Genomic DNA, 56,185 nt, shown 5'->3' with positions numbered 1-56,185 from the left:
GGTGAGGACATCGATGGGCAGCACCTCGTCGAGCCGGTGCCGAAGTACGCGCAGCGCGCGTCCGGGACTCTTCGCGCGCTGCAGAGTCAGCAGTCGGGTCTGGTCGACGTTGCTGGCCAGTGGCAGTACACGGCCTGCGCGGCGCAGCTCACCGTGGGTGGCGGGCCGGGTCAGGATGATTTCTACCGCGTGGTGCGGGGACATGACTGCGTCGCCTTCCTGTTCAGGTTGGCCGGCCCCTGACGCCGGGTGAGTGCCGGGAGACGGGTGTGGATGTGCTCGTGGTGGATGAGCGGGTCGAAAGGCTCCCACTCGGTCACCGCCACATCGGCAGCCGTGGAACTGGCGGCATGATCCGGACAGCGTTGAGCTCTCCAACGCAGCTGTTCTGCGTAAGGCAGATGGGTAAGCGCGTAGACGGCCATGACCGCGCCAGGCAAAGAGAGTTGGCCACGCGTTGCGCTGGCGGGAAGGAGAGTCCAGATGCCTGCCGGGGTCTCAGGGGTGAGCAGCGGACTTGTGCAGCGGTTGCGGCGTCGGGTTTGGGCGACGCACTGGATCTCTTCCACCGTGCGGCAGGCGAGGTAGCGGATGTAGAGGAGTTGCACGACAGGACGGGCCGGCCGACAAGTAGTCGGCGGTGAGGCTTCGGTGTTCGGCAGAGCGGCGGGAGGGACGAACGCCCCACTGTCGATCAGGCGGCGGGTGTTGACCGCCAGAGCCCGGCGCAGTGCATTCAGTTCGGGTGCGGCTGGAAGGGCGTCGCGGGCAGGGCACAGCACGGCATGCGGCAGGTGGCACCAGGCTCTGCCGTCACCCGCTGGATGAGCGACACCGCCGCTGACGTGCCACTGACATGTAGCGGGCACCGACTCCGTCGGCAGTTCTTGAGGATGCAGGCGGACGGGTCGCTCCCCCATGCGCTGGTACCACTCGATTCGATTGCCGCAATCCCGGCAGCGGTCATTCTGACCGCATCGCAACAGACGACTGGCGCTGTCGCTGCTTACGCGCAGGGAACGCCGTGCAGGGACGTGGGCGAAACTGCCGTCCCAACGTCGTGGAGAAGAGGGTGTGGAACACATGAGGGCGAACCTGCCAGGCAACACGCCGCTGAACCGGCGTCACGACCGAAGGTGTCCTCCGGACTGCCGCATCTGGTCAGACTGATTTGCGAGAGTGCGATCATGCGTTCGCGTCGGGTCACCGTTTCGGGCGGTTGGTGAAGCCGTCCAGGATCGGTCAGTCGCCGGCTTTTCCAGGCGGCTCGTGTCCGTTGCACAAGGTGGCGAAGAGCTCGTCGAGCGGGGTACTCAAAGCGTGTGCGAGGGCGTGCCAGGTCTTCAGGGTCCCGATCGTGCGGCCCTGCTCGATCTCGATGAGAGTCCGCCTGCCGAGGCCGCTACGGGCGGCCAGCTGGTCATAACTCCATCCGCGGGCCGCCCGCAGGCGCGTGAGCTCCAGGCGAAGTGCCTCGAAGTCCGGATCGGGCGGAAAGATCGTCACTCGACCATCCGACGGTGCAGAGCCCTGCCCTGTCAGTGCAGACCTCTGCCCTATTTCCCCAGGTGGTGGCGCGAGCGTGAGGGCAGAGGTCTGCACTACCGTGTGCCGCCGCCGTTCTCTGGCCGGTAGACGACGGCGCGGGTTGAACGGGAGGAGCGCGCCCTATGAGGCTTTGCACAACGCGCCCGACAGCGCGACGCGCCTGGACTGTGGAGCTGAGGCGCGGCTCTGGCGGGCCTCAGCTGGTGTGTCAGCAGTGCGACTACCGAGACGCGCTGCTCGCTGCGGTGTCCGCGCGCGCTGCGGCACTCGGGCATCTGGCTGGACATGCCCGGCGCGACATCCTGCCGCCGTACATGCGCACTTGCCAGTGCCACGAGCGAGGCTGCCGTTGGCATCCGCGTCACCGCGGCTGCGCAGGTCCTATCCGGCTACTTCTTGCCCGCGAGCAGGGCGGACGGCGCTGGCGCCTTGCGGATGCATGCGCCGCCTGCGCATCGGCCACCGCGCAGGCCGCCGTGGTCCCGGAAACCTTCCTGCGTACCGACGTGACACTGCCGGGCGGTACCGCATGTCGCCGCGGACGGCGCCCCAAAGGGCCCGGCAGTCAGATTCGGGTGCGGGAGATGCTCAGCTACTTGGCTGCAGCCCTCCCGAGTCACACCGGCGCCGAAGCCCGGCTGCTCGCTGTGCAGTGCGCACTGCGCATGGACTCCGAGGGGCAGGTCCGCTTGCCGGCTGGGCTCCTGCGCGGCCTTCGCCTTGCTCGCGATCCGCTCCCGTGGAACGAACTGGAACAGGCGCGGTGGATCCGCCGAACGTCGACCGCCTCCGCTTCTGCCGACGGGGCGACGGTCGCTCGGATCCTCGACGCCACGGCATTTGCTCAGTGCCCGGCGCGTCCGGACCGCAGAAGCGCTGCTGACTGGGCGCTGCGCACGGCGTGTGCGGGTGCCGGTGATCCGTCTCTGCGGCTCGCCTTCCTCTGCCTCGCGGCACACGCGGATATTTCGACCGGTCGCGGGTGTGTCGAGGCGGACCGGATCGCGCATGAGTGCGGGCTCGCTCCGACGGCGCTTGTCTCCATGCTCGACCGGCTGGAGACATCGCTCTCGTCGTGGAGCGTGGCTCTTGCCTCAGGGGATCTGCACTGGGAGATGCAGTCGAAGAGGGGTCAGGCCGACGGCCGAGCCGGCGTCATCTCGCGGTGTGGCTGACGCGACGAATCCCGAGGTCAGCCTCGTTGCGAGACGTGTCAGGCTGGTGGCCAACTGTTGCTCCTCTCCCTGCTGCCAGCCGCTGAAGAGCGGCGGTTCAATGCGGGGTGCGAGGGTCGTGTCTCCCAACTTCGCTGCCCAGCAGGGGAAGCGGAGTTGGGGTGCCTTGCAGCCGCCGTTCGCCTAGCCGAAGAATTGCTGCTGTGCTCGAATCTGAGTCGCCGACCAGGGCTCATGGGGTTAGAGTAATCGAACGCGGGTTTGATTAACGTATCGGATATCATCGAACTGATGTCTGGTATCGCGCTCCATGTCCAGGCTGTTCCGCCCGATGCCGTCCAGCTCGATCTGACGTCGGCGCTCCGGTACTTCGACCTGTCTCCCTATGACGTCGTGCAGTTGGCGAAGATGCGGTGAAGGTGCTGTACGGCATCGACAGCAGTGCCGGGCTCGCGGGCAACCGCATGCTGGCGGTGGGCGGAGTGTCCATCGGACGGCAGGCCGCCGTGCTGCGGGACGGCGCCGAGATCGTCGTCGCCACGCCCGGCCGACTGCATGACCTCATCGACCGTAAGGGCTGCCGGCTGGGACGGGTGCGCATCGCGGTCCTGGACGAGGCCGACCAGATGTGTGACATGGGGTTCCTGCCGCAGGTCACCGAGATCCTGGACCAGGTGCGTCCCGACGGGCAGCGAATGTTGTTCTCCGCCACCCTCGACCGCGACGTCGACCAGCTGGTGCAGGACTACTTGCGCGACCCCGCTGTCCATTCCGTGGACCCCTCGTCCGGCGCGGTCTCCGCGATCGAGCACCACGTCTTCGTCGTGCACGGTCCCGACCGGTACGCCGTGACCACGGAGATCACGGCCAGGGACGGCCGAGTCCTGCTGTTCCTGGACACCAAGCACGGCGTCGACCAGCTCACGCGGTATCTGCGGGCCAGCGGTGTGGCGGCCGCCGCCCTGCACAGCGGGAAGTCCCAGCCGCAGCGCACCCGGACCCTGGCCCAGTTCAAGAACGGGCAGGTCACCGCGCTGGTGGCGACGAACGTCGCCGCACGTGGCCTGCACGTCGACGACCTCGACCTCGTGGTCAATGTCGACCCGGCCACCGACCCGAAGGACTATCTGCACCGCGCGGGCCGCACCGCCCGGGCTGGCCGCTCCGGCACCGTCGTGACCCTCGTCCTGTCGGGACAGCGCCGCGAGACGAGCCAGGTCATGGCCGACGCCGATGTCACCCCCAAGGTCACCAAAGTCCGGTCTGGAGAGGCGGAGCTGAGCCGCCTCACCGACGCCAAGGCCCCCTCCGGACAGCCTCTTGACCGCGGGGCGGCCGCACCGCGCCCCAAGAACCACAACGCCCCGTTCCGTGGCCTGGGCAGCACCAAGGACGCGAGGGGTGGCTCTGGTGGCAGGCCGTCCCGTAAGAGCAGCGAGGCCCGCAAGCTCGCGGAGGCCCGCGAGGCGGCCCGGGTGCGGCGCGGCGGCTGAGCTCGGCTTCCCCGGACTGCGCTTAAGGATTGGCGCCGTCCAGAGCCGCTACCAAATCCCTCAAGGTGTGGAACTGGAAGGGGCCACCGACGAATCCCGCCGGTACCGGCGCGCGGGTGACAAAGATCGCCTTGACCACACGCGGCTGAGCTGACGTCGGCAGGCCGAGGGTGGCCGCCACCTTGTCGGCGTAAGGTGCGAGGTCGTCGAGTTTCCGCTGGAGCTGCGTCGCGTAACACGGTTTTCGGCGGTCGACGTAGAAGCCGTCTAGGTGGCGTCGGATCTCCGGTGTCACGTGCACGTCGGCTGGGTCCTTCACCTCGATCAGCCAGATGGCCGAGTCGGCCCCGCGCCCAGCGACTACATCGATCTCGGTCTGGAGCGACGGGACTCCGAGACGCTGCGGATCCTGCTCCCGGATGCGCTCCACGACCACATAGCCGGCTGCCCGGAGCGTTTGTGCCACCTCGGTCTCAAGGGCTCTGTTCTTGCGGTCGCGAACCACCTCCAGAGCGTCTGCCACCCGGCGCGGAGGCGGCGGCTGTGTCCAGGGCAGGATTCCCTGGGCCACGAAGTTGCCGTAGATACCTGCACTCGCATAGCAGAGATGCGGGCCCACAACGAGCCGCCCATCGGTGAGTTCTGCCAGGGGCTGGACGACCAGTCGTTTCTGCCTGCTGCGCGCATGCCACGGTTTCCAGTCGACAGCCCGCAGCGCGGAGGATGTACCGGTGAGCAGTCCCTGAGCAGCGGCGATACGGGCAGGTCCGTCAGGCTCATCCGCGAGACGCAACATGTCATGCAGATGCTGCCGTACGGCACCTGCATGGGCGGCCACAGCATCCGGATCCTCAGGCGCCAGCGGCCACTGGGCCAACGAGAACAGGACCTGCAGGATATCGCTCACCGATGCTCCATACGTGGCAAGCATGGCAGCGTCAACAGCAGCATCGACGAGTTCGGCGATCTGTTCCCGGTTACTGACTTCGGCTCGTCAGGGTGAGGCTGGGTCGTCGAGGGTCAGGCCGGATCGACGAATATGTCGAGTGCGAGATCACCCTCGAAGCCAGCAGGGCTGTAGACGGACAGGTCGGTGACGCCCTCGTCCGACAGGACCTCGTCGTCGATGAACAGGTTGGCGGTGCACTTCCGCGCGTCACGCGTGAGGATGGCGTACGCGGCGTCAGCCATGATCCGCGGACTACGGGCTTGTCCGGCGCCGCCGACCACGTTGCGCACGGCGGCCGTGTCGATCAGGGTCCGCGGCCACAACGAGTTGGCGGCGATGCCGTCGGCGGCGAGCTCCTCGGCGAGCCCGATGGTGCACAGACTCATGCCGTACTTCGACAGCGTGTAACCGAGATGCTTCCCCACCCAGTGCGGCGCGAGGTTCAACGGCGGGGAGAGCGTGAGGATGTGCGGGTTGCCCGCCTTGCGCAGGTGCGGGATAGCGGCCTTGCTCAGCAGGAACGTGCCACGTGTGTTGATGTCCTGCATCAGGTCGTACCGCTTCATCTCCAGCTGCTCCGACGACGACAGGTCGATCGCACTGGCGTTGTTCACCACGATGTCGATGCCGCCGAAGGCGCTGACCGCCGCGTCGACAGCGGTGCGCACATCGTCCTCGTCGCGGACGTCACCGACGACGGCCAGCCCCTTGCCGCCCGCGCGCTCAATCTCGTCAACGGCGGTGTGGACCGTGCCTTCGAGCTTCGGATGCGGCACGGCGGTCTTGGCGAGCATCACCACGTTCGCACCGCCGCGGGCCGCGCGCAGAGCGATGGCGAGTCCGATGCCGCGGCTGCCTCCCGACATCAGGATGGTCTTGTCGGCCAGCGTCTGTGTCATGGTCGAACCTCCAAAATAGATTGCCGAGCTAATGGTACGTGATGCTAATGGTATCTTCCGCGTATGACTTCCACTCCCACACGCCAGATCGACCGGCTCTACCACGAGCTCCTGGCCCCCAAAGAGACACAGTCCGTTCGCGCTGCCGTGCGCCGGATCGCAGAGCACGAAGTGGCTCCGCACGCCGTGGCGATCGCGGGGGGCGACGAGCGAACGGACGGCTTCCCCCGGCATGTTTTTGAAGGGCTTGCGTCTGCGGGGGTCTTCCGGATCCCCTTCCCCAGCGAGGTCGGCGGCGACGGTCTGACCCACCCGGCGACCGCCACCGCCGCGGCCATCGAGGAACTGGCCTACTACTCCAGCAGCGTCGCGGCCGTCTTCGATGTGCACTGCATCCTGGCGGGCAACGCCCTGCGGCAGGGCACCGAGGAGCAGCAGCAGCGATGGCTGCGAAAGGTCGCGGAGGGCTCAGTGGTCGGCGCGTTCGCCACCACCGAGCCGAACGCCTCAAGTGACCTGTCCCCGCAGGCGGTTCAGACCGAGGCGATACGCACCGAGGCCGGCTGGGTGCTGAACGGCCACAAGCGGTGGATCTCCAACTCGCCCGTCGCCGGGTTCGTGGTGGTTCTCGCCCGCACCGGCACCCGGCTGAGCATGTTCATCGTCGACACGGCACTTCCCGGAGTGGAAGTCGGCCTTCCCGACCGCAAGATGGGCAACCGCGGCCAGCTCACCGCGGACATCCGCTTCACGGATGTGCACCTGACCGACGACGACCTCCTCGGTGGCGCCGAGGGACACGGACTGCGCCATGCGCTGTCCACTCTGGCCTACGGCCGGATCGGCATCGCGGCTGCCGGGGTCGGCATGGCGCAGGCCGCCTTCGACCACACCGTGGCCCACCTGTCGACGCGACACGCCTTCGGCAAGCCGGTGGCCGCCAACCAGCACTGGCAGTTCCTGCTCGCCGAACGGGCCACCGAGATCGAGAACGCCCGCACCCTCTACACCAAGGCCGCCCTGCGCCTGGACACCGGCAACCCGTCCCCGGAACCTGAGGCCGCGATGGCGAAGCACTACGCCACCAAGCTGTCCGTGGACATGGCACGCGACGCCGTCCAGGCCTTCGGAGGCCTCGGCTTCGCGCGCGAACTGGGCGCCGACGGCACTCCCGGTCCCGTCGAGGCCATCTACCGGGACAGCAAGATCGGCGAGATCTACGAGGGCACCAACGAGATCCAGAAGTGGGTCATAGCCCGGCAGATCTTCGGCCGGACCATCGTCGGCTGACGCCCCTGCTCACGCCCTGCCCCGCGCCCGTCTTCCGCGCATGGAGATCCCTGCCATGGTCCAGCCGCCCCGGGCTCTCTCGTACGATGGGCCGAGACCATACGTATGACTAACCATGGGTGGGATAAACGATGTCCGAGGCTCCGCTGGTACCGGGGACAGTGGCCGAACACACCATCTGCCTTCTGGTGAAGCTCGGACAGGTGGCGTTCAAGATCGCCGAGGTCGGTATCGCTGGGACTGGTCTGCGGGTGCGGCACTACAGCGTCCTGCAGGCCCTGGCGGACAACGGGGCGATGCCGCAGCTGGCACTCGGCTCGTTCCTGCGAATCGATCCGGCGACGATGGTGACGAGTCTTGACGACCTGGAGCGGGCAGGATTTGCCCAGCGGACACGCGATCCACAGGACCGGCGCCGGTATGCCGTCGATATCACTGACGGCGGGCGCAAGGTCCTGGCCGATCTCAACCGTGCGCTCGTGGATCTCGACAGCGAAATTCTCGCAGACCTGGGCACCACGGAACGGCACTCGCTTCACGTCCTGCTGGGCAGCCTCGCGGGGAGTCCCGCTCTGACCTCTCTGTTCGACACCGTCCGGGAGCAGACCGGCGCTAAACGGGCATAGACGGTAGAAGGTCGCCCCAGGTTGGAGTGGTATACCCCGGTCCTGGCGGAGTCGGGTTGCCGGAACGCTGATCATTACCTGACTTCGGCTCGTCAGGGTGAGGCTGGGTCGTCGAGGGTCAGGCCGGTGCCCGCTATGAAGCCGTCGAGGGTTTCGGGGCAGTACTGGAGGCGTTTGAGCCGGTTGCGTACGAGGGCTTCGAGCCGGTCGAGAGCGACCACGGCGAGGTTAGCCAGACTGCGCTGACGTGCGCCCATACCCACTCGACGGGGTTCAGGTCCGGCGAGTAGGCGGGCAGCAGGAAGACCGTCAGCCAGTCACGCTCGGTGATCAGCTCACGCATGGCGTGGGAGACGTGGGTGTTGAGCCGGTCCCAGACCAGCACGATCGGCGCCTTGACGAGCTGGTGGACGCCGTCGACCAGTGCGATGAAGTCGCGCTCGCCCATGCTGCGGCGCTTGCCTTTGCCCGCGGGGTGGGTGCGCAGGCGGTGGCACAGCCGGGTGCGGGAGCCGGGCCGCATGGCGATCAGCCCGGCCACCGACAGGCGTCCTGAGCGTCCGACCGCTCACCGTCACCTGCGGGGTGTAGCCGCGTCGGCCCCAGGTGCGTCCTTTGGGCGGTTGTCGCGTGAAGCCTGCCTCGTCCTCGAAGCAGATGTAGCCCCCGCAGGCCGCCCGGGCCCTTTTACCTCGGCCCAGGTCGCCTCCTTCCACAGGGTCACGGCCTGCTCGTCGCGTTCGGCGACCCGCCGCGCAGGGACCTGCGGGCTGAAGCCGAGCCGGTGCATCAGCCTCGTGGCTCCCGAAACGCTGTAGGAAATGTGGAACTTCCTGCCGATCAGCGTGGCTACCCGGGCGGCGGTCCACGCCTGGTCTTCCACCCATCTGTGCGTGGCGGGTCCTTCATCGAGGTATGCGGCCAGCTTTTCCAGACAGCGCGGGGACAGCCGGCATCGCGATCCACTCGGGCCGCGGGAGGCCAGCGCCTGCACGCCGCCGTCCCGCCACAACTGATGCCACTGGTAGGCCGACTTCGGGCTCACCCGCAGGCGCCGTGCCACCTCGGGCGGCTTGATCTTCTGCTCGAACAGCTTGGCCGCCTGCAACCGCACCGTCTCCCGGCGCTGACGTCCCGCAGGGGTTAGCCCGCCTCCATCCGCATACCTCACACACCACGGAATACAGCCACTACCCCAGGCCCAGCAGAGACTTCAGGTAAGCTCACCCTGACGAGCCGAAGTCAGTAACGGCGCAGGCCAACACCCGGTGGATGTACTCCAGCGCGCGGGACTGCCCGGAGCGCAGGGCGATGTGCCGGGCGTGACGGCCACCCTCGTGATCGGGATGCAGCAGCAACTGGGCCAACTGCTCGACGCTTCCGTCAGCGCGGGCCACATGGCAGGCGATCGCCGCGGTGATCCGATGCCCGTGTTCCGCCACACCTTGACGATCTCCGCGCGGGAGCACCGTGCGATGGTCGGAGCCGAGCCTGCTGTAGCTGCTTCCTCTCGCGGCTCGTCTACTCGACGGCGAGCAGCGACCTCGCGCTGCTCCAGCAGCCCGGCATCGACGGTATCCATAACCTCCACAGGGGTGATGGCGCATCGTGCCACCACTCCCATGGGGCAGTCGGTCTTATGTCGGACCAGCGCAAGCGCAGCCTTCAAGCCCGTAAAGACAATAACTTCTTAGGCAGACCCGGCCCTTGGTGGTGGGGGCGAAGGTCGGCGAGGTCGCTTGTACCTGTCCCGCGCAGATTCCCGAAGGGCCATTGTGCGCCATCTCTATCTCACACTATGGTCTTATGGACGTAAGCTAATCGAGCGTAAGTCAAAGGGGTGTGGGGCTGTCGCGACCAGTCGCAGTGGCTGGTTGGACCTGCCGTACCGCATCACCGGGCGGACCGTGGGACGGAGCAGGGCAATGAAGGGCGCAATCACCGTCATCGACAAGGGCAATGTGCGGGTGCACAGCTACATGGCTCCCGACGCCAGCATCAACGTCACCACCCAGCTGATCGAGACCCCGAGCCGGATCGTCGCGGTGGACGGTCAGATCAACGTCGCGGACGCCGACGAGGTTGTCGAGTACGCCCACGGGCTGGGTAAGCCGCTGGACCGGCTCATCATCACCCACGAGCACCCGGACCACTTCCAGGGTGCGGCCCGCTTCAACGCGCCCATTCACGCATTGCCGGTCGTACGCGATCAGATGGCGGCGAGGGGCGACCTTCAGGATCTCAACGGCATCCCGATCCTGGCGGCGGAGGTGGCTCCCACCGTCCCGATCGCTCCCGCTGTTGAGGTCATCGACGGCGTTCCGTTCGTCTTTGAAGCCGTCTCCGGCGGTGAGACCGCCGACCAGTTGGTGATCCGGCTGCCCGAGCACGGCTTGCTGGTGGCACAGGACCTCGTCTACAACGGGACCCACGTGTTCGTCGGCCACAACGACATCGATCGCTGGCAGGACATTCTGCAGGACCTCGCCGACCCGGCCTACGACACGGTCCTGCCCGGACACGGGCTCCCTGCAGGGCAGGCCGTGCTCGTCGAGATGGCCGAGTACCTGAAAGCCGCCCGCGAACTCCTCGGCGACGACGGCGAGGCGTACAAGCAGGCCATCATGGAGCGATTCCCCACCCGCCGAATTCCTTTCATCATCGACATCGGCAACTACTACCTGTTCGGCACTCGGCCCACCTGACCGCCTCGACCTCCAAGCCGGCATCGGCGTCAGTTCGCCGAGCGGGCAGCAGCCGGGCAACCGACGGCGCTTTCCGGCAGTTGTGCAATGCTGGGGATGGTCGCAGCTCGGATGAGTAGACGGAACTTGGCTCGGCTGACCTGTGGCCGTGGCAGGCTGTACGCATTCTGCCGCTGCCGGCCATTCGGGTCGACGGATGGACTCGCCGGACAGCCGGCGTCGACACATCCATCACCTCGTCGCTCTTCCTGACCTTCACGGAGCGGGCGCAGTCGAATTCCTGGCCATGGACTTCGGAGAGAGCAGCGCGGCGGCGAGGTCGTTCACGGCGCCCCGTGATCGGCGCGGGGGCATTTGCGTAAAGGAATCACCGACGCCGAGCTGTTCCAGGCGAGTCGGCACACCACCGGCAACGCGTTCCTCGAGGTCTGTCCGCCGCTGCCGGGGATCGATTCCGCCTCCCGTCGGGCCCGGGGGTTCATCGCACGGTCGAAGTGTTCCTCCTTTCCGTGCGGTCGGTACCGGTTCGTCCGCCAGGCGGGCCCGAGTTGCCGAACACGACGCGGATCGTGTACATCGCGTCCTTCAGCGGACAGTGTGGAAGGCTCCGGCGTCACCCTATTGGCAATGAATTACGAACGTCATACTATGACCTGGCCGCGCGGACCTGCAGTTGTATCGGCATTTCGCCCCAGGGACGTGGGGTGTGTTCAGGGAGGTGTCATGGTGAGATCCGGGCAGAGGACTTCGATAGCAGGGAAGGTCGCGCTGGTGACCGGCGGAGCCCGGGGGTTGGGTGCCGCGACCGCACAACGACTGAGGGACAAAGGCGCTCATGTCTTCGTGGTCGACCTCCAGCCGGACGCGGGCCGGTCGGCCGACCATGGCATCACCGTCCTTCGAGGTGATGTCACCGAGCTGGGAGACATCTCGGGAGCCGTGGAGCGAGTGGTAGCGGAGGCCGGCTGCCTCGACATCGTGATTGCCAACGCGGGTGTGGCCGCCAAGGGGGCCACGTTGCGCGCCTCGTCGCCTGCCCGGATGCATCGGCTCTTCGACATCAATGTCGGGGGCGTGCTCAACACCGTCCATGCCTCGTTGCCCCACATCATCGGCAGCGCGGGTCGCATTGTGTTGCTCTCGTCGGTGTTCGCCTACGTCAACGGCGCGGGGACGGTGCCCTATGCGATGAGCAAGGCGGCCGTCGAGCAGCTTGGGCGAGGACTGCGGGTCGAACTCGCCGCTCATGGGGTCAGTGTCACGACGGCTTATTTCGCCATGATCAATACGGACATGATCCGGCAGAGCATCGATGAGGATCCCGCGGCGCAGGCGCTGCTCGACACCCTGCCGAAGGTGCTCCACAAGCGGATCAGCCCCGAGAGCGCGGCGCGTGCCATCGTCGCCGGACTCTCCCGCCGGGACGCGAGGGTGGTCCGCCCCCGCCGGTGGTCGGCGGTCTCGGCTCTTCGCGGCATTCTCTCGCCCGTCCTGGATGCTCGCATGGCCGCCGATGGGGAAATCCAGAGCCTCGTCGCGAGCCTTGACGCCCGCGTGGGTGAGGATCTCCTGACCAGCTGAGGCCGCCGGCATCAGGGCCGCCGCCCCGGATCGCCGCGAGCGCGTTCGCACCAGGGCAGTCGTCTGTCTGAGTTCGGGCTCGCGGCGTTCAAACCGCTCGGCGACTGATGGAGGATGCGGAGTATCTACGTTGCCGGAACAGTGGGGTGGACAGCCGTTAGGCGGGTGGGCCACCGTCTGCGGCCGAGTAGCTTGACCTTCTACGTGCGCTGAGAGGGACTCCATCATCGCGTGTTGACCACGAGGTCTCCGATCGAGCCCGGGGAGGGCGGCAACAGGTCGCAGGCCCGTACGCGTCGGGTGGGTGAAGGGCTCAGGAGCCGAACGGCACTTCGTGGCCCGAGCGGATGGTGGTGCCGTCCGGCTGTGAGTGAGGTGTTGTCGGGCGAGCCGACCACTCGGCGGGAAAGACGGGGCGTGAGTGGTCGGGATTGTCGGTCGGCTCTCTTTAGCCGCCACGCTTGGCGCGGAAGGACGTACGCCCGTTTCGCCGTACCATCGCGATGGTGGTGGCGAGCCTCCCCCGACCGAGGTCGGGGCGCAGTCCGTTCCCCAGGCGGTGGATCTGGTCGGTGTGCCAGCTGAGGTCCAACACCCCGTCGAGCGCCTTGAGGTCGGCGATCCTGCCCAGCAGGCCTCTCATGCCGTAGCTGATCCGGTGTGCGGTGAGTGTCTCGGCTCTTCCGTCGAGGATGAGCCTGGCGGCGTCCGGCGTGGTGATCGTCGGCCGACCGATGCCGACCACGTCGCATTCGCCGGCCTGTACGGCCCCCTGCATGGCTTCGTGGGTGCGGAATCCGCCGGTGACGGCGAGCGGGATGTCCCCCACGAGCTCGCGCACCGTACGGGCGTACTCCAGGAAGTACGCCTCGCGTGCCCTGGTGCTGGGGGCCGCCGCGCCGCTCATGGCCATGGACTCGTAGCTGCCGCCGCTGACCTCGATGAGGTCGATGCCTTCCCCGGCGAGGGAGGCGAGTACGGCACGCGACTCGTCCTCGGTGAAGCCGCCGCGTTGGAAGTCGGCGGAGTTGAGTTTGACGCCGACCGCGAAACCGGGCGAGACACGGGCGCGGATGCGCCGGACGACTTCGAGACCGAAACGCATTCTTCCTTCGAGGTCGCCGCCCCAGTCGTCGTCGCGCCGGTTCGACAGCGGGGACAGGAACTGAGAGATGAGGTACCCGTGGGCACCTTGCACCTGCACGCCGTTGAAGCCGGCAGATTCACACACGGCCGCGGCCGTGGCGAAACGCTCGATGATCTCCTCGATCTCCGCCGGCCGCAGCTCGCGCGGTGTTCTGGCGCCGGGCAGGTTCGGTGCGACCGGGCTGGGTGCCACGGGTGTGTGTCCGAGAGCCAGGGGATTGGCCTGGCGTCCGGGATGGTTGAGCTGGGCCCAGATCGGGACGCCGGAGTCCTGGGCGGTCTTGGCCCAGCGCGAGAGCGCGTCAAGGTCACGCGCGTCCTCGATGACGATGTTGCCCGGTTCGCCGAGCTGTGCTCGGTCGACCATGACGTTGCCGGTGATCATCAGGCCGTACCCGCCTCTGCCCCATGTGGAGTAGAGGCGGCCGAGGCGCTCGTCCGGTGAGTTGTTCCTGTCGCCCAGCGCCTCGCTGAGCGCGGACTTCATCAGACGGTTCGGGAGTACCTGGCCGTTGGGGAGGGCGAGCGGGGTGTCCAGCGTGTTCATCGGCGGTTTCCTCGGGGTGGTGGTGTCGGCACGGCTTGGAGGACCGGGTTCGGGGCGGTGGTGCGGCTCGACGGACGGTCACGCGAAAGCCGGAGGGGGCTGGTAGCCCGCGAGCTCCTGGCCCAGGAGCTCGGCGAACTTGATCGTGGTGAGGTCGCCGCCGCTCGGCCCCATCGCCTGCAGCCCGACGGGCATGCCGTCCCTGCCCGTCCGGACCGGGACGGTCGTCGCGGGGGAGCCCGCCACGTTGGCGATCGCGCTCCACTTGACCTGCTCCCAGTAGGGGCGGGATTGCCCGTCCACCTGGATCCGGCGTCCGAACCTGTCGATGGGTTTGTCGTGGTGAGGCGGCGCTGTCGTCGAGGTGACCGGCATGAGCAGGACGTCGAAGTCCCGGAAGAACTCGGTCCATCGCTGCCGGAGCTCATGGCGTTCGACGTCCGCCTGGAGCCAGCTGTAGTGGGATTGGAAGGTGCCCCGCAGCGCATACATCGCCTCTCCGCGAGGGCGCTGGACGACCCGCGCGAGCAGCGCGGCGTTGGAGGCCGGGGTCAGACCGGACCGGTCGTAGGTGAACGCACCGAAGAGCAGGCGCAGGAAGACGTCATGGCTGGTCGCCATGGAGACAGGGAGGCTGGTGGGCCTCACATCGACCTTCGCGCCAGCTGTCCTGAGGGCGTTCAGCGCGTCGTCCATCGCGGCGGCGACATCGTCGTCAACGGGGCACGACGGATCCTCGGTCCACACCGCGACCCGGAAGCCGCCCAGTTCGCTGGCCCGGGGCGGTGCGAGGGTGTAGCTGAATCCGCCGTCGCGCTCCGGCGGTCCCACTGTCGCCCGGAGGATCGGGACGAGATCACGCGCCTCGCGCACCTGTGCGCCCGCGCAGGCGAGATCGATCTCTCCCCAACGCCCCACGCCCGGTCCCCCTGGGACGTGGCCGATGAGCGGAATGGACCGCCAGGTCGCCTTGTGTCCGTAGAGGCCGTTGAAGTGTGCCGGGATGCGCGTCGAGCCGCCGATTTCCGAGCCGAAGTCGAAGGCGGTGAGTCCCGCTGCTGTCGCCACGGCGCCACCACCCGCGGAGCCTCCGGACGTGCGGGTGGTGTTCCACGGATTCAGCGTGGGCCCGAACACCGGGTTGTCCGCCTGGACGTCCTGGTTTCCCGCGGGCATGTTGGTCTTGCCGATGATCACCGCACCGGCGGCACGCAACCTTCGTACGGCCTCGGCGTCCTGTTCGGGTACGTAGGCTTTGAGGTCGGGACGGCCGCAGGCGGTTCGCAGGCCGGCGGTCTCATAGCTGTCCTTCAACGTGATCGGCAGCCCGTGGAGCGGCCCGAGTTCCGCCCCGCGCGCACGCTTCGCGTCGGCTTCCCTGGCCTCACGCCGCGCTCGGTCGGTGTCGAGTGTGACGATCGCGTTGAGCCGCGCGTTGTGGGCGCCGATCCGGCTCAGGTAGACATCGAGCAGTTCCTCGCTCGACACCTCACCCGAGGCCAGTGCGCTGAGCTGATCCGCGGCTGACTGGAACGGAAGGTCATGCATAGGGAGCCTCGTTTCTGTCTGCGCCGACTAGGTGAGCAGCGGTGGGAAGCCATGTGCCGGATTATTGGCGCATGATCGTAATGTTATGAGTCTGTGTAGATTTCTGGTCAAGCCTGGAGATCACCATCACGGACGGCGATGTCTTACGGCGACGGCGGGCTGCCGCTCTCGTCCTGCGCGGTCATTCCCTTGCGACGCTCAGGCTCATGACGTGAGAAACCCGAGTGCTCTCGTCACGAATTCATCGTGGTACTGGAAGATCCCGCCGTGTCCGGCATCCGGGAAAAGGGGGACGAGTTCGCTCCGGGGCAGGCGTGCGGCCAGGGTGAGCGTGTTCTGGCTGGGCACCATGCTGTCGTTCGTGCCGTTCGCCACGAGGACCGGTTGGCGGACGACCGACAGGTCCGACGGGGACTGGCGGCCCCACCGTTTGACGGCCTTCAGCTGGGCGCGGAGTGACAGCAGTGAGATGTTCTTGTCGCGGTCCTGTGTGCGTTCCTTCAGTCGTCTCAGGAAGGCTCGTCCCGCCCGCCGGCCGCTTGCGGTATCGGTGAAGAAGAGGGAGAGCTTGGGATCCTGGCGGGTCAGGGCGCCCTTGAGCGTGGCACGCAGGGTGAGTGCCGGGACCTTGTCGATGCCGGGGCCGCCGGCTGGTCCGGTGCCCGCCAGGATGACCTTGCGGACGAGGCGCGGCTCCGCCTCCGCGATGACCTGTGCGACGAAACCGCCCATGGACAGACCGAGCAGATCGACCTGGTCGAACCCGAGGGCTCGGACGAAAAGAACCGCGTCGTGAGCCATCGCCTCGATCGTGTCCGGCGTGGAGCCGCCCGACCCGCCCACCCCGCGGTTGTCGAACGCGATGACCCGACGCCGTGCGGCGAGTCCGTCGACGACGCGAGGGTCCCAGTTGTCCAGAACCCCGGCCAGGTGCATCAGCAGGACGATCGGCACGCCTTCTCGGGGGCCGAGTTCCCGGTAGGCGAAGTCCACGCCCTGAACGGAGACGGTACGGGTCGGCGTGTTCGTGTAGAACGACGCCGAGTGGGTGGGCGAATTCCGCGATGTGGTCATAGTCGGGTCCTTCTGGTGGCGAGGTTTCGGGGGGACTTCTCGTCGCCGTGTGGCGGTGTCGTCCTGGCGCTATGCGGAGGGTCTTCACCGGCCTGCGGGGCTGCATCACGTCATCTTGGACACGACCCTGCCGGCCGTCGCGCGCCCTGCCGCGAGGTACTCCAGCGCTTCTCCGGTCGACTCGAACGCGAACGCGGTGTCGACAACGGGACGGATCCCGCCGGCGTCGATGAGAGGGGTGAGCTCACGCGGTTGGTCTCCGTTGGCCTTCATGAACAGGGATGAGTAAGTCGCGCCGCGACACTGATGACCTTCCCGCCGGGCCGCACCGTGTCCGATGGCCCGGCCCGGGCTGTGCGCTTCAGCGGGCAGGGGCACAACTCATTAAATTACATTCGTAATTCTAAATGGTCGACGAGTGAACCGCAATGTGGTGCGGGCCGGGTGGTGTGCGGGAGGGTGGGTCATTCGTCCGGCCGTGGCGGGAGCGCCGATGGCGTCGGCCGCTGTGTGCTCCGTGGGTCGGTCACTCTGTGGTTCCAGCGTGATCGTGCTCGATGTCCAGCAGGGCCAAGGTGTTGCGGATGCCCTGGTCGAGGAGTTCGTCTGCGAGCCTCGTGTCGGCGAGGGCTCGGGAGAGCTGCAGTGCCCCGGCCATCATGGCGTAGGCGGTGAGCGTCCTGGTGCGGGCCGAGAGTGGGTCGTCGGGTGCCAGGCGGGTGGCGATCCCGTCCGCGACGGCGAGTACTCCGTCGGTGTATGCCTGTCGGGTCGGGGTTGCGCAGCGTGTGATCTCGTCGAGCAGTGCGGCGGAGGGGCAGCCCCATTCGGTGTTGTCGCGGTGCTGGGCGGACAGGTACCAGCGCACGATCTGTTCGAGTCCCGCGCGGCCGGGTGCCGCGTGCGCGACGACGTTGGCGTTCTGTGCCTCGAGTTGGTCGGCGACCGCGGTGGCCACGAGCTCGTCTTTGGAAGTGAAGTGGGTGTAGAAGGCGCCATTGGTCAGACCCGCGTCCTTCATGAGCGTCGCGATGCCTGAGCCGTCGATGCCGTCCCGCTTGAACCGGCGGCCGGCTGCCTCGATGATCCGCTGCCTGGTGGCCTCGTTGTGCTCTTCCTTGTATCGCACGCATTCTCCTTCGCTTGTTGGGTGGGCTGATCACCCTCCGGTGCCGGGGGCGGGTCGGTCGGTGGTGGCCGCTTCCCGGGGTTTCGGCGAGGACCCGGGTGGTGGCCCTCTTGCGGTCTCAACCTCTCCCTTCATAATATTATGGACGTAATTTTATCTCGCTATGCCGGTGGTGAGTGATCCGGGCGGGTCGGTAGGCCTGGGGCGGCCTTCCGCAGCGGCGGGCCTTCATGGGGGCCGATGCGGCCGGTGAAGCGAAGACTGCCGCTGTGGCCGAGCTGGGGACCGGGCGTTCCCGGACGGATCCAGGATCTGGTGCGCCATGTCGGTCCGGTGTGCCCGGCTCGGCGAGGCGAGTTCCGATCCGTGCACCTGGCCTCTCCGTGCCGGTGTCGCCGCGAGCGATATCGCGAGATGTCACGCACCCGCCAACATGAGAAGGACAGTATGAGTACGTATCTGGCAGACAAGGCCGAGGACCTCACCGTCGAAGGCCCCTCCGCGCGTTTCACCTACCGGCGGCTGGGTCCGCAGGGCGGCGTCCCGCTGGTCCTGCTGAACCGGTTCCGCGGGACGATCGACTGGTGGGACCCGGAGTTCCTGGACTACCTGGCCGCCGACCACGACGTGATCCTGTTCGACAACGTCGGCGTCGGCTATACCGACGGCGAACCGCGTGACTCCCTCGAAGGGTTCGCCGAGGGGGCCGTCGAGTTCATCGAGGCGCTCGGCCTTACGCACGTGGACCTGCTCGGCTGGTCCCTGGGCGGCATCGTGGCCCAGCGTGTGGCCCTGCGGCGCCCCGAGTTGGTGCGCAAGCTCATCGTGGCCGGCAGTGGCCCGGCCGGCTGGGTCCCGGGCGCGCCGGACTTCAGTGAGAAGGTCCTGGGCATCATGGCCAAGCCCGACGCCGACCTGGAGGACATGCTGTTCCTCTTCTATCCCGAGACGGAAGCGGCCCGCGCCTCGGGGCTGCAGCACTTCGACCACGTCTCGACCCGGCTCGCCGTCGGCGGCCCTCCGGCCTCCGAGGCGGCGGCGCAGGGCATGCTCGCCGCGGCGGGAGCTCTTCTGTCTGCGCCCTTCGAGCAGGTCAAAGCGGAACTGGAGGCCATCAAGCACCCCGTCCTCTATGCCAACGGCCTGGAGGACGTCATGATCCCCGCCCACAACTCCTATGTCGCCGTCCAGCACCTCGACAACGCGACTCTCGTCCTCTACAGCGGCGCCGGTCACGCCTTCCTCTTCCAGTACGCCAGGGTCTTCACCAGGCAGGTGGCCGACTTCCTCGCTGCCTGACCCGCGCCGCTCCGACGCCTGCCGCGAACGATGCGGGGTGGTGGTCGGCTGCCTCTGCCGGTGCCGTCTCACAGTGACGTGAGGCGGCACCACTTTGTCTGCCCGTACGACCCCACTGGGCGACCTGGTCGGGAGCCGATACGTCGCCGGTGGCGCCCTCCCGTCGAGACGGCCTACGCGCGGACTGTTGCCCTGCTGGATACGCGTACGCCTTGCAGCCTCATGAAATTACGGTCATAATCCAATGGTCGACGTGATCCAGAGGGCGTGACCACTCGGAGTTCCTGCTCCCGTGGTCCTCGACGCCCCGCGTGATCGTCGACCCCCGCAGGCTGCAGCCGCAGCCGGGAGACGCAGGTGACCGCTCCGCGTCCCCTCCTTCTGGAGGAGTGGGCGCTCGCTCGCGGAAACCCCGCAATGAAGGGCATGACCATGAGCGATTCGCAAGAAGTCAGAGCTGGCGTGGTGACGTCGTACAAGGACGCTCCGAACCGCACTGTCGCCGCCGGAGGGGTGACCTTCGCCTACCGCGACCTCGGTCCGCGGTCCGGCGTTCCGGTGATCTTTTTCAACCACCTCGCCGGGGTGCTCGACAACTGGGATCCCCGGGTCGTCGACGGGTTCGCCGCCAGGCATCGGGTCATCACGTTCGACAACAGGGGCGTCGGCGCCTCCACCGGTTCCACGCCGCGCACCATCCAGGAGATGGCGAAGGATGCCGTCACCTTCATCCGCGCGCTCGGTTTCGACCGCGTCGACATCCACGGCTTCTCGATGGGCGGCATGATCGCCCAGGTGGTCGTGGAGAGGGAGCCGCAACTCGTCCGCAAGCTGATCCTCACGGGTACCGGTCCCGCGGGCGGTGAGGGCATCAAGAACGTGACCAGGCTGTCCAATCTGGATACCGTCCGGGCGCTGTTCACCCTTCAGGACCCGAAGCAGTTCCTGTTCTTCACACGCACCGCCAACGGACGCCGCGCCGGAAAGGAGTTCCTGGCCCGGCTGAAGGAGCGCACCCGCGACCGGGACAAGGCGATCCGGCTCGGGGCGTACCGTGCCCAGCTCAAGGCCATTCGCCGCTGGGGAGTGCAGCGGCCCCACGACCTCTCCGGCATCAGCCAGCCGGTGCTCGTCGCCAACGGTGAGGCCGACCGGATGGTCCCGACGCAGAACTCGGTCGACCTGGCCCGGCGGGTGCAGAACGGCGAGCTGGTGCTCTACCCCGACGCCGGCCACGGCGGCATCTTCCAGTTCCACCAGGAGTTCGTGAAGACGGCTCTCGAGTTCCTCGAACGCAAGTAGTCGCTCGGCGACGGAAGTGGGCGCGCAGTGCAGCCGACGTCGAGCATCCGTCGGTCGACCTGAGTTTACTTTCTGATACTCAGCAAGTAGCGTCCAGAGCAGCACACCGATTCAGCCGCACCCGGCACACAGCACAGCACCTCTCACACCTCTCACAGCACACTGATCAGAGCAGGAGCATCACCATGGCAGTCAGCCCCGAGGCACAGCAGTTCGCACAGTTCCTCGCAAGCGTCAGCGCCAAGTCCGCGACCCCCGGTCTGGACCTGGCGATCATCCGCGACATCGTCGACTCCAACCACAAGGCCGCCACCGAACCCGAGGGCGTCACCTACGCCGAGGTCGACGCCGGCGGCGTCCCAGCCCTGTGGGCCATCCCCGAGAACGCCGACCCCGACAAGGCGCTGCTCCACTTCCACTTCGGAGGCTCCGTCACCGCCTCCATGCACTCCGACCGCAAGGCCGCCGGCCACATCGCCAAGGCCGCAGGCGCCCGCTCCCTCGTCGTCGACTTCCGCCTCGCCCCGGAGCACCCTTACCCCGCCCAGCTCGACGACGCCGAGACCGCCTACCGCTGGCTGCTCTCGCAGGGCTACGAGCCGAGGAACATCGGCAGCACCGGCCACTCCATCGGCGGCACCCTGGCCGTCATGCTCCCCCTGCGCCTCCTCGCCAAGGGCGAAGCCACCCCCGGCGCGATCATCAGCGTCTCGCCCTGGACCGACCTCACCATCTCCAACCCCGCCGTGGACGCCAACGAGCCCACCGACAAGATGCTCAGCAGGGCCACCCTCGAACTCTTCCGGGGAGCCTGGCTCCAGGAGCCCGGCCTCGACTTCGCCGACCCCGCCGTCAGCCTCGTCCACGCCGACCTCACCGGCCTGCCCCCCACCCAGGTCCACTACGGCGAGTACGAGACGCTCGCCGAGGACGGTGCCCAGCTCGCCCAGCGTCTGGCCGACTTCAAGGTCACCACCGAGGTGCACCCCATGCCCGAAGGCCAGCACTCCTTCGTCCTCGGCGCCGGACGCGTCCCCGAGGTCGACCACGCCATCCAGCAGATGGGCAGCTGGCTCCGCACCCACCTCGGCAAGTGAGCCGAGGACGGGCTCACCGCTGTATCGATCGACACGAGAACCACCAAGAGAACCACCAAGAGAACCACCGAGAAGATCACGCAGAAGGCTGACTGACATGAAGGCATTCGTCGTCGAGAAGTACGACAAGGACGGTGTGCGCGCTGCGGAAGTGCCCGAACCCACCGTAGGGGATCGCGACGTTCTGGTAAGAGTGAGCGCCACCAGCATCAATCCGCTGGACAAGATGGTCCGCAACGGGGAGTTCAAGCAACTCCTGAAGTACAAGCGCCCCTTCGTGCTCGGCCACGATGTGGCGGGCGTCGTGACGAGGGTCGGTTCCGGCGTGCGTCACTTCAAGGTCGGCGACGAGGTCTACGCCCGTCCGCGCGACCTGCGGATCGGGGGCTTCGCGGAGTTCGTCGCGATCCACGAGGACGACGTCTCGCCCAAGCCGCAGTCGCTCACCTTCCAGGAGGCCGCCGCGGTCCCGCTGGTGGGGTTGGCCGCCTGGCAGATTCTCGTCGAACGCGCCCGCGTGCAGCCGGGACAGAAGGTGCTTGTCCACGCCGGCTCCGGGGGTCTCGGCTCGACGGTCGTCCAACTCGCCAGGCACCTCGGCGCCACGGTGGCCACGACCACGGGCCCCGGCACCGAGGAACTGGTCAAGAGCCTCGGCGCCGATCTCGTCATCGACTTCACCAAGGAGGACTTCTCGAAGGTGCTGTCCGGCTACGACCTGGTGCTGGACTCCGTGGGCGGGGCGAACCTCAAGAAGTCGCTGACTGTGCTGAAGCCCGGCGGCCTGGCCATCAGTGTCGTCGGCCCGCCGGACGCCGGGTTCGCCAAGCAACTCGGCGCTCCCTCCTTCCTCCGTGTGGTGATGAACGCTCTCAGCCGGAAGATCCGCAAGCAGGCCAGGTCGCTGGGTGTGCGCTACGAGTTCCTCTTCATGCGGGCCAGCGGCTCCCAGCTGCGCGAACTCGCCGGTCTCTACGACAGCGGGCAGCTCCGCCCGGTCATCGACCGGGTCTTCCCGTTTGACCAGACGCTCGACGCGATGGCGCACGTCGAGCAGGGCCGTACCAAGGCCGGCAAGGTCGTCGTCTCGATGGTCCCCGAGAACGACTGAGAACGGGACGACCGCAGGCCGTTCGACCNNGGTCGAACGGCCTGCGGTCGGCGACCCTACGGCGGCCACGGGCTGAGCCCGGTCGTCGGTCTCCGGGCGCCCGTTCGGGGCGCCCGGCGCTTCCACCTGCTTGAGGAGCTGACGGAATGTCGGTCACGGTGGTGCGGCTCGGCAACTGCGGCCGCTTCATGGCGCGTTGTCGCGGCGAGTTCGGAAACGCCCGAGTCGCCGGGCGGCGCTCCTTCCCCGCGCCCGATCGTGATGCCCCCCGTTGCGGAGAGCCCGCCCGGGGACCAGAGCCGGCCGGGCGACGCCCCGCCCGCACCCGGAGATCGTCAGGTCGGCTGGGTGCGGGCGTCGTCCGCTGCGCGTCGCCATGCGGGACTGCGGTCCTTGTCGACCAGGGCCGCGCGGACGCCCTCCAGGAAGTCCGGCGTCCGGATCACCGTGCGCGTGAGGGCGAGTTCGGTGTCCAGGCACTGGCGCAACGTGTGCTGCCTGCCCCGGGCCAGCAGGGCGTGGGTGATCTCCAGGCTCTGCGGCGAGGCGGCCTCCAGGGCGGTCAGCGCGGCCACAGCCCATGGAGTGCCGAGGTGGTGCAGGCGTTTCTCGATCTCGCCGAGCACCGGGGCGCCGAACGCCCAGTCCACTTCGCCGCGTACCTTCGCCAGCCCACTCCCCGCCACGGGGGAACAGCCGGCCAGGCGGTTCAGGACGACGTCCACCGGGTCGCCGGGATTGTCGGCCAGGGCGTCCGCGACCGCGTCGAGGCTGTCCCCGGCGACGAAGTGCGTAGCCAGCCCCGTGTACAGGGCGTCGGCCGCGTCGAGCCGGTGTCCGGTCAGTCCCAGGTACATGCCGATCGCGCCGGGCAGCCTGGGCAGAAAGTAGCTGGCCCCGATGTCCGGAAAGAACCCGATCCCGGTCTCGGGCATCGCGAGTACCGCCTTCTCGGTGACGACGCGGAAGGCACCGTGGACGGACAGGCCGAGGCCGCCACCCATGCACACGCCGTCGATGAGCGACACGATCGGGACGGGGTACGCGGCGATCCGGGCGTTGAGCCGGTATTCGGTGGCGAAGAACCGCTCACTGGCGTCGGCATCGCCGGCGAGGCTGTACTCGCGGATCGTGCGGATGTCCCCACCGGCGCAGAAGGCCTTCGCTCCGGAGCCGGCGAACACCACGGCCGACAGCGGCGTGCCCTCCCACGCGACGAGCGCACGGTCGATGGCGGCGACCATGCCGGTCGTCAGGGCGTTGAGCGCCTTGGGGCGGTTCAGCAGGATCCGGCCGACACCCCGGTGGACGTCGATGACAACGTCGTTCTCTGCGGCGTCAGCCATGGATCGGCACTCCGTACTCCGGGGTCATCACGGCCCGTCCTCGCTGTGTCAGGCGTAGATCTGCGCATACAGATCCTGGATCTCGTCCGCGGTGGGTACGAGCGGGTTGTTGGCGGGAGACCCGGACGCGAGCGCCTGCTCGGCCATGAGCGGCAACAGCCGCAACCACTTGTCCTTGTCGATGCCGTGGGTCTGCGGCGTGGGCACCTCAAGGTCCCTGCACAGGGTACGGAGTGCCGCCACGAACTTCCCGGCGGCCCCGGCGTCGCTGTCGCTGTCGTCGGCGGCTCCGAGCGCGCGGGCGCAGTCGGCGTACCGGCTCTCGGCCGCGTGCACGGAGAACGCCGTCACGGCCGGGAAGAGCATCGCGTTCGACAGGCCGTGGGCGACGTGGAAGTGAGCGCCGATCGGACGGCTCATGCCGTGGACGAGCGCCACGCTGGAGTTGGAGAAGGCGATGCCGGCCTGGGTCGCGGCGAGCATCATCGCCTCGCGGGCCTCGATGTCTTCCCCGTCGGCGTAGGCGCGGCGGAGGTGGCGGCCGATGGTGTGGATCGCGTTCAGGGCAAGGCCGTCCGAGAACGGGTTGGACTTGCGGCTCACATACGCCTCGACTGCGTGTGTCAGCGCGTCGACGCCGGTGTCAGCGGTCAGGCGCGAGGGCATCGACAGGGTCAGCTCGAAGTCGATGACGGCGGCGACCGGCAGGAACGCGGGCCCCGTGCAGAGCATCTTCTCGTCCGTGGCGCTATCGGTGATGACGGTGAACTGAGTGGCCTCGGAGCCGCTGCCGGCGGTCGTCGGGACCGCGATCACCGGAAGTGCCGGGCCGAGGTTGGTGTGCGGGGCCTTGTAGTCCCGCATCCGCCCGCCCTGGACGCCCAGCAGGCCGAGGGCCTTGGCGGTGTCCATCGGGCTGCCGCCGCCGAATCCGATCACCGAGTCCGCCTCGTGCTCACGCAGGACGTCCAGTCCCGCGCCCAGCGAGTCGGTCGTCGGATCCGGGACGGTTTCGGCGAACAGGCGCGGTTGCAGACCGGCTTCCCTCAACGTCGTCATCAGCCGCTCCGCCGCACCGGTTCCGGCGAGGAACGCGTCCGTCACCAGCAGGGGGCGGCGCAGGCCCAGCCCTGTGGCCACATCGCCCAGTTCACCGACGGCGCCACGTCCGACGCGCAGGATCCGGGGCAGGGAAAGGCTGGCAATCATGGGGGCCCTTTCAGCAGGAACGGCGGCGCGTGGCGCGCTCACCCCCTCGACTGTGCGACCGGCCCAATGTGCAATCAACCACCAATAACGCACATCAACTGTGCGAAAACGCAGATATGGAGTTGCTGTGCGCCCACGCTCCACACATGAGTCGGACGAGCAGGACGAGAGCTCGGCCTCGCGGCCGGTCGACTCCCGTCGCTCCGTCGATCCGCGCAAAATCCGTGCGGACGACCTGCGTTACCTGCTCGCGGTAGCCCGTACGGGGCGTCTGGTGGCCGCCGCCGACGCACTGGGAGTGGATCACACCACCGTGTCCCGCCGTATCGCCACGTTGGAGAAGAGCATCGGCCTTCGCCTCGTCGAGCGCGGCACGGAGGGATGGGCCCTGACGGACATCGGAAGGGCCGTTTCGGAGAACGCGCGCGCGATCGAGGAGGCAGTGCACCGCGTCGTCGACACTGTGGCGGGCCAGGATGTGCCGTCCCTGCGCGGCACGGTGCGCGTCAGCGCACCCGACGGCATCGGCACCGTGTTCGTCACGCCCGCCCTGGTGCGGCTGCGCCGTCGGCATCCGCAGCTCCAGGTGGAACTCGTCACCGCGACACGGCAGCTCGCCCTGCGCCCGTCCGGCTTCGATCTCGCTCTCGTCATCGGCGTTCCCTCCAGCGGCCGTCTGGTGACCGAGCACCTCACCGACTACACGCTGGGGCTCTACGCCTCCGACGGCTACCTCGCCCGGAACGGTCGGCCGGAGTCGGTGGCCGAGCTGCGGGAGCACCCGCTCGTCTTCTACATCGAGTCGATGCTGCAGGTCGGCGACCTCGACATGGAACGCCACCTGCCGGGGGTGAGCCCGGCGTTCTCCTCGACGAATGTCTTCGCCCAGCTCGAAGCCACCGAGCAGGGGGCCGGTATCGGGGTCCTGCCGGCCTTTCTCGCTCGGCGGAGCCGGCTTTGCCGACTGCTCGACGACGAGATCGACATTCGGCTTCCCATCACCCTGGCCGTGCGCCGCGAGGCGGTGGCGCACCCCGCCGTACGCGCCCTGTGGAACGCTCTGCGGCACGAGGTCGCCGAACGGGGTGCGGAACTGATCCCGGAACGAACGCCAGGTGGTCCCCGGCTCAGCGCATGAACGCGAGGGCGTTCTCGATGCCCTGCTCAAGGACTTCGTCGGCGAACTTCGGGTCGGAGAGCGCGCGGGACAGCTGCAGCGTTCCCACCATCATGGTGTAGAGCCCGATGGCCTTCCCCCGGGCGGATCGCGGATCACCGGGCGTCAGGCGGGCGGCGATCTCCTCCACGATGGCCCGCGCTCCGTCGGTGTAGGCCTGCTTTGTCTGCTCCCCGCAGCGGCCTATCTCGTCGAGAAGGGCGGCGGAGGGGCAGCCCGCACCGCGGTGGTCGCGGTGTTCGGGCGACAGATACTCGCGCACGAGGTCCTCAAGTCCCTCGCGGCCGGGCCGCAGATCGCCGTAGCGCGAGAGCTGCGTGTGCAGCTGGTCGGTCACGACGTTGGCGACGAGATCGTCTTTCGAGGCGAAGTGGGCGTAGAACGCTCCGTTGGTGAGCCCGGCGTCGGACATCAGCGTGGAGACGCCCGATCCGTCGATTCCGTCCAGCTTGAACCGCTCACCGGCCTTCTCGATGATGCGCTTCCGCGTCTCCTGCTTGTGCTCCTTGGCATAGCGCACCATGGGCGTCCTCCATTCGCTCCCTCAAGGCCGTTGCCCCGTACACAAGCCTAACCGATTGCCTGACGTGCGTAATGTGATAGCGGGCGTCGACAACGGCCGGTCCTTTGACTCACCGCCGAGGTCGAGCGCCGGGCCCCAGTCGGGCGGTCACGTCGCCGGGGTTCAGGGTGGAGTGATCCGCGGAGCACTCGACGACGACGCGGACCGGCGCGTCGCAGTCGGTGTGGCGGATGTCCAGTACGGGGCCCTCGGGGCCGAGGGTGTACGCCTCGCCCCACTGGCTCAGCGCCATCAGGGCTGGCCACAGGTCCCAGCCCTTGCGGGTCAGGCGGTACTCGTTGCGGGAGCGGCTGCCCGGTTCCCGGTAGGGGACGGTGTTCAGGATCCCGGCAGTGACCAGCTTCCTCAAGCGGTCGCTGAGGACCGCCTCCGACAGGCCGATGTGGCGGTGGAAGTCGTCGAACCGGCGGACTCCGTTGACGGCGTCGCGCAGGATCAGCAACGTCCACTTCTCTCCCACCACGTCGAGCGTGCGCTGGACGGGGCAGTTCTCCGTGCTCGCCTCAAGCCACTCCATTGCGCCATCGTACGACCCTGGCTTCGCCGTTGACAGTCAGGTGAGGCGAAGGCTAGCTTCACTGAGAAAAGCCAGACAGGAAGGCGATCGGCCGTGGGGCGCACACGTACGTACCAGTGGGAAGATCCCGCGATCCTGGCGGAGACCGCCGGGCGCATGGCCGGTCTCGACTTCCTGCGCGAACTGCAGGCCGGGCGGCTGCCGGGTCCGCCGATCAACCACACCGTCGACTTCACCCTGGACGAGGTGGAGCCCGGCAGGGCGGTCTTCTCCCTGACGCCGGGGGAGGAGCACTACAACCCGATCGGCAGCGTGCACGGCGGCATCTTCGCCACCTTGCTCGACTCGGCGGCGGGCTGTGCCGTCCAGTCCACTCTCCCGCAGGGCATGGCGTACACCTCGCTCGACCTGACGGTGAAGTTCCTGCGCCGGATCACCGTGGACACGGGCACGGTGCGCGCCATCGGCACGGTGGTCAGCAGGGGGCGCCAGACCGCCCTCGCCCAGGCTCAGCTGGTCGACGCGACGGATCGGCTGCTCGCTCACGCCACCAGCAGCTGCATGCTCTTCCCGGTGCCCGCCTCCCCGGCGTGAGTTCCGGTAGCGACCGGTCGAGCGCCCCTCCCCGAGGTGCGCCGCCCGCTGTGCACATCGGCCCGGCAGCCCGAGCAAGGAACGGGGTGATGCGTACCGGGGTCCGTGCGGAGCACCCGGGGCGGCAACTCCCCGGGTGCGTGGGCCCGTTGTCAGGCCGTGAGGGCGGGGTAGTCGGTGTAGCCGGCCGCGCCACCGCCGTAGAACGTGTTCGGGTCGGGGGTGTTCAGGGACGCCCCGGAGCGTACGCGCGCGACCAGGTCGGGGTTGGCGAGGGCCATGGTGCCGACGGTGACGACGTCGGCCACGCCGTCCTCGACGTCCTTGGCGCGGGTCGCGATGTCGGCGCCTGCCCGGTTGAGGAGCAGCGTGGTGGGCCACAGCTTGCGCAGCGTGTGCAGGAGTTCCTCGTCGCCGCCGTGGCCTATGTGCAGGTAGGCGAGGTTGAGCGGGGCGAGGGCGCGCAGCAGGTGCGGGTAAAGCTCGTGCGGGTCGATCTCCACGAGGTCGTTGAGCTGGAAGGGGTTGCCGGGGGAGATCCGGATGCCGGTACGGCCGGCGCCGATCTCGTCGGCTACGGCCGTGGCGACCTCCACCGCGAAACGGATGCGATTGTCGAGAGAGCCGCCGTACTGGTCGGTGCGCTGGTTGGCGCTGGGGAAGAGGAACTGGTTGACCAGGTAGCCGTTGGCGCCGTGGATCTCGACGCCGTCGGCGCCGGCCGCGACGGCGGCCGCGGCGGCGTGGCGGAAGTCCTCGATCGTCGCGGCGACCTCCTCGGTGGACAGCTCGCGCGGCTCGGGCATCTCCTGCATCCCGGACGGGGTGAAGGTGAGGCCCTGCGGCCTGATCGCGGAGGGGGCCACCGGCTGCCGGTGGTGCGGGGTGCTGTCCGGGTGGGCGATGCGTCCGGCGTGCATCAGCTGGATGACGATCCGCCCGTCGGCCGCGTGCACGGCGTCGGTGACCTTGCGCCAGCCGGCGATGTGTTCCTCGGTGTAGATACCTGGGGTCACCGGGTAGCCCTGGCCGTCGGCGGAGGGCTGGGTGCCCTCGGTGATGATGAGTGCGTGCGAGGCGCGCTGGGCGTAGTACTCGGCGTTCAGCTCGGTCGGCACGCCCTCCGGGGTGGCACGGCTCCGGGTCAGGGGTGCCATGGCCAGGCGGTGCGGCAGGGGGATGTCTCCGACGGTGATCGGGTTCCACAGGGCGTTCAGCATAGGAATTCCTCTTGCAAGGGGTGATGGATCGTCGAGGGGCGCGGGGGAGGCGGTCATCACCCCGGCCGGTCAGCCGAGCGAGTGTCGGCGCGTCGTAGAATTATGAACGTAATACTATGTGGGACGGTGTGCTGTGGCAAGCGGGGATCCCGCGGAACCCGTGCGGACCCTCACGCCGGAGCGGACGGGGCCTCGGTCGAAGGGCTGGCAATCAGCTGCTCGGCCCAGATGACCTTGCCCTCGCGGTTGTGCCGCGTCCCCCAGCGCTCGGTGAGCTGGGCGACCAGGAGCAGGCCGCGGCCGCCCTCGTCGAAGACCCGGGCGCGACGCAGGTGCGGGGCGGTGCTGCTGGCGTCCGAGACCTCGCACGTCAGCGTGGACTGAAGGACCATTCGTAGTTGGATGGGACCCCTGCCGTAGCGGATGGCGTTCGTCACCAGTTCACTGACCACGAGCTCGGTGGTGAAGGCCATGTCCTCCAGACCCCAGGTGGCCAGCTGGGCGGACGCCTGGGCGCGGGCCTTGGAGACGACGGCCGGGTCGCAGGGTAGATCCCAGGTGGCGACGTGACCGGAGTCAAGGGCTCTGGTCTGTGCCACGAGGAGGGCGACATCGTCCGTGGGGCGGTGGGGCAGCAGTGCGGACAGCAGTTCGTCACAGGTCTCGTCGAGCGAGGCTGGCGACCCGGCGAGAACTTCGTGCAGCGACGCGAGCGTGCGGTCCGGGTCACGCGTGCGGCTCTGGACGAGACCGTCGGTGTACAGCACCAGCCGACTGCCGTGCTCCAGTTTGAACTGGGCCGTTTCGAAAGGGAGTCCGCCCAGGCCCAGGGGTGGGCCGACCGGCAGCTCCGGGAAGTCGACCCTGCGTGATGCGGGGGCATCGGCGTCACCGGCGAGGGGAGCCACCACGACCGGAGCCACATGCCCGGCGCTGGCCAGCGAGCAGACGCGGGAGACGGGGTCGTAGACCGCGTACAGGCAGGTGGCGCTGATCTCGTCCGCGCGCTCCTCCTCGCGCTGCGACCGGATGACCACGTCATCAAGATGGGTCAGCAGTTCGTCGGGAGGCAGATCGAGGTCGGCCAGGGTACGGACGGCCGTCCGCAGTCGGCCCATGGTGGCCGCGGCATGGATGCCGCGGCCGATCACGTCGCCCACGACGAGAGCGACGCGGGCTCCGGAGAGCGGTATCACGTCGAACCAGTCGCCCCCCACTCCGGCGCGTGATCCGCTGGGCAGGTAGCGCGACGCCGTCTCGACGGCGGACTCCTCCGGCGTGCGGTGCGGCAGCAGGCTGCGTTGGAGAGTGAGCGCGGTGGACCGCTCCTGCGTGTAGCGACGGGCGTTGTCGATGTTCACCGCCGCTCTCGACGCGATCTCCTGGGCCAGCAGCATCTCGTCGTCGTCGAACGGATCCGCCGTCCGGCGGCGGACGAACTGCGCGAGTCCCAGCGGACTGCCACGGGCCCACAGGGGGACCAGGAGCAGGGAGTGCGGACCCCACGCACGCAGGGCGAGTGCGTGGTCCGCCGATGTCGCCAGCCACGCGGGAACGTCATCCGCTGTGACGTAGAGGCGGAGGGGCTGTCCGTTCGCCAGTACACGGGCTGGCTCCGAGCCTTCCGGGTAGCTGTGCGTCCGCCCTGCGGCGCATGCCAGCTCCGGGCAGCCGGCCGAGGTCGCCTGGGCGATGCGGCGCAGGGTCGCAGGAGCGGGCGCCGGGTAGAGATCCTCCTCCTCGAGGGCGGAGGAGAGCAGGTCGACGGCGGCGAGGTCGGCGAAGTGATCGGTCCCGACGTCCGCCAGCTCCTGGGCGGTGACGGCGATGTCCAGGGTCGTTCCGATCCGGGTCCCGGCCTCGTTGATCACGATCAGGCGCCGCTGCAGGCACCGGTCACGTGCCCGCTGGTAGGCCGCGACAGCCTGGTCCGATGTGCGGTCGACGTACTCGAAGGCCAGCGCGCTCAGTGTGACGGTGGTCTGGCTGAGCAGTTCCTGCGAGTCGGTGACCCGGGCCGCTTCGGCATAGAGCTCGTGCAGCAGACCTGCGTGCACGATCCGGTAGACACGCAGGAGCTCACTGATCGGCACTCCGTGCTCAGCGAGCCGGCAGGCGAACTCGATGGCCGCGGGCGGTGTCCTGACCTCGGTCAGGTCACGGCCGCGGGCGAGGAAGACCAGAGCGGCGACGACGTGTTCGGACAGCCCGGCCGGGGCCACAGCGGCGATGTCCTCGTACTTCCACAGCTCGGGAAACTCGCCGCGCAGGCGCCGCAGCACCACGTCCGCCACGTGATCCGTCCGCGGCATGAGCCCTCGGGCGAGATCACTGAGGAAGAGATGCACATCGGTCCCCATATCCGAAATGTACCCCCGCCCTGGTAGCAGGGCCGTGCCTCGCGAAGTCCGCCGGAGGTCCTCCGCCCACCGGCGGACGGGCCGTGCGTCGTCACTCACGGTGTGTGATCCGGACGGTGGAGAACAGGACGCAGGGTCTCGATGACACCCGGATCGTCCACCGTGGACGGGATGGGCTCGTCGTGGCCGTCGGCGATGCCGCGCATCGTCTTGCGCAGGATCTTTCCCGAGCGGGTCTTGGGCAGGGCGGCCACGACCGCGACGTCCTTGAGGGAGGCGACGGCACCGATGCGTTCGCGTACGAGCCGGACGAGTTCGGCCTCCACCTCGCCCGGTTCGCGGTCGGTGCCGGCCTTCAGCACGACGAAGCCGCGCGGGATCTGTCCCTTCAGGGCGTCGGCGACACCGATGACGGCGCACTCGGCGACGTCGGGGTGGGCGGCCAGGGCCTCCTCCATGCTGCCGGTGGACAGCCGGTGTCCGGCGACGTTGATGACATCGTCGGTACGGCCCATGACGAAGACGTACCCGTCGTCGTCGATGTGGCCGCTGTCGCCTGTGAGGTAGTAGCCGTCGTATGCGGAGAGGTAGGAGGCGACGTAGCGCTCGTCGTCGTTCCAGAGGGTCGGTAGCGCGCCTGGTGGCAGGGGGAGCTTCACGACGATCGCGCCGTCGACGTCTGTGGGTACCGGCTTGCCCGCAGGGTCGAGGACCCGGACGTCCCAGCCCGGCAGCGGGCGCGTCGGAGACCCCGGCTTGAGCGGCGCGGCCTCGATGCCCATGGGGTTGGCGACGATGGGCCAGCCGGTCTCGGTCTGCCACCAGTGGTCGATCACTGGGACGCCCAGCAGAGCGCTCGCCCAGTGATACGTCTCGGGGTCGAGGCGCTCACCGGCGAGGAACAGGTGGCGCAGGGCGGACAGGTCGTAGCCGGCGGTGAGTGTGCCCTTCGGGTCCTCCTTGCGGATGGCCCGGAATGCGGTCGGCGCCGTGAACATCGTCTTGACACCGTACTCGGCGGCGACGCGCCAGAACTGGCCCGCATCCGGGGTGCCGACCGGTTTGCCTTCGTACAGGACCGTCGTGGCGCCGGCCAGCAGGGGGGCGTAGACGATGTACGAGTGCCCGACGACCCAGCCGACGTCGGAGCCGGTGAACATCGTCTCGCCGGGACCCACGTCGTAGACGGCGCCCATGGACCAGTGAAGGGCGACCGCGTAGCCGCCGCAGTCGCGGACGACTCCCTTGGGTTTTCCGGTCGTTCCCGAGGTGTAGAGGATGTAGAGGGGGTCGGTGGCGGAAACGGGAACGCAGTCGGCCGGCTGCGCGGCGGCGGCCAGTTCGCCCCAGTCGAGATCGTCCGGCCCCAACTCGGCCTGCTCTTGCGGGCGTTGCAGGATCACGCGCTTCTCGGGCTTGTGGGTCGCCAGTTCGATCGCCCGGTCGAGCAGCGGCTTGTATGCGATGACGCGTTGGCCCTCGATGCCGCACGAGGCGGAGACGACCACCTTCGGGGCCGCGTCGTCGATACGGAGGGCGAGTTCGCGCGGGGCGAACCCGCCGAAGACGACCGAGTGGACCGCGCCGATCCGCGCGCAGGCCAGCATCGCGACGGCGGCCTCGGGGACCATCGGCATGTAGATCACCACACGGTCGCCCTGCCCCACGCCGAGCTGTGCGAGCGCTCCGGCGAAGGTCGCCACCTCGTCCGTGAGCTCCGCGTAGGTGTACGTGCGCCGCGTGCCGGTCACCGGCGAGTCGTAGACCAGTGCGGGCTCCTCGCCCCGGCCGGCCTCGACATGCCGGTCGAGCGCGTTGAAGCAGACGTTCAGCCGCCCGTCGGGAAACCAGCGGTAGAAGGGCGCGTCCGAGGAATCCAGGGCGCGTCGCGGAGGGGTAACCCAGTCGATGCCTTCCGCCGCCTTCAGCCAGAAGGATTCCGGCTCTTCGATGCTGGCACGGAAGACATCCTCGTACATTCCCATCGCGCACTCCTTTGTGGCTTCGGGGTCGTGCCGCTTCCGGGGCGCGGCGGCGAACAGGGCGGTACGGGACACCCCTATCGCATACCGGCCGGCAGAGACGAGGAGGAGGGCCCGGGGCGAGCCGGTCTTCGGCTCGGTTGCCGAGGTGGTGGCTGAGCCGAGTGCCGATCCGGTTGGAGCCGTCTGTGTCGCGGATGATCGGGGAGGTCAGGGCCGAGGGTTCGCCGCTTTCGCGCCGACGCTCACGACGAACCGCGTGAACTGCTGTACCCGGGCCTAGCCATGGTGAAGCTCCTGCTCGGGTCGGTACCGGGCCCGGCCGCGCCGGACGCTGCCGGGTGGGTGTACTGGTCTGGACGCTACTTCCTGAGTATCTGAAAGTAAACCCAGAGGGGGATGGAATCTTCCCTGGACGCGACGGGGGCTCTTCGTCTTACCGGGGTTGCGGGCGGTCCCGCCGTTGCGGATCGGCGGGCCGGGCCCCGAGTTCCCGGCCGGTCAGGACTCGGTATTGCACATGCTGGAAATCGGGTCCGGAGTCCTCGGCCGAGGTGATGCTACCGAGCCACCCCAAGGCGAACGCCGCAGGAACGGAGACCAGACCCGGGGTCTGGAACGGGTACCAGTCGAAACTCGCCTCCGGCCACAGCGCGAACTCGGTTCCCGAGACGATGGGTGAGAAGACCGTGAGGAGGGCGCAGAGCAGTAGTCCCCCATAGACGGACCACAGAAGTCCTCTGCGGTTGAATCGGTGCCAGAAGAACGAGTAGATCAACGTGGGAAAGACGCAGGAGGCCGCGACACTGATCGCGAAAGCGACCAGGAACTCGTTCGGGTAGCGGTGGATGGCGGCCGCCAGGGACAGGCTCACCGCGCACATGACGATGGCGGCCACCCGAAGTGCCCGCACCTCTTCGGTGTCGGTGCGGCGCCCGCCTCGCGCCAGCACGTCGTGGGCGAGGGAGACGGCCGCGGCGAACGTCACGCCGGTCACGGTGGTGAGCACGGTGAGGAAGATGACGCACGCCATGAGGGTGATCAGCGCGACGCGTTGTGTCGAACCGTCGCGGAGCACGTCAGAGGCCAGCAGGATCGGGGCCGTCTGCCCGCCGGCGTCTACCGTGCCGATGCCGGCGCCACCCACCACGGCCGCGGCGGCGAAGCCGGTGGTGACCAGGAGGGCGACGAAGACGCCGCCCAGCCCTGTGGCGATGCTCATGGACCGGCGTGCCGCCCGCCCGGTCCGCGACGCACCGATCCGCAGGATCATGGGAGGCATCACGGCCGTGCCGAGGATGAAGACGACGTGATTGCCGAACGTGTTGAGTGACCCGAGGCGCGCTGTGTACGGCCAGAGCCCGGGCTTCAGATAGGCATCGGGCGCCACACTGTTCTTCACCGCGGCCGACAGCAGAACCCCGGGATCCCACGCGAACTTGCTCAGGGCGAGCAGGGTCATCACCAAGAGGACCGCCAGGGTGATCGGAACCTTGGCGGCGTGCATGAAACTGTTGCCTCGCAGCCCCGTCACCGCGGCGAAGCAGGCGACGAGGCAGCCCATCAGCACCGTGCATATCACCTGGGTGGCATCGTTGGGCAGGCCGATCAGCAGGGCGACGCTGATCCCGGCGGCACGCAGTTGGATGACGAGGAGAGGGATCGAGATGGCCAGCGTCACCGTGCTCGCGGCGATTCTGGGCCCGGATCCCGATGCGCGCAGGGAGAACAGGCCGCCGAGCGTGTAGTGGCCGCTGTTGCGGATCTTCTGCCCGAGGAGCAGCAGCACACCAAGGGTGATCAGACCGTCGAGGGCGTACGTGAACCCGTCGTAACCGAACAGGGCGATTCCGCCGGAGACCGTCAACAGGGTGACGACCGAGATCTGCTCGCCGGCCATGGCCCATCCGTTGAAGGCGGGGGAGAGGGAACGGTCGGCGACGTAGAGCTTCTCGGGATCGACCTCGTCCGCGGTGGCGAGGGTGAAGACCCAGAGCAGGGACACGCCGATGAAGACCAGGAAGGCGATGATCACGGGGCGTCTTGCGTCCGGACCGATGGGGTCGAGTACACCCGAGCTCAGGATGTCCGTGGTCACCGCTTCACCACCGGGTCCTGTGGGCGGCGGCGGCCCCCGATGCGTCCGTGTGGGGCGCGTCCGACTCCAGGGACAGCTCGACGGGATCCGACGACCGCGTACTTCGCATTTCGTAGAGCCAGGCACTGGCGACGAAGAGCGCGCACTGCAGGATGCCCCACACCATGCCGAGCGTGAGGTTCCCCGACACCGTCGCCGCCGGAACGTCGGTGAAACAGGACAGCGCGATGCCGACGGAGAACGGCACCGCGTTCACGACGAGGAAGGTGCGCTGTGCACTGTGTGCGGTCTCGCGGAGGCGATCCATGCCGGGCAGCTCTGCGGCGTGACGCGGTGCCGGCGGGTGACCTGGGGGAGCCGGGGGGACGGGCGGGTGCACGGAACCTCCAAGCGGTGGGGTGGACGACCGCGCGGCACGCGGCCTTCCGGGATCGAGATGGTGGGGGAGTGCCGGGCAGTCGCATGGCGGCGGCGAGAAGAGGCAAGGCGGGCGTCCCGGCCGAAGTGCGGCGCGCGGTACAGGGCGCGGCGCTCGCGTCCGTCGCCGTTCGGCGCACAGGGTGCTGTGCCGGGCGGTCGGCGAAGGAGCGGAAGAACCAGAGGTCGGGATGGCGGAGTCCCGACAGGACCTCGCGAAAGCAGGTGCGCACTCACCGGCCTCTTGTGCCGTGATGCGCCCTGCTGAGATCAGGAGGATCACGGAACTTGTGACGAGCTGTCAACAGCCTGTGAGACGTGTGGGATACGTCACTGTTGTGGCGGGGTGCCGACGTGCGAGGCCGGTCTGGTGCCGACGTGCGGCAGTGGATGGATGGACCCGCTTCTAAGTATCGAAAAGTAAACTCAGATCGCGTTAGAATCATGCCCATGACTGCGTGGACCGAACTTGCCAAGGACACCGGCGCGGACCTCCGCCTCGACCGGGACACGTCGAACTGCTCGATCGCCCGGACCCTTGAGATCGTGGGCGAGAAGTGGACGATCCTGATCCTGCGTGAGGTCTGGTACGGCTCGTCCCGCTTCGGTGACTTCGAACGCGTCCTGGGCTGCCCCCGCAACCTTCTCGCGGCGCGGCTCCGGATGCTCGTGGCCGAGGGGATCCTCGCCACCGAGAGCTACCAGGAGCCCGGTTCCCGCAGTCGCCCGAAATACGTGATCACCCCCAAGGGCATGGATCTGGTGCCGGCGGTGATGGGGCTTCTGCAGTGGGGGGATCGGCACGCTGCCGACCCCGAGGGGCCGGCCGTACTGGCGCGGCATCGCGAGTGCGGCGCACCCGTCGGCGTCCAGATCCGCTGCGGAGAAGGTCATGCCGTACAGGCCGAAGACGTCGAGAGCGTTCCCGGCCCCGCGTTCCGCCTGAAGCTCGTGGGGTGAACGGCGGGAAGTGACCGCACCGGTGGCGCGTTCAGTTTTCCGGTGCGCACCCGTTCCGTGCGTCCGAGCGGGGTCCTGCGCCCCGTGCTCTGGCCTGGTGGAGGCGGACCTTGGTGCGGTTGCCGCAGCGGGACATGGAGCACCAGCGGCGATTGCGGGCGGGCGAACGGTCCACGAAGCGCAGGGCACAGCGCTCCGCGCCGCAGATGCGTACCCGCCGGATCTCGGCGGACAGCACAAGATCGACGGCATCCTGGGCGATCAGCGCCAGTGAGGCTGTGGGGTCGCAGGCCCGGTTCACGGTACCGGCAGGCTCCAGGCGCCCGTCCCTTACGGCCAGCTGCAGGGCGGGCCGAGGGGCCGCCGCCGCAGAGCGGTTCAGCAGCGTGACGTCGCCCGGAGCCGGCAGTAGGCCGTCGGCTACCGCCAGTACGGCTCGGTCGAGTGCTTCGCGCAGGCGTAGGCCCGACGCCAGAACGGCCGTAGCGGCGGGATCCATGGCGGTGACACCCGACGTGAGCAGGCCTGCCTCCTGAAGCCAGCGTGACAGGTCGCCCGGATTCCGGAGCGTCTCCTCCGGCGTGGTGCGCCACCGGAAGCGCAGCGTGTTGACGAAGTCCAGGCAGATCCGCCCGCCGTCCCAGACCCACAAGTCGTCCGTTGCCACGCCTCCATTCTGCACGTTAGCTTAACCATCTAAGACGGTTAGCTGGTCGATGCCGAGGAGGAGTGTTCATGGGACAGCCGACGGTGACGACCGGGGTGACGCAGGTCGACGGGGTCCGCCTGCACTACGTCCGGGCGGGATCCGGCCCACTGGTCGTCCTGCTCCACGGCTGGCCGCAGACCTCTCTGTGCTGGCGGGAGGTGCTGCCGGAGCTCGCCGCCGGCCACACCGTGGTCGCGCCCGACCTCCGCGGGTACGGCCGGAGCGACAAGCCCACGACCGGGTACGACAAGCGGCGGATGGCCGCCGACATGGCCGGCCTGGTCGAAGCGCTGGGCTTCGAGAAGGCCATGGTCGTGGGTCACGATCGCGGTGCCCGTGTGGGGCACCGCTGGGCACTGGACCGTCCGGGCCAGGTGGAGCGGCTGGCCGTGCTCGACATCGTGCCCACTCGGGAGATGTTCCGCCGCCTGGACACCTCGCTCGCCTCCGGGTACTGGCACTGGCTGTTCCAGATGCAGCCCGATCTGCCCGAGCGGCTCGTGGGCCACGACATCCGCGGGTACCTGGAGTACTTCTTCGAGCGGTGGACCTACAACCGGCATGGACTGACACCCGACACGGTCGACGCCTATGTCCGTGCGTTCTCCCGTCCCGGTGCCATGCGGGCGAGCTTCGACGACTACCGGGCCATGGAGCAGGACATCGAACTCGACGACGTCGACGCGGCCGAGGGCCGCCGCCTCACCATGCCGGTGCTGGCGCTGTGGGGTTCCGTGGGACTGCCGTCTCGCCTGCCCGCGCTGGAGATCTGGCGTGCGTACGCGGACGACGTCACGGGTGCCGAGATCCCGGAGTGCGGTCACTTCATCCCCGAGGAGCAGCCGGAGGCCCTGCTGGCGCATCTGCGGGCTTTCCTGGCGTCGGGCGAGGATCAGTGACGCTCCCGTGGGGCAATTGAGCCGGGGGCAGGACACGCCGAAGGGCGGCTCCAGTCGCAATCGGCCGGGCCACCCGTCGGTCTGTCTGCCTCAGGCCGCGACCGGCGCGTCCTCAGTGGCGAGTCCGGCAGCCGGGCCGTGGGCCTCGTGTCGCCGGGGCATCAGGAACGCCAGGGCCGCCGCGACGGCGACCGCACCCGCCCCGACCCACAGCGCCGGGACCAGCCCGTCCACGAACAGCGAGGCGGAGCCGTAGCCGCCCTGGGCGGAGAAGACCGCTGCCAGCGACGCGACGCCGATGGCGCCGCCGACCTCGCGGATCGCGTTGTTCGCGCCGGAGGCGATGCCCTGCTCCTCCGGGCGGACCGTGCTCATGACGAGGTTCGCACTGGGCGCGAAGAACATGCCCATGCCGATACCGCAGACGATCAGCGCGGGCAGCAGGTGGGTGTAGGTCACCTGCGGTTCGACGGCCAGCGCCCACAGCCCGAGGCCCACGGCGTTCAGAGCCATGCCCACTGCGACGACCGGACCGCCGCCGATGCGGTCGGAGAGCACCCCGGCCAGCGGCCCGGCGATCATGGGCATGGCAGTCCAGGGCAGCATCCGTACGCCGGCCTGCATCGGCGAGTAGCCGCCGACGGTCTGCAGGTACTGGCTGAGTAGGAAGATCGCCCCGAACATCCCCAGGAACATCAGCAGGCTGGCGACGTTGATTGTGCTGAACGAACGGTGTCGGAAGAGACGCATCGGCAGCATCGGGTGCTCGGCGCGCAGCTCGTACAGGACGAAGCCGATGAGCAGGGCTGTACCCGCGAAGAAGCCGCCCAGAACCGGGGTGCTGGTCCAGCCGTCGGCGTTGCCGCGCACCAGGGCGTAGACGATGCCGAACAGGCCGCCGCTGACCAGGACCGTGCCCACCAGGTCCAGGCTTGGGTGCGGGCCGTGGCTCTCGTCCAGCCGGAGCAGGGCGAGCGGGATCAGCGCCAGGCCGATCGGGACGTTCACCCAGAAGATCCACTGCCAGGAAAGGTGCTGGGTGAGCATGCCGCCGATGAGCGGTCCGGTGGCGACGGCTATGCCGCTGGCCGCGCCCCAGATACCGAAGGCCGCGCCGCGCCGCTCGGCCGGGACGGCGGCCGACAGCAGGGTGAGCGTAAGCGGCGTCACGATCGCGGCCCCGACACCCTGCGCCGCACGGGCGGTGATCAGCTCGCTCATCCCGGGGGCGAGGGCGGCGGCGGCCGAGGCGCCGGTGAAGATCGCGAGTCCGATGGCGAACAGCCTGCGGCGGCCGAAGCGGTCGCCCAGGGAGGCGCCGAACATGAGCAGGACCGCGAAGGTGAGGGTGTAGGCGCTCACCGTCCATTCGAGGTCTTCGAGGCCGCCGCCGAGGTCCTTGCGGATGGAGGGCAGGGCGGTGGTGACGATCAGGTTGTCGAGTGCGGTGATGAATCCGGCGATGCTGGTGATGACGATGGCCCAGACGGCGCTGCCGGACCGACTCGGTTGTCTACGGTGCTCTGTCATGACGTTCCCTTGCTGGACGTACTGTGCGGTGGGCCCGTGGGTGGGGGTATCTGAGCGGCCTGCTCTCAAGGGAGCTGGGGGTAGAGCACCGAGAGGTCGCCGGACAGTGCGGCCTTCGCCTGGCGGGCCGCGTTGTCCGCGAGGATCTCGTAGGCGCCGTCGGCGATGCCGTCGACGGCGATCCGGGCGATGTCGGCCGGGTCGGACTTGGCCGCGTCGATGTCCCGGACCATGTCGGTGTCCATGTAGCCGACGTGCAGTCCGGCCACCCGGATGCCCCGGTCGGCGAGCTGCACGCGCAGGGCGTTGGTGAGCGACCACTCGGCGGACTTGGCGGCGCAGTAGGCGCCGATTTCCGGGAAGCTGACCCACGACAGACCGGACAGGACATTCAGGATCACCCCGCCGCCGCATTCGGCGATCTGGGGCGCGAAGCCCCGGACCACCGAGAGGGTCCCGAAGTAGTGGGTGTCCATCTCCCGGCGGATGTCGGCCGGGTCGGCCGCGAGCAGGTCGGCGCCGGTGTTCGATCCCGCGTTGTTGATCAGGACGGTCACATCGCCGGTGGCCGCGGCGGCGGCCGCGACGGAGGCGGGGTCCGTGATGTCGAGAGCGATCGGCTTGGCTCCGGGCAGATCGACCTGGTCCGGATTGCGGGCGCCGGCGTAGACGGTGGCGCCGCGGGCGAGCAGTTCGGCGGCGAGCGCCCGGCCGAAGCCCCGGTTGGCGCCGGTGACGAGGGCGGTGCTGGTGGAGAGGTCCATGGGAGTTCCTGGGGGAGTGGGGAGGCTATTGAATTACGATCATAATGTTAAGAGGATTGGGCGAGTGATCGCAAGCGGGCTGCGCTTACGACGACGGCGGAATCGCCCCGAGCCCTTTCTCGGCCCCGGGGCTCCCGAGCCCTGTGGATGAGGGGCCCGCCGTGCGTGCGGCGGGCCCCTCGGGTTTCGGGCGTGCGGAGCGCGCTCAGAGCTTGACGATCATCTTTCCGACGTTCTCGCCCCGCATCATCGACAGGAAGGCGTCCAGGGTGTTGTCGAGGCCCTCCCGAATCGTCTCGGTGTAGCGGAGCTTGCCCTCGGTGAGCCAGCCGCCGACCTCCTGGACGAACTTGGGCTGGAGGTCCAGCTCCTCGCTGAACATGAAGGCCAGGATGTCCGACCGGGTCACGGACAGGTTCCACAGGTTGCGCGGTCCCACGACCTTCTCGTCGTTGTACTGCGAGACCATCCCGGACAGCACGATCCGCGCGTGCAGCCTGAGCGCGCCGATCGCCGCCTCCAGGTGCTCGCCGCCGACGTTGTCGAAGAAGACGTCGATGCCGTCGGGTGCCGCCTTGGCCAACTGCTCGGCCACCGGGCCGTTCTTGTAGTTGAACGCCGCGTCGTAGCCGTACTCGTCGACCAGCAGCTTGACCTTCTCGTCCGAGCCTGCGCTGCCGATCACCCGGCCGGCACCCTTCAGCTTGGCGATCTGTCCGACCTGGCTGCCGACCGCGCCGGCCGCGCCGGAGACGAAGACCGTGTCACCCTCCTTGATCTTCGCGAACCGCTCAAGGCCGATGTACGCGGTGAGGCCGGTGACGCCAAGTACGCCCAGGTAGGCGGCGAGCGGGGCCAGGTTCGGGTCCACCTTCTGGGCGCCCGCGGCGTCGAGGACGGCATGGTCGCGCCAGCCGAGGACGTGGACCACGTAGTCGCCGGGTGCGAAACCCTCCGCGTTGGAGACGAGGACGCGGCCGATCGCGGGGCCGTCCATCGGCGCGTCCACGCCGTAGGGCTCGGTGTAGGACTTCTTGTCGCTCATCCGGCCGCGCATGTACGGGTCGACCGACAGGTACTCGTTGGCGACGAGGAGCTGTCCCGGGCCGGGCGTGGGGAGTTCGGTCTCGCGCAGCGAGAAGTTGGCCGCGGTGGGTCGGCCTTCCGGGCGGGAGTCCAGGAACCAGGCGTGCGCGGTGGTGGGGAGGGTCTGCTCGGACATGTGGATCGAATCCTTTGTGGTGTGGTGGTGTTCTGGAGGAGATGAAGACAGAAAGGTCTGTCTGTTAGACAGAAAGGTCTGTCTAGTTAGTCTGCGAGCGGACGACCGACTGACTGACTGAACTGGAGTCGGTGGACGGAGGAAGTCGGGTGCCGCCGGCCCCGGCAGCTTCAGGCGGGTCCCGCGCAGGCCGAGTCGAGCAGGGTGCGCGCCGCCTGTTTGGCGGCCTCGGCGGCCTCGGCGGCACGCTCGACCCGTGTAGCCGCCAGGGTGCCGTCGATGAGGAGGGTGAGCTGGAACGCGAGCATGCCCGGGTCCGTGGCGCCGGCCGCGGCGGCCAGGCCCCGTACCCAGTCGCGGACGTTGGCCTTGTGTTCGGCGGTGATGGTGTGCGCTGTGCTGCCGGGGTCGTACTCCGCCACCGCGTTGATGAACGCACAGCCCAGCGTGCCCGCTCGTGCCGCCTGCTCCAGTGCGACGAAGAGGCCGAAGAGCTGCTCGCGGGGATCCTCCCCGGCGGCCAGTGCCGCCGAGCGCAGTTGGCGCCGCCAGCTGTCGTCCATCCGCCGCAAGTAGGCGGCGACCACGTCGTCCTTGCTGGGGAACTGCTTGTACAGCGTGGCCTTGGCGACTCCCGACTCGGCGATCAGCCTGTCCACTCCCACGGCGTGGATGCCATGGGTGTAGAACAGCTCGCAGGCCGTGTCGAGGATGCGCTCCCGGGCCGGGCGCCGGATGGACGTCGTGCTCATGCGGTGTAAGTTAACAGACGGGTCTGTCTGCCTGCAAGGCGGAAGACAGACCTGTCTGTCCTTAACGTGTGATCGACTGCGAGGAGATGTTGTGATGGGCAGCATTGACGGTCTTGATCTCGGCACGTTCGGGGTCTACACCTTCGACTTCGAGGCCCAGCCGGCGGCGCGGATCCGCGAGTCGGTTCAGGAGTTGGAAGAACACGGCTGGCGGGCGGTGTGGATTCCCGAACTTCTCGGGCGCGACGCGTTCACGCACGCCGGCTATCTGCTCTCCTGCACCGAGCGGCTGAGTGTGGTCAACGGCATCGCACAGATCTGGTCACGTGGAGCCCGGTGGGCGTACGGCGCCGGCCTTCTGCTGGCCGACGCCTACCCCGACCGGCATGTGCTCGGTCTCGGATTCGGCGGCGGGCCGGGTCCGGGGCCGGCTACCAAGCCCTTGGCGGCCATGACCGCGTACCTCGACGAGATGGACGCGGTCGAGACGCCCAACCCTCTGCCGAAGGCTCCGATGCGCCGCATCATGGCCGCGTACGGGCCCAAGATGCTCCAGCTGGCCGGTGAGCGCACTGCCGGCGCGCAGACCTATCACGTCAACGTGGCGCACACCGCGCAGGCGCGCGAGATCCTCGGACCGGACGCGTTCCTGGGTGTCGAGCACGCGGTGCTCTTCGAGTCCGACCCCGGCAAGGCCCGCGCGATCGCGCGCGAGCATCTGCACATCTACCTGAACACCCCGTACAACGTCGCCAAGTTCCGTCGGCTGGGCTACTCGGAGGAGGAGATCGCGGGCGGCAGCGACCGCATCGTCGATGACCTCGTGTTCTGGGGCGACCTGGACACCGTCGTGGAGAAGCTCCACGCCCATGTCGAGGCCGGCGCCGATCATGTCGCGATCCAGGTGATCGGGATCGAGCCGGGTGCGTCCGCGATGCCGTACTGGCGCGTGCTCGGCGAGGCACTCCTGCCTCGGGGCGGCAACGCCTGATCCGCGGGATCACCGAGGGTGCCGAGCCCGTCGACGGGCACGGCACCGTGTGCCCGGGGCCGGTGCGGGCGCCGACGTCCCGGTTCGGCGTCAGGCGGTCGAGGTGCGGAGGTCCTTGCGGAGGATCTTGCCCGACGCCGACTTGGGTATGACGTCGATGAACTCGACCCGCCGGACCTTCTTGTACGGGGCGACCCGGCCGGCGACGAACTCGATGACCTCGTCCGCGGTGAGGTCGGTCCCGGCCCGGCGGACCACGAAGGCCTTGGGAATCTCCTCGCCGTCGTCGTCGGCGACCCCGACGACCGCACTGTCGCTGATATCCGGGTGGGTCAGCAGCAGGGCCTCCAACTCGGCGGGCGGGACCTGGTAACCCTTGTACTTGATCAGTTCCTTGAGCCGGTCGACGATGAACACCCGGCCGATGCGGTCGACCTGTGCGAGATCTCCGGTGTGCAGGAACCCGTCGGAGTCGATCGTGCCGGCGGTCGCCTCCGCGTTGCCCAGGTAGCCGGTCATCACGTTCGGTCCCTTGACCCACAGCTCGCCCGGCTCGCTCAGACCTGCCGTCGGGTAGGCGACGTCCTGGCCGGTGACGGGATCGACGATCTTGTTGAGCGTGTTGGGGACGGGCCAGCCGCACGAGCTGAGCGGTGCGACCTCGCCGAAGTGTGCCTGACCGCCGTCCAGCGGCATGACGTGGCTGACCGGGCTCAGCTCGCTCATGCCGTAGCCCTGGAGCACCCGGACGCCCAACCGCTCGGCCACGGCGTTCCCGAGTTCGGCGTCCAGCGGTGCGGCACCGGACAGGATGGTGTGCAGGGAGGACAGGTCGTACTCGTCGACGAGCGGATGCTTGGCCAGGGCCACCGCGACCGGAGGTGCGATGAAGTTGTAGGTGATCCGGTGTTCCTGGATGGTGTCCAGGAACGCGGCCAGCTCGAACCGAGGCATGACGACCAGAGTCGCCCGCGCCTGCAAGGCGGCGTTGAGTAGCACGGTCATGCCGTAGATGTGGAAGAACGGCAGCACCGCCAGCATGTTGTCGTCGGACCTCATTCCGAGCAGGGGCCGGATCTGCGCCATGTTGGCCACCAGGTTCCGGTGCGTCAGCATGACGCCCTTGGGGTTGCCGGTGGTTCCGGAGCTGTAGGGCAGCACGGCCAGGTGCGTGGCGGGATCGAAGGAGACCTGCGGAGCCGGGGTGCCCTGGGCGAGCAGATCGTCGGCGTTCGGGTGGCCGGTGGCGTTCTCGCCTTCGCCGTCCAAGACGATGAGACGCCCGGGCGTGATGCCCACCGACCGCGCCGCCTCCTCGGCCTGCGGCAGCAGCGCGCTGACGGTGATCAGCATCGTCGCGCGCGCGTCGGTGAGCTGCTTGGCGATGTCCTGGGCGGTGAACAACGCGTTGACGGTGGTCGCCGTGGCGCCGGCCCGCAGAATGCCGTGGAAGGCCACCGCGAACAGGGACGAGTTGGGAGCGAGGAGACCCACCACGTCCCCGACGCCGACCCCGCGGGCGGCGAGGGCGCCGGCTGTCGCGTTCACCCGCCCGATCAGCTCCCGGTAGGTCGTCCGCGTGCCATCGGCGGCGTCGATGAGCGCGATCCGGTCCAGGTCGGTCTGATCGATGTCCGTGAAGAGCATGTCGAACACGCTCACTTCGGGGATTTCGACGTCGGGAAACGGGCTGGTGAACATCAAGGGGCTCCACTACTGGTGCTGTTGGTGCTGTGTGCGAGGAACGTCAGGACACGGGCGTCGAACTCGTCGGGGCATTCGATCTGCGGCATGTGACCGATCCCGGCAAAGAGATGCGTCTCGGCGTGGGGGAGGAGCCCATGTGCGGAGTCGAGATGACGGGCGGGCAGGACTCGGTCCCGGTCGCCCCAGATGATCAGTGTGGGACGGGGGTGCTTCCTGACGGCGGCGGTCAGGTCCGCCCGCCAGCCGGGCTTGGTACCACGCACCGTGGCGAGTTGTCGGACGGTCTCAAGTAGTACGGCGTTCGGGTCGGGCTGGCGTGCGATGGCCAAGGCATGATCGATCCGCTCCTTGGTGGCCAGTAGCGGGTCGGCGAAAAGCAGGCGCTCGGCCATCCGCGCCCCGGCGCGGGTGGTGCGTCGGGTGGCGATACGGCCGAGAACGGGGAGGGCGAGCAGCCGCAGCGGGAGTGCGACCTCGGAGCCGAATCCCGCGCTGTTGACCAGTACCAGCGAGGCCACCCGTTCCGGCTCGAGGACGAGCAACTGCTGGGCGATCGCGCCGCCGAGCGAGTTGCCGAGCACGTGCAGCGGTCGCCGCTCGCCGAGTGCGTCGAGCGTCTCGATCGCTCCACGGGCCAGCACCTCGAGAGTGATGGGTTCGGGGGAGCGGGCGGAGAACCCGAAACCCGGAAGATCCAGGGCGATCAGCCGATGCCCCTGGGCAAGGCGCGGGTATTGAGTGGCCCAGTCCTCGAGACTGCGGCCGATGCCGTGCAACAGCAGCACCGGCGGGGCGGCCGGGTCGCCCTCGACACGGACGCGGGTGCGCCGGCCATTGACGGAGAGGAAGGCGGGGGTGCTCACGCGGCCGCTTCCTCGGGAGTCTCCGCCGCGCCCACCACGGCACGGGTGAAGTGCAGCGCGGGGTCCTCGACCGGCCCGCCACGCAGCCGCTCGCGGTCGAGTGCGTAGTTCTGGTCCACCGTCCAGGGGCCGTGGGAGCCCTGCTGCGGGAACAAGTGCATGGCACGTTTGATGTAGGCCGTGTCCATTTCGAGGAACGGCCGCCGGGTGAGCGCCGGGTCGTCGACGACCGGTGTGAAGGCGGCGTAGCCGAAGCGGTCCATGTGGGCCAGGATCCGGCACAGGTGGTCGGAGACCAGGTCGACCTTGAGCGTCCACGCGTTGGTGGTGTAGCCGAGCGCGAACGCGAAGTTGGGCACGCCGCTGACCATCATGGCCTTGAACATCAGCCGGTCGTTGAGCTCCACCGGCTGTCCGTCGACGTGCAGGGCGATCCCGCCGAACGGCAGCATGTTCAGTCCGGTGGCGGTGACGATGATGTCGGCGTCGAGCTCGGTGCCCGACTTGAGCAGAATGCCTCGCTCGGTGAACCTGACGATGTGATCGGTGACCACGGACGCCGCTCCGCTGGAGATGGCCTTGAACAGGTCGGAGTCGGGGACCACACAGAGCCGCTGGTCCCAGGGGTTGTAGTGGGGGTTGAAGTGCGTGTCGACCGCGTAACTCTCGGGAAGCGCTGCGGCGTTGAGCCGGCGGATCAGTCGGCGCATCTGCCGTGGGTAGCGTCGGCTGAGGGACAGGATCAGGCGCTGGCGGTTGATGTTGATGCGCCGGGTGATCCCGTATGCGACCGCGTCCGGCAGGAGTCGGAGCAGGGTGTTGGCGATCGGGTCCTTGCGCGGGACCGGCAGGACGTACGACGGTGAGCGCTGCAGCATCGTGACGTGTCCCGCTGTGCCCGCCATCGACGGCAGGAGTGTCACGGCCGTGGCGCCGCTGCCGATGACGACGACCTTCTTGCCGGTGTAGTCGAGATCCTCCGGCCACTGCTGTGGGTGGACGATCAGGCCGCCGAAGTCCTCGCGCCCCTCGAAGTGGGGGGTGTATCCGCCGGCGTAGTCGTAGTAGCCGGCGGCGGAGAACAGCACGCTACAGGTGACGTCGAACTGTTCGCCGTCACTGGTCCGTTCGAGCGTGACCGACCAGCGCGCCGTGTCGGACGAGAAGTCGGCGCGGAGCACCTTGTGCCCGAGGTGCAGGTGCCGGTCGAGGCCGTTCTCGGTGATCGTCTCGTGCAGGTAGTCGAGGATCTCATGGGCGTCGGCGATCGCGTTGTCCTTGGTCCACGGCTTGAACTCGAAGCCGAAGCTCTGCATGTCGGCGTCGGACCGGATGCCCGGGTAACGGAACAGGTCCCAGGTGCCGCCGATCGCGTCGCGGCCGTCGACGATGGCGAAGGTCCGGCTCGGCTGCTTCGTGGTCAGGTGGTAGCCCAGATCGATGCCGGAGATCCCGGCTCCGACGATCAGCACGTCGACGTGCTGAAGTCTCGCTGCCGCCGCGGCGGTTCCGCTCATGTCGGCTTCCTTCGTTTAGTGAGGTGTGGGTGACGGATTGGCGAAGGCGGTGGTCACTGCTGCGCGATCAAGGACACGAGGCGCGGGACGGCAGAGAGGTCGGGGACGTCGAGGAAACCGGGGCGCTGGTAGGCAGGGTCGGGGTAGGTGTAGTAGCCCTTGCCGGTCTGCAGCCCGAGCAGGCCCTGGTCCAGTAAGTTGCTCTTTATGTACTCGGCGTTGGCGCTCATCTGCGCGTCGCCGGTCTCCCTCGCCCAGTGGGCGAGGACGTCGTACGCAGTCTTCATGCCGATCATGTCCATCATGCCCAGCGGCCCGAATCTGGCGCCGGTGTACAGGAAGGTGCGGTCCACGTCCTCGGGAGTGGCGACCCCGTTGGTCACGAGGGTCTGTGCGGCGTTGAGGAAGGGCACCAGCCACGTGTTGACGACGTACCCGTGCTGTTCCTTGCGCACGGGGATCGGCAGCATGCCGATCTCGACGGCGAACTCCGTCACCTCGGTGAGCGTCTCCGTTGCCGTACCGGGGTGCGCCATGATCTCGGCGAAGTTCATCGACCAGATCAGGTTGGAGAAGTGCAGAGCGCAGAACTTCTCCGGACGGCCGGTGGCCTCGGCGAAGTCCCTGGGCAGGAACGTCGAGGAGTTGGTCGCGACGAGGGCCGCCGGAGGCAGGTGTTCGGCCACCTCCTTGTACACGGCCGTCTTGACCTCGGGGATCTCCGGTACCGCCTCGATGACCAGGTCTGTCTGTACGACCGCGGCAGCCAGGTCAGTGCTGTAGGTCAGGCGTTCCCTCGTCGCGGCGATGCCCGCGTCGTCGGCGCCGACATCGGACAGGTAGATGGCGGCGTACTGGTCGTGCGCGGCCCGACAGCGCTCGATGGCGTCCGGTGCGATGTCGTAGACGGTCACGGTCTTGCCCTTGAACGCGCTGTGCCAGGCGATCTGTCCGCCCAGCACACCCGAGCCCAGGACGGTCACCCGGTTCAGTCGGGACATGGAGCTCTCCTCTTCACGACGTTGGGAATGGAGAGACGAGCGCCGGCAGGGCTCCACGCAGCCGAGTCGATTGCTGCCGGCACACTCGCTCCTTGAGCTGTACTCAGGCGGGCACGCTCGCCCAGTGCTGTGCCAGTGCGTCCGCGAGTTCCCGCGGGCGCTGGAGTGGCGTCCAGTGCCCGCTGTCCAGCCTGATCACGCCCGTGGCCCGGACGGCCTTCGCGACGGGTTCGGCGTACTGCTCCGGTGCGAACTGGTCATCGTTGCCCCAGAACACGAGAGAGGGGCTGGTGATGTCCGCCAGACCGGGCCGCCAGTCCTCCCACAGCAGGACCGCGGAGCGGTAGAGGCGCAGGATGCTGTCCTTCATCGTGGCGTCCATGCGGCTCGCGTTCTCCTCCGCGTGCTGGGCGGGCACGCCGTTGGCCTGGAGCAGCTTGCTCAGCTCCGACGGGTCGAGCGCGGCCATCCACTGCTCCCCGACCTCGGGGGTCTGCCAGAGCTTCGCGAGGTCGTGCCATTCGTCCGCGCCGGCGATCTGGGCGCCGCCGGCGGCCCACGTCCGCACCAGGTCGGGGCGGACCGAGGCGACACGGGAGGTGAGGATGCAGCCCCAGTCATGGCCCACGAGGTCCACGGGGGTGCCGATCTCCTCCAACCGGGCGATGATCCAGTCGGCGTACTCCTCCTTGGTTGAGGTGAAGCCTTCCGGAACGGGGCTTCCGAAGCCGGGCAGGGAAAGGACGACGACGTCGGTCCGCGGCAGGTGGGCTATGACGTCGTCCCAGACGTGGTGCGTGTCGGGGACGCCATGCACGAATACGGCGGGCACAGGAATTCTCCGTTCGGTAGGTCAGCCGGTGGTGTACTTCGCCGTGCCGCCCGTCAGGTACTTGACGGGGCCGAGCCCCTGGGCCTCGGCGCACTGTTCGGTCAGCTTCTGGACGGTCACGGCGTCGAGGACCGAGTGGAACTGTCCGTCCTCGGTGAAGCCGACGTTGGCGCCGTTGATGACGAACAGCACGACCGTGTCCTCGATGTTGGTCGGGGGCACGGCGAAGGTGTGCACCGACGAGGCCGGCTCGTAGAGGTAGGAGCCCGCGGTCTGCGGCTGGTCGGGGTACTCCTTGTAGAGCCACTTGCCCTTGAGGGTGTAGCCGTGCACCCCTCCGGTGTGCAGATGGATGGGCAGCTCCACCCCGGGAGCGAAGGTGCCGAGGATCGACCAGATGCCCATCTCGGGGTCGAGGAACAGCGGCTGGAAGCTGATCCCGGGGCCGAGCGCGTCCTTCAGCAGGGGGATGTCGTTCACGTTCAGTGTGAGCAGCTCGGTCTGCGGGAGCGAGACGACGGGCACCTTGCTCGCGGTCTGTACGGCGGTCATGGTCTTCCTCCGATACGTGTGCGGTGAGTGTGGTTCAGCGGGCGTGGGGAGTGATGATGATCTTGGCGTCCTGCTCGGGGTCGCGGAGCCTGGCGAAGGCGTCGGCCACATCGGCGAGTCCGATCCGGCTGGTGATGAGCGGATCGACGTGGAGTTCGCCGGCGGCCAGGTGGCTGAGGGTCTGGGCGAACTCCTCGACCGTGTAGGAGACGGAGAAGACCAGGTCGATCTCCTTGAAGACACCGAAGGTGGGGTAGAAGGTGTCCTGTTCCATGCACAGTCCGGCGACGACGATCTTCGTGCACGCGGCGGCCCCGCCAAGGATCTGCTGGATCACCCCAGGGACGCCCACGCACTCGAACACCACCGACGGACGGAACGCGGAGTCCGGGAACGTCACCGTCTGGCGGCCGAACCGCGTCGGGTCCGTGACGGCGGCGACGGAACGCCAGGAGTCGTACGGTGACGTCTCGCGCGGGTCGACCACGATGTCGGCGCCGAGCGCGGTGGCCATTGCGCGCCGCGTGGGGGAGAAGTCCGCTGCGATGATCGGGCCGATACCTCGCATCTTGAGCACCGCGATCACCGCGAGCCCGATCGGGCCGCAGCCGATGACGATGGGCACGTCGTCGGATCCGAGGGCGCCGCGGTTGACGGCGTGCAGGGCGACGGCCAGCGGTTCGGTCAGAGCGGCGATGTCGGTGGGCACGTTGTCCGGCACCGGGATGAGGAGGTCCTCGGACAGGAGCATGTAGTCGGCGTAACCGCCCGGGGTGTCGACACCGCCGAAGCCGAGCAGCACCGGCTGCGGCTGCCGGAGCAGGAACGGCACCGAGACCACTCGGGTGCCGGGCGCGTGCACCCCGCGTGTGCCCGGTCCGTTCTCGACCACTTCGGCGCAGAACTCGTGACCCAGGGAGGTCTGCGCATCGAGATCGAACGGGGCGGCGCCGGTCACCGCCTTGTAGCCCTCGATGAGTTCGGAGCCGTGCGCGACGGCATGCAGGTCGCTCCCGCAGATCCCGTTCGCGAGGGTCTTGACCAGCACTTCTCCCGGGCCGGGCCGGGGGATCGGCGTCTCGATCAGTTCGAGCCCGCCCTTGCGCATGACAACAGCAGTCATCGTCATAGGTGTTTCCTTGCGGTTGAGGTGTTTCGGGGTGGTGCCCTGGAAGCCCGGGACGTCGGGGTACGACCGATGGGCACGGCTGTCCCTGAGTGGGACCCGCGACAGGATGAAGAGGCAATGCGCACCACGAGCCGGGACTCGGAGGCTGGTGCCGTTGCAGGGTGGCCTGCTCGACAGGCTCTCTTAGGAGGTGGTGAACAGCCGTCCGGCGTCAGGCGGTTGACTGCTGGTCCGGACGGGACCGCGGATTCGCGGCGGACGCGGATGTGAAATCCGTGTGCATGCAGGGGCGTAAACGGGTGCCCGAGCACCCCCGTCCCACGGCACGGGAGAACTGCCGGGTGACGGTAGTCCGTTCACCCGGGCCGAACCGACGCCGACCACTCCGGCGGCTCGGTCCGAGCGTCGTGATCGTCGTGCGGTGGTACCGGACGGCTCGGTCCGTTGCTGAAGCGCTCATGGCACACCTCGTCGTGTGACTGCCCCGCCTGGGCGGCGGCCGGTGGAGCGGTGCTCGGCCATGCGGCCCGAGCGGATCGCCCACGTGCTCGTCCTCGCCTGTGGGCTCAAGCGCTAACAGTAAGAGGGTTACTACCATCATGCAAGTGACTGGCTGCAGTGATGGAAGTCACCATTCAGATCCGGGTCTTGGGTTCAGGAGGCGTGCTCGTTCCGTCGTTCGAGCAGTGCGCGGAGCCGGTCGTCGGCCGACGGGCCCGGCAGGAATATGGAGTGCTCCTCGTCGATGGGGCGGCCGGTCGTGCGGTCGATCATCAGGGGGTTGACGTCGATGCCCGACTCCTTGTCCACCACCCGAATGTTGGGCGCCTCGGGCGGAAAGTGCTCCAGGCCGAAGGCGTACAGCGCGATGAGCACCGGGCGGAACGCGTGCCCGGCTTCGGTGAGTACGTACTCGTCCCGCGGCGGCCGTTCGCTGTAGCGGCGCCGTTCGAGGAGGCCCGCCTCGACGAGCGCGCCGAGCCGGCGGGTCAGGGAGTTCGGCGAGATGCCCAGGCTCTTCTGGAACTCGTCGAACCGGGTGATGCCGTGGGTCGCGTCACGCAGGATGAGGATGCTCCACCACTCGCCCACGTGTTCCAGTGTCAGTGCGACCGGGCAGGTCATGTCCTGAAAGCTCTTCCGTTCCATGATGGAAGTCTACGGACGGCGCGACGGTGGCCGGAGTCTCGCAGGTGGCAATGCGCTGTGTGTGGTGGTGGGGGGCGTCAGCGGGAGGTGCCGTCGGCCGCCAGGCCCGAGAGCAGGAGGGTGAGTGCGCGACCCGTGTCGACCAAAGCGTCTTCCGGGTCTTCTGCGGTCGCGATGATGTGGTTGCCCTCGCACAGGCAGGCCAGCAGCAACCGCGCGGTGGTGGCGATCGGCGTGTCCGGCTTCAATTCCCCCTGTGCGGCCATGACGGTGAGCAACTGTTCGATCGGCGGCTGGGCGACCGTCTCGTTGATGTGCCGGTACTGCTCGCCCAGGACCGCGGGTGCCTGGGCCATCAGTTCGCGGTGCAGCGGGTCGTCGACGGATCGCTGCAGGAAGGCGAGGGCGAGGGAGCGGGCCTCCGTCAGGGCCGGGGCGCCCGGGGTCGCCGCCGCCTCCTGCGCGGTCGTGTCACCGAGGGCCGCGACCTGCTGGATCAGCTCGGTGTACAGCTCGGCGAACATCGCCTTCTTGTCAGGGAAGTGGTGGTAGAAGGTGCCCTTGCTCACCATAGCCGCCCCGGTGATGGCCTCGACCGACGTGCCGGCGAAGCCGTTGTCCATGAACAGCCTGCGGGCGGCGGCCGTCAGGTCCGTCCGGGTCTGCTCCGCGTACATCTGCCGCCGGTTTGGCCTGCTCATGTGCACCATCGTATATTCGATGACCCAGGGTCAATGAATGACCGCGAGTCAATGAACGGGCGTGGTGACAACCCGTCCGGCGGGTCTGTCTGGAAGGTGTGATCGTGGACAGTCGCAGGATCGTCCTGCTGGGCGCTACGGGGTACACCGGTCAGCGAGTGCTCCGGGAACTCCTCAAACGCGGCGCGGAGCCGACCCTGGTCGGGCGCAGCCGCGCCAGGATGCGGGCCGTGGCGGATCGCTTCGGGGCGGACCTGCCGGTGGCCGAGGCGGATCTCACCTCGGCCGCCGACCTCTCGCGGCTCCTGGAGCCGAGCGACGTGGTCGTCTCCACGGTGGGTCCGTTCATGGAACTCGGCATGGCGACCGTCACGGCGGCGGCCCGGGCGGGGGCCCATTACCTCGACTCCACTGGCGAGGGGACGTTCGCCCGGTTCGTCTTCGAACTGGACTCCGTCGCCGCGGCTCGGGGAGCGACCCTCGTGCCTGCCTTCGGCTACGACTACGTACCGGGCAACCTCGCCGGGGCGCTCGCCCTCACGCGGGCGGGCGAGCGGGCACGGCATGTCGACATCGGCTACTTCATCACCCGTTCCGGCCCCGGGGACCCGCTGCGCTACCGGAGCACCCTGCGGGATGCCTGGACCCTGACGACGGGGGGAACGCGGCAGACACTGGTCGGCGCGGCGGCCGAGGAGGGGTTCGCCTACCGCCCGCCGCGCCCGGGGGCTCCTTCCCGGCTGGTCGACGAGCGTGCCGCCAAGCGCGTCCGCATGTTCCACTACGCCGGTGTGCGGCGCGCGACCATGACCGTCCCGGGCTCGGAGCATCTCGGACTGCCGGAGGCGTTCCCGCAGTTGGAGAGCGTCGAGGTCGGACTGGGCTGGTTCGGCCGATGGACGCGTCCGGTGCAGATCGCGGCCGCGCTCCAGGCGCCCCTGCTCAGGTCGGCGCGGGTACGGTCCGCGCTGACCCGGCTGTCCGGGCGGCTCCCGGGAGCGCACCGCGAGCCGGACCGCGACGGACGCTCCCTGGTGATCGCCGTGGCCCGGGACAGCTCGGGCCGGTATCTGGCCAGGACGGCCCTCACCGGACCCGATCCGTACGAGATGACGGGATCCCTGCTGGCCTGGGGCGCTGTCTGGGCGGCGGCGCCGGATGTCGTCCTCAAGCCGGGCGCGCACGGCCCGGTCGCGGCTTTCGGACTCGACACGCTCGCGCTCGGCGCTGCCGAGGCGGGAGTGCACGAGGTCGCCGACGCGCCGGGCAGCCGCCGATGACGGCGTTCGCGGGCATAGATCACGGCATAGGGGTGCTGAAGCGGACGTCCGGGAGACCGGATGCCGAGCGATGAACAGATAACAGGTTGTTCGATCGGGTGCGAGTCAGCCCCCTTGGCGGGAGCGGGCCGGCCCAGCGGAAAGGAACCGTCCATGGACGAGCAGGGTGAGCGTTTCGACGTCGTCGTACTCGGTGCCGGGCCCGGCGGCTATGTCGCCGCCATCCGGGCCGCCCAACTGGGCAAGCGCGTCGCTGTCGTCGAGGAGAAGTACTGGGGCGGTGTCTGCCTGAACGTGGGCTGCATCCCGACCAAGGCCCTGCTGCGCAACGCCGAACTCGCGCACATCTTCACGCGCGAGGCGAAGACCTTCGGCATCAGGGCGGACGGCGAGGTCTCCTTCGACTACGGCGAGGCTTACCGCCGCAGCCGGAAGGTCGCGGACGGCCGGGTCAAGGGCGTCCACTACCTGATGAAGAAGAACAACATCACGGAGATCGCCGGGCGCGGCACGTTCCTGGACCCGCACACCCTCCAGGTGGCCGGCTATGACGGCAACGCCCGCACCATCGCCTTCGACCAGTGCATCATCGCCACCGGCGCCACCCCGAAGTTGCTCCCCGGTACCAAGCGCAGCGCGCGCGTGGTCACGTTCGAGGAACAGATCCTCGCCGAGGACCTGCCGCACTCCATCGTGATCGCCGGCGCCGGTGCCATCGGCGTCGAGTTCGCGTACGTCCTGCACAACTACGGTGTGAAGGTCACCATCGTCGAGTTCCTGGACCGGGTCGCCCCGCTGGAGGACGTCGAGGTCTCCGCCGAACTGGCCAAGCAGTACCGGAAGCTGGGCATCGACGTCCTCACTTCGACCCGCGTCGACGCCATCGACGAGTCCGGCCCGCAGGTTCGCGTCACGGTCACCGCCAAGGACGGCACCCAGCAGGTCCTGGAAGCCGACAAGGTCCTTCAGGCGATCGGTTTCGCGCCGAACGTCACCGGCTACGGCCTGGAGAACACGGGCGTACGGCTCACCGAGCGCGGTGCGATCGACGTCGACGGCCGCTGCCGGACCTCTGTCCCGCACCTCTACGCCATCGGCGACGTGACGGCGAAGCTGATGCTCGCGCACACCGCGGAGGCGATGGGTGTGATCGCCGCCGAGACGCTCGCGGACGCCGAGACCATGGAACTGGATTACGCGATGATCCCGCGCGCCACCTACTGTCAGCCCCAGATCGCGAGCTTCGGCCACACCGAGGCCCAGGCCCGTGACCTCGGCTACGACGTCCGGGTCGCCAAGTTCCCGTTCACCGCGAACGCCAAGGCGCACGGCCTGGGCGATGCCACCGGCTTCGTGAAGCTCATCAGCGACGCGAAGTACGGCGAGATTCTCGGGGCCCATCTCATCGGCCCGGACGTCACCGAACTGCTCCCGGAGCTGACCCTGGCCCAGCAGTGGGATCTCACGGTCCATGAGGTAGCCCGCAACGTGCACGCCCATCCGACCCTGGGTGAGGCCGTCAAGGAGGCCGTGCACGGGCTGGCCGGCCACATGATCAACATGTAGTCAGCAGGCAGGCGGAGGGGGGTACGGCCCCGGCGGGGC

52 protein-coding genes and 2 pseudogenes (2 of these 54 only partly in view) are annotated in these 56,185 nt (G+C 68.5%); 18 read left to right on the top strand and 36 right to left on the bottom strand.

All coding sequences use genetic code 11. The features are described from left to right. The 3 genes from BEK98_RS49825 to BEK98_RS04035 all read right to left on the bottom strand — a co-directional run. Positions 1-204, bottom strand: partial view of a hypothetical protein gene (locus BEK98_RS49825; RefSeq protein WP_094214957.1) — the beginning only. The gene continues 297 nt to the left of window position 1, outside the view; the window shows 204 of its 501 coding nt (coding positions 1-204); its start codon is at positions 202-204; its stop codon lies off the left edge, out of view. Further along, positions 183-1,085, bottom strand: coding sequence for a DUF6083 domain-containing protein (locus tag BEK98_RS49820; protein WP_094215060.1), 903 nt, complete (start codon positions 1,083-1,085; stop codon positions 183-185). The genes BEK98_RS49825 and BEK98_RS49820 overlap by 22 nt, the downstream gene beginning before the upstream one ends. A 157-nt stretch (positions 1,086-1,242) precedes the next feature. Next, positions 1,243-1,506 carry a helix-turn-helix transcriptional regulator gene (locus tag BEK98_RS04035; RefSeq protein ID WP_094214956.1) on the bottom strand — a complete coding sequence of 88 codons (264 nt, stop codon included), beginning with the start codon at positions 1,504-1,506 and terminating at the stop codon, positions 1,243-1,245. A 626-nt stretch (positions 1,507-2,132) separates the two neighbouring features. Between BEK98_RS04035 and BEK98_RS49815 the strand changes: the two genes are divergently transcribed. The 3 genes and pseudogenes from BEK98_RS49815 to BEK98_RS04020 form a co-directional block, all read left to right on the top strand. Next, complete coding sequence (locus tag BEK98_RS49815) at positions 2,133-2,723, top strand: hypothetical protein (protein ID WP_244201737.1); 591 nt, start codon at positions 2,133-2,135, stop codon at positions 2,721-2,723. 291 nt (positions 2,724-3,014) lie between these two features. Then, complete coding sequence (locus BEK98_RS50805; protein WP_279635448.1) at positions 3,015-3,140, top strand: hypothetical protein; 126 nt, start codon at positions 3,015-3,017, stop codon at positions 3,138-3,140. Between the two features lie 56 nt (positions 3,141-3,196). Beyond that, positions 3,197-4,216, top strand: a pseudogene (locus BEK98_RS04020) (DEAD/DEAH box helicase); the annotation flags it as partial. A gap of 22 nt (positions 4,217-4,238) precedes the next feature. Here the strand turns inward: BEK98_RS04020 and BEK98_RS04015 are convergent. Together BEK98_RS04015 and BEK98_RS04010 are read right to left on the bottom strand one after the other, a co-directional pair. Beyond that, positions 4,239-5,123, bottom strand: coding sequence for a hypothetical protein (locus BEK98_RS04015; RefSeq protein ID WP_244201736.1), 885 nt, complete (start codon positions 5,121-5,123; stop codon positions 4,239-4,241). Between the two features lie 113 nt (positions 5,124-5,236). Then, entirely contained in the window at positions 5,237-6,064 is an 828-nt protein-coding gene (locus BEK98_RS04010) for an SDR family oxidoreductase (RefSeq protein ID WP_094214954.1), read from the bottom strand. Between the two features lie 63 nt (positions 6,065-6,127). On the opposite strand from BEK98_RS04010, the gene BEK98_RS04005 reads away from it, so the two are divergent. After that, positions 6,128-7,354: an acyl-CoA dehydrogenase family protein gene (locus tag BEK98_RS04005; RefSeq protein ID WP_094214953.1), complete on the top strand. Its 1,227-nt coding sequence runs from the start codon at positions 6,128-6,130 to the stop codon at positions 7,352-7,354. 131 nt (positions 7,355-7,485) lie between these two features. Beyond that, positions 7,486-7,980 carry a MarR family winged helix-turn-helix transcriptional regulator gene (locus tag BEK98_RS04000; protein WP_094214952.1) on the top strand — a complete coding sequence of 165 codons (495 nt, stop codon included), beginning with the start codon at positions 7,486-7,488 and terminating at the stop codon, positions 7,978-7,980. A gap of 92 nt (positions 7,981-8,072) precedes the next feature. On the opposite strand, the pseudogene BEK98_RS51235 reads toward BEK98_RS04000, so the two are convergent. Together BEK98_RS51235 and BEK98_RS03985 are read right to left on the bottom strand one after the other, a co-directional pair. After that, a pseudogene (locus tag BEK98_RS51235) lies at positions 8,073-9,151 on the bottom strand (IS630 family transposase). Positions 9,152-9,203: 52 nt separating this feature from the next. Further along, positions 9,204-9,422: a hypothetical protein gene (locus BEK98_RS03985; protein ID WP_244201734.1), complete on the bottom strand. Its 219-nt coding sequence runs from the start codon at positions 9,420-9,422 to the stop codon at positions 9,204-9,206. Between the two features lie 483 nt (positions 9,423-9,905). Between BEK98_RS03985 and BEK98_RS03980 the strand changes: the two genes are divergently transcribed. Further along, positions 9,906-10,685, top strand: coding sequence for an MBL fold metallo-hydrolase (locus tag BEK98_RS03980; RefSeq protein WP_094214951.1), 780 nt, complete (start codon positions 9,906-9,908; stop codon positions 10,683-10,685). Between the two features lie 627 nt (positions 10,686-11,312). Beyond that, positions 11,313-12,266: an SDR family NAD(P)-dependent oxidoreductase gene (locus BEK98_RS03975; protein WP_341868950.1), complete on the top strand. Its 954-nt coding sequence runs from the start codon at positions 11,313-11,315 to the stop codon at positions 12,264-12,266. 448 nt (positions 12,267-12,714) lie between these two features. Here BEK98_RS03975 and BEK98_RS03970 read toward each other — a convergent pair whose 3' ends face one another. The 5 genes from BEK98_RS03970 to BEK98_RS03950 form a co-directional block, all read right to left on the bottom strand. Beyond that, the gene (locus BEK98_RS03970) at positions 12,715-13,959 is read right to left on the bottom strand and encodes an NADH:flavin oxidoreductase/NADH oxidase family protein (RefSeq protein ID WP_094214949.1); all 1,245 of its coding nucleotides are present in this window, start codon (positions 13,957-13,959) and stop codon (positions 12,715-12,717) included. Positions 13,960-14,037: 78 nt separating this feature from the next. Continuing rightward, positions 14,038-15,507, bottom strand: coding sequence for an amidase (locus BEK98_RS03965; protein WP_094214948.1), 1,470 nt, complete (start codon positions 15,505-15,507; stop codon positions 14,038-14,040). Positions 15,508-15,711: 204 nt separating this feature from the next. Continuing rightward, positions 15,712-16,581, bottom strand: coding sequence for an alpha/beta fold hydrolase (locus tag BEK98_RS03960; protein ID WP_094214947.1), 870 nt, complete (start codon positions 16,579-16,581; stop codon positions 15,712-15,714). Positions 16,582-16,686: 105 nt separating this feature from the next. Further along, the gene (locus BEK98_RS03955) at positions 16,687-16,959 is read right to left on the bottom strand and encodes a zinc-binding dehydrogenase (protein WP_341868949.1); all 273 of its coding nucleotides are present in this window, start codon (positions 16,957-16,959) and stop codon (positions 16,687-16,689) included. Positions 16,960-17,107: 148 nt separating this feature from the next. Continuing rightward, positions 17,108-17,710, bottom strand: coding sequence for a TetR/AcrR family transcriptional regulator (locus BEK98_RS03950; protein WP_094214945.1), 603 nt, complete (start codon positions 17,708-17,710; stop codon positions 17,108-17,110). A 447-nt stretch (positions 17,711-18,157) separates the two neighbouring features. Here BEK98_RS03950 and BEK98_RS03945 point away from each other — a divergent pair, with 447 nt between their 5' ends. The 4 genes from BEK98_RS03945 to BEK98_RS03930 all read left to right on the top strand — a co-directional run bounded on the left by BEK98_RS03945 (position 18,158) and on the right by BEK98_RS03930 (position 22,519). Beyond that, positions 18,158-19,009 carry an alpha/beta fold hydrolase gene (locus tag BEK98_RS03945; protein WP_094214944.1) on the top strand — a complete coding sequence of 284 codons (852 nt, stop codon included), beginning with the start codon at positions 18,158-18,160 and terminating at the stop codon, positions 19,007-19,009. A gap of 432 nt (positions 19,010-19,441) precedes the next feature. Next, the gene (locus BEK98_RS03940; RefSeq protein WP_094215058.1) at positions 19,442-20,311 is read left to right on the top strand and encodes an alpha/beta fold hydrolase; all 870 of its coding nucleotides are present in this window, start codon (positions 19,442-19,444) and stop codon (positions 20,309-20,311) included. A gap of 185 nt (positions 20,312-20,496) precedes the next feature. Then, positions 20,497-21,408 carry an alpha/beta hydrolase gene (locus BEK98_RS03935; protein WP_094214943.1) on the top strand — a complete coding sequence of 304 codons (912 nt, stop codon included), beginning with the start codon at positions 20,497-20,499 and terminating at the stop codon, positions 21,406-21,408. Between the two features lie 97 nt (positions 21,409-21,505). Beyond that, positions 21,506-22,519, top strand: a complete 1,014-nt coding sequence (locus tag BEK98_RS03930; RefSeq protein WP_094214942.1) for an NADP-dependent oxidoreductase — start codon at positions 21,506-21,508, stop codon at positions 22,517-22,519. A 335-nt stretch (positions 22,520-22,854) separates the two neighbouring features. Here BEK98_RS03930 and BEK98_RS03925 read toward each other — a convergent pair whose 3' ends face one another. Both BEK98_RS03925 and BEK98_RS03920 read right to left on the bottom strand, forming a co-directional pair. Beyond that, positions 22,855-23,865, bottom strand: coding sequence for an enoyl-CoA hydratase/isomerase family protein (locus tag BEK98_RS03925; protein ID WP_094214941.1), 1,011 nt, complete (start codon positions 23,863-23,865; stop codon positions 22,855-22,857). A 48-nt stretch (positions 23,866-23,913) separates the two neighbouring features. Then, positions 23,914-25,074 carry an iron-containing alcohol dehydrogenase gene (locus tag BEK98_RS03920; RefSeq protein WP_094214940.1) on the bottom strand — a complete coding sequence of 387 codons (1,161 nt, stop codon included), beginning with the start codon at positions 25,072-25,074 and terminating at the stop codon, positions 23,914-23,916. Positions 25,075-25,201: 127 nt separating this feature from the next. Here BEK98_RS03920 and BEK98_RS03915 point away from each other — a divergent pair, with 127 nt between their 5' ends. After that, positions 25,202-26,212: a LysR family transcriptional regulator gene (locus BEK98_RS03915; protein WP_094214939.1), complete on the top strand. Its 1,011-nt coding sequence runs from the start codon at positions 25,202-25,204 to the stop codon at positions 26,210-26,212. Here BEK98_RS03915 and BEK98_RS03910 read toward each other — a convergent pair. Both BEK98_RS03910 and BEK98_RS03905 read right to left on the bottom strand, forming a co-directional pair. Next, complete coding sequence (locus tag BEK98_RS03910; protein WP_094214938.1) at positions 26,202-26,774, bottom strand: TetR/AcrR family transcriptional regulator; 573 nt, start codon at positions 26,772-26,774, stop codon at positions 26,202-26,204. The two genes, BEK98_RS03915 and BEK98_RS03910, sit on opposite strands and share 11 nt — an antisense overlap. Before the next feature lie 109 nt (positions 26,775-26,883). Then, positions 26,884-27,351, bottom strand: coding sequence for a winged helix-turn-helix transcriptional regulator (locus BEK98_RS03905; RefSeq protein ID WP_094214937.1), 468 nt, complete (start codon positions 27,349-27,351; stop codon positions 26,884-26,886). 93 nt (positions 27,352-27,444) lie between these two features. On the opposite strand from BEK98_RS03905, the gene BEK98_RS03900 reads away from it, so the two are divergent. Then, on the top strand, positions 27,445-27,945 hold the full coding sequence (locus BEK98_RS03900) for a PaaI family thioesterase (RefSeq protein WP_094214936.1): 501 nt from the start codon (positions 27,445-27,447) through the stop codon (positions 27,943-27,945). Between the two features lie 152 nt (positions 27,946-28,097). On the opposite strand, the gene BEK98_RS03895 is transcribed toward BEK98_RS03900, so the two are convergent. The 5 genes from BEK98_RS03895 to BEK98_RS03875 form a co-directional block, all read right to left on the bottom strand. Further along, positions 28,098-29,165 (bottom strand): alkene reductase, encoded by a 1,068-nt coding sequence (locus BEK98_RS03895; protein WP_094214935.1) that lies wholly within the window; start codon positions 29,163-29,165, stop codon positions 28,098-28,100. Positions 29,166-29,335: 170 nt separating this feature from the next. Next, positions 29,336-31,525 carry an ATP-binding SpoIIE family protein phosphatase gene (locus BEK98_RS03890; protein ID WP_094214934.1) on the bottom strand — a complete coding sequence of 730 codons (2,190 nt, stop codon included), beginning with the start codon at positions 31,523-31,525 and terminating at the stop codon, positions 29,336-29,338. Between the two features lie 95 nt (positions 31,526-31,620). Continuing rightward, on the bottom strand, positions 31,621-33,510 hold the full coding sequence (locus tag BEK98_RS03885; RefSeq protein WP_094214933.1) for a propionyl-CoA synthetase: 1,890 nt from the start codon (positions 33,508-33,510) through the stop codon (positions 31,621-31,623). 433 nt (positions 33,511-33,943) lie between these two features. Further along, entirely contained in the window at positions 33,944-35,605 is a 1,662-nt protein-coding gene (locus BEK98_RS03880; protein ID WP_094214932.1) for a sodium:solute symporter family transporter, read from the bottom strand. 4 nt (positions 35,606-35,609) lie between these two features. Further along, complete coding sequence (locus BEK98_RS03875) at positions 35,610-35,912, bottom strand: DUF485 domain-containing protein (RefSeq protein WP_094214931.1); 303 nt, start codon at positions 35,910-35,912, stop codon at positions 35,610-35,612. 560 nt (positions 35,913-36,472) lie between these two features. Here BEK98_RS03875 and BEK98_RS03870 point away from each other — a divergent pair. After that, a complete protein-coding gene (locus BEK98_RS03870; protein WP_094214930.1) occupies positions 36,473-36,982 on the top strand; it encodes a winged helix-turn-helix transcriptional regulator in 510 nt (169 codons plus the stop codon). Positions 36,983-37,013: 31 nt separating this feature from the next. On the opposite strand, the gene BEK98_RS03865 is transcribed toward BEK98_RS03870, so the two are convergent. Further along, positions 37,014-37,649 carry a CGNR zinc finger domain-containing protein gene (locus tag BEK98_RS03865; protein ID WP_244201733.1) on the bottom strand — a complete coding sequence of 212 codons (636 nt, stop codon included), beginning with the start codon at positions 37,647-37,649 and terminating at the stop codon, positions 37,014-37,016. A gap of 68 nt (positions 37,650-37,717) precedes the next feature. On the opposite strand from BEK98_RS03865, the gene BEK98_RS03860 reads away from it, so the two are divergent. Then, positions 37,718-38,590: an alpha/beta fold hydrolase gene (locus BEK98_RS03860; RefSeq protein ID WP_094214929.1), complete on the top strand. Its 873-nt coding sequence runs from the start codon at positions 37,718-37,720 to the stop codon at positions 38,588-38,590. A gap of 90 nt (positions 38,591-38,680) precedes the next feature. Here the strand turns inward: BEK98_RS03860 and BEK98_RS03855 are convergent, their stop codons facing one another. From BEK98_RS03855 to BEK98_RS03840, 4 genes are all read right to left on the bottom strand, one after another. Further along, positions 38,681-40,120 carry a DHA2 family efflux MFS transporter permease subunit gene (locus tag BEK98_RS03855; RefSeq protein ID WP_094214928.1) on the bottom strand — a complete coding sequence of 480 codons (1,440 nt, stop codon included), beginning with the start codon at positions 40,118-40,120 and terminating at the stop codon, positions 38,681-38,683. Positions 40,121-40,185: 65 nt separating this feature from the next. Continuing rightward, the gene (locus BEK98_RS03850; protein WP_094214927.1) at positions 40,186-40,884 is read right to left on the bottom strand and encodes an SDR family oxidoreductase; all 699 of its coding nucleotides are present in this window, start codon (positions 40,882-40,884) and stop codon (positions 40,186-40,188) included. Positions 40,885-41,089: 205 nt separating this feature from the next. Beyond that, entirely contained in the window at positions 41,090-42,106 is a 1,017-nt protein-coding gene (locus tag BEK98_RS03845; protein WP_094214926.1) for an NADP-dependent oxidoreductase, read from the bottom strand. 170 nt (positions 42,107-42,276) lie between these two features. Further along, positions 42,277-42,858, bottom strand: coding sequence for a TetR/AcrR family transcriptional regulator (locus BEK98_RS03840; protein WP_094214925.1), 582 nt, complete (start codon positions 42,856-42,858; stop codon positions 42,277-42,279). A 94-nt stretch (positions 42,859-42,952) separates the two neighbouring features. Here BEK98_RS03840 and BEK98_RS03835 point away from each other — a divergent pair, with 94 nt between their 5' ends. Continuing rightward, complete coding sequence (locus BEK98_RS03835) at positions 42,953-43,849, top strand: TIGR03620 family F420-dependent LLM class oxidoreductase (RefSeq protein WP_094214924.1); 897 nt, start codon at positions 42,953-42,955, stop codon at positions 43,847-43,849. A gap of 90 nt (positions 43,850-43,939) precedes the next feature. On the opposite strand, the gene BEK98_RS03830 is transcribed toward BEK98_RS03835, so the two are convergent. The 9 genes from BEK98_RS03830 to BEK98_RS03790 all read right to left on the bottom strand — a co-directional run bounded on the left by BEK98_RS03830 (position 43,940) and on the right by BEK98_RS03790 (position 53,300). Next, positions 43,940-45,550 (bottom strand): 4-coumarate--CoA ligase family protein, encoded by a 1,611-nt coding sequence (locus tag BEK98_RS03830; protein WP_208642995.1) that lies wholly within the window; start codon positions 45,548-45,550, stop codon positions 43,940-43,942. Next, entirely contained in the window at positions 45,550-46,419 is an 870-nt protein-coding gene (locus tag BEK98_RS03825; protein WP_094214922.1) for an alpha/beta fold hydrolase, read from the bottom strand. Before BEK98_RS03825 ends, BEK98_RS03830 begins: the two co-directional genes overlap by 1 nt. Next, complete coding sequence (locus BEK98_RS03820) at positions 46,416-47,936, bottom strand: flavin-containing monooxygenase (RefSeq protein WP_094214921.1); 1,521 nt, start codon at positions 47,934-47,936, stop codon at positions 46,416-46,418. The genes BEK98_RS03825 and BEK98_RS03820 overlap by 4 nt, the downstream gene beginning before the upstream one ends. Before the next feature lie 53 nt (positions 47,937-47,989). Further along, complete coding sequence (locus tag BEK98_RS03815; protein ID WP_094214920.1) at positions 47,990-48,937, bottom strand: 3-hydroxyacyl-CoA dehydrogenase; 948 nt, start codon at positions 48,935-48,937, stop codon at positions 47,990-47,992. 103 nt (positions 48,938-49,040) lie between these two features. After that, positions 49,041-49,769, bottom strand: coding sequence for an alpha/beta fold hydrolase (locus tag BEK98_RS03810; protein ID WP_094214919.1), 729 nt, complete (start codon positions 49,767-49,769; stop codon positions 49,041-49,043). Between the two features lie 21 nt (positions 49,770-49,790). Beyond that, positions 49,791-50,321: a 2,4'-dihydroxyacetophenone dioxygenase family protein gene (locus BEK98_RS03805; protein WP_094214918.1), complete on the bottom strand. Its 531-nt coding sequence runs from the start codon at positions 50,319-50,321 to the stop codon at positions 49,791-49,793. Between the two features lie 34 nt (positions 50,322-50,355). Then, a complete protein-coding gene (locus BEK98_RS03800; RefSeq protein ID WP_094215056.1) occupies positions 50,356-51,444 on the bottom strand; it encodes a zinc-binding dehydrogenase in 1,089 nt (362 codons plus the stop codon). Positions 51,445-52,104: 660 nt separating this feature from the next. After that, entirely contained in the window at positions 52,105-52,599 is a 495-nt protein-coding gene (locus tag BEK98_RS03795; RefSeq protein WP_094214917.1) for a winged helix-turn-helix transcriptional regulator, read from the bottom strand. A gap of 77 nt (positions 52,600-52,676) precedes the next feature. Next, positions 52,677-53,300, bottom strand: coding sequence for a TetR/AcrR family transcriptional regulator (locus tag BEK98_RS03790; protein WP_167444079.1), 624 nt, complete (start codon positions 53,298-53,300; stop codon positions 52,677-52,679). Between the two features lie 104 nt (positions 53,301-53,404). Here BEK98_RS03790 and BEK98_RS03785 point away from each other — a divergent pair, with 104 nt between their 5' ends. Together BEK98_RS03785 and lpdA are read left to right on the top strand one after the other, a co-directional pair. Continuing rightward, positions 53,405-54,580 carry a saccharopine dehydrogenase NADP-binding domain-containing protein gene (locus BEK98_RS03785; protein WP_244201732.1) on the top strand — a complete coding sequence of 392 codons (1,176 nt, stop codon included), beginning with the start codon at positions 53,405-53,407 and terminating at the stop codon, positions 54,578-54,580. Positions 54,581-54,733: 153 nt separating this feature from the next. Beyond that, on the top strand, positions 54,734-56,146 hold the full coding sequence (lpdA, locus tag BEK98_RS03780) for a dihydrolipoyl dehydrogenase (RefSeq protein ID WP_094214915.1): 1,413 nt from the start codon (positions 54,734-54,736) through the stop codon (positions 56,144-56,146). Here lpdA and BEK98_RS03775 read toward each other — a convergent pair whose 3' ends face one another. Beyond that, positions 56,147-56,185 carry the 3' portion of a TetR/AcrR family transcriptional regulator gene (locus tag BEK98_RS03775; protein ID WP_094214914.1) on the bottom strand. Its footprint extends 567 nt past the window's final position, so 39 of the gene's 606 nt are visible here — the last part of the coding sequence; its start codon lies off the right edge, out of view; its stop codon occupies positions 56,147-56,149. It lies immediately after the preceding gene.

The sequence above is a fragment of the Streptomyces diastatochromogenes genome (assembly GCF_002242805.1).
GTDB lineage: Bacteria > Actinomycetota > Actinomycetes > Streptomycetales > Streptomycetaceae > Streptomyces > Streptomyces diastatochromogenes.
This window is presented reverse-complemented; position numbering and strand designations above follow the sequence as displayed.

Coding starts and splice junctions, on each gene's coding strand:
- BEK98_RS49815 (WP_244201737.1), top strand. CDS start 2,133: ATGCTCAGCTACTTGGCTGCAGCCCTCCCGAGTCACACCGGCGCCGAA.
- BEK98_RS03930 (WP_094214942.1), top strand. CDS start 21,506: ATGAAGGCATTCGTCGTCGAGAAGTACGACAAGGACGGTGTGCGCGCT.
- BEK98_RS03920 (WP_094214940.1), bottom strand. CDS start 25,074: ATGATTGCCAGCCTTTCCCTGCCCCGGATCCTGCGCGTCGGACGTGGC.
- BEK98_RS03820 (WP_094214921.1), bottom strand. CDS start 47,936: ATGAGCGGAACCGCCGCGGCGGCAGCGAGACTTCAGCACGTCGACGTG.
- BEK98_RS03800 (WP_094215056.1), bottom strand. CDS start 51,444: ATGACTGCTGTTGTCATGCGCAAGGGCGGGCTCGAACTGATCGAGACG.
- BEK98_RS50805 (WP_279635448.1), top strand. CDS start 3,015: ATGTCTGGTATCGCGCTCCATGTCCAGGCTGTTCCGCCCGATGCCGTC.
- BEK98_RS03875 (WP_094214931.1), bottom strand. CDS start 35,912: ATGGATCGCCTCCGCGAGACCGCACACAGTGCACAGCGCACCTTCCTC.
- BEK98_RS03855 (WP_094214928.1), bottom strand. CDS start 40,120: ATGACAGAGCACCGTAGACAACCGAGTCGGTCCGGCAGCGCCGTCTGG.
- BEK98_RS03975 (WP_341868950.1), top strand. CDS start 11,313: ATGAATTACGAACGTCATACTATGACCTGGCCGCGCGGACCTGCAGTT.
- BEK98_RS49820 (WP_094215060.1), bottom strand. CDS start 1,085: ATGTGTTCCACACCCTCTTCTCCACGACGTTGGGACGGCAGTTTCGCC.
- BEK98_RS03905 (WP_094214937.1), bottom strand. CDS start 27,351: ATGGAGTGGCTTGAGGCGAGCACGGAGAACTGCCCCGTCCAGCGCACG.
- BEK98_RS03815 (WP_094214920.1), bottom strand. CDS start 48,937: ATGTCCCGACTGAACCGGGTGACCGTCCTGGGCTCGGGTGTGCTGGGC.
- BEK98_RS03935 (WP_094214943.1), top strand. CDS start 20,497: ATGGCAGTCAGCCCCGAGGCACAGCAGTTCGCACAGTTCCTCGCAAGC.
- BEK98_RS03890 (WP_094214934.1), bottom strand. CDS start 31,525: ATGGGGACCGATGTGCATCTCTTCCTCAGTGATCTCGCCCGAGGGCTC.
- BEK98_RS03845 (WP_094214926.1), bottom strand. CDS start 42,106: ATGTCCGAGCAGACCCTCCCCACCACCGCGCACGCCTGGTTCCTGGAC.
- BEK98_RS03840 (WP_094214925.1), bottom strand. CDS start 42,858: ATGAGCACGACGTCCATCCGGCGCCCGGCCCGGGAGCGCATCCTCGAC.
- BEK98_RS03795 (WP_094214917.1), bottom strand. CDS start 52,599: ATGGAACGGAAGAGCTTTCAGGACATGACCTGCCCGGTCGCACTGACA.
- BEK98_RS03940 (WP_094215058.1), top strand. CDS start 19,442: ATGAGCGATTCGCAAGAAGTCAGAGCTGGCGTGGTGACGTCGTACAAG.
- BEK98_RS03830 (WP_208642995.1), bottom strand. CDS start 45,550: ATGTTCACCAGCCCGTTTCCCGACGTCGAAATCCCCGAAGTGAGCGTG.
- BEK98_RS04010 (WP_094214954.1), bottom strand. CDS start 6,064: ATGACACAGACGCTGGCCGACAAGACCATCCTGATGTCGGGAGGCAGC.
- BEK98_RS03860 (WP_094214929.1), top strand. CDS start 37,718: ATGGGACAGCCGACGGTGACGACCGGGGTGACGCAGGTCGACGGGGTC.
- BEK98_RS03970 (WP_094214949.1), bottom strand. CDS start 13,959: ATGAACACGCTGGACACCCCGCTCGCCCTCCCCAACGGCCAGGTACTC.
- BEK98_RS03925 (WP_094214941.1), bottom strand. CDS start 23,865: ATGGCTGACGCCGCAGAGAACGACGTTGTCATCGACGTCCACCGGGGT.
- BEK98_RS03805 (WP_094214918.1), bottom strand. CDS start 50,321: ATGACCGCCGTACAGACCGCGAGCAAGGTGCCCGTCGTCTCGCTCCCG.
- BEK98_RS04000 (WP_094214952.1), top strand. CDS start 7,486: ATGTCCGAGGCTCCGCTGGTACCGGGGACAGTGGCCGAACACACCATC.
- BEK98_RS03895 (WP_094214935.1), bottom strand. CDS start 29,165: ATGCTGAACGCCCTGTGGAACCCGATCACCGTCGGAGACATCCCCCTG.
- BEK98_RS03945 (WP_094214944.1), top strand. CDS start 18,158: ATGAGTACGTATCTGGCAGACAAGGCCGAGGACCTCACCGTCGAAGGC.
- BEK98_RS03885 (WP_094214933.1), bottom strand. CDS start 33,510: ATGGGAATGTACGAGGATGTCTTCCGTGCCAGCATCGAAGAGCCGGAA.
- BEK98_RS03910 (WP_094214938.1), bottom strand. CDS start 26,774: ATGGTGCGCTATGCCAAGGAGCACAAGCAGGAGACGCGGAAGCGCATC.
- lpdA (WP_094214915.1), top strand. CDS start 54,734: ATGGACGAGCAGGGTGAGCGTTTCGACGTCGTCGTACTCGGTGCCGGG.
- BEK98_RS03960 (WP_094214947.1), bottom strand. CDS start 16,581: ATGACCACATCGCGGAATTCGCCCACCCACTCGGCGTCGTTCTACACG.
- BEK98_RS03850 (WP_094214927.1), bottom strand. CDS start 40,884: ATGGACCTCTCCACCAGCACCGCCCTCGTCACCGGCGCCAACCGGGGC.
- BEK98_RS03965 (WP_094214948.1), bottom strand. CDS start 15,507: ATGCATGACCTTCCGTTCCAGTCAGCCGCGGATCAGCTCAGCGCACTG.
- BEK98_RS03790 (WP_167444079.1), bottom strand. CDS start 53,300: ATGAGCAGGCCAAACCGGCGGCAGATGTACGCGGAGCAGACCCGGACG.
- BEK98_RS03870 (WP_094214930.1), top strand. CDS start 36,473: ATGACTGCGTGGACCGAACTTGCCAAGGACACCGGCGCGGACCTCCGC.
- BEK98_RS03835 (WP_094214924.1), top strand. CDS start 42,953: ATGGGCAGCATTGACGGTCTTGATCTCGGCACGTTCGGGGTCTACACC.
- BEK98_RS03980 (WP_094214951.1), top strand. CDS start 9,906: ATGAAGGGCGCAATCACCGTCATCGACAAGGGCAATGTGCGGGTGCAC.
- BEK98_RS04005 (WP_094214953.1), top strand. CDS start 6,128: ATGACTTCCACTCCCACACGCCAGATCGACCGGCTCTACCACGAGCTC.